At 70.7% G+C, this 57,671-nt stretch carries 32 protein-coding genes and 1 pseudogene (2 of these 33 cut by a window edge); 15 read left to right on the forward strand and 18 right to left on the reverse strand.

What is annotated here, in order from left to right:
* Window positions 1-2,721, reverse strand: partial view of an NACHT domain-containing protein gene (locus OG736_RS42420; RefSeq protein WP_327187230.1) — the 5' portion only. Its footprint begins 297 nt before the window's first position; only the first 2,721 of its 3,018 coding nucleotides appear in the window; it begins with the start codon at window positions 2,719-2,721; the stop codon falls past the left edge of the window.
* A 272-nt stretch (window positions 2,722-2,993) separates the two neighbouring features.
* On the opposite strand from OG736_RS42420, the gene OG736_RS42425 reads away from it, so the two are divergent.
* Window positions 2,994-3,200 (forward strand): hypothetical protein, encoded by a 207-nt coding sequence (locus tag OG736_RS42425; protein WP_327187231.1) that lies wholly within the window; start codon window positions 2,994-2,996, stop codon window positions 3,198-3,200.
* 284 nt (window positions 3,201-3,484) lie between these two features.
* On the opposite strand, the gene OG736_RS42430 is transcribed toward OG736_RS42425, so the two are convergent.
* From OG736_RS42430 to OG736_RS42445, 4 genes and pseudogenes are all read right to left on the reverse strand, one after another.
* Window positions 3,485-3,904, reverse strand: a complete 420-nt coding sequence (locus OG736_RS42430) for an FKBP-type peptidyl-prolyl cis-trans isomerase (RefSeq protein ID WP_327187232.1) — start codon at window positions 3,902-3,904, stop codon at window positions 3,485-3,487.
* A 166-nt stretch (window positions 3,905-4,070) separates the two neighbouring features.
* Window positions 4,071-4,358: pseudogene (locus tag OG736_RS42435) on the reverse strand (transposase family protein); the annotation flags it as partial.
* Between the two features lie 54 nt (window positions 4,359-4,412).
* Window positions 4,413-4,709 carry a hypothetical protein gene (locus tag OG736_RS42440; RefSeq protein ID WP_327187233.1) on the reverse strand — a complete coding sequence of 99 codons (297 nt, stop codon included), beginning with the start codon at window positions 4,707-4,709 and terminating at the stop codon, window positions 4,413-4,415.
* A 594-nt stretch (window positions 4,710-5,303) separates the two neighbouring features.
* On the reverse strand, window positions 5,304-5,696 hold the full coding sequence (locus OG736_RS42445; protein WP_327187234.1) for a hypothetical protein: 393 nt from the start codon (window positions 5,694-5,696) through the stop codon (window positions 5,304-5,306).
* Window positions 5,697-5,860: 164 nt separating this feature from the next.
* On the opposite strand from OG736_RS42445, the gene OG736_RS42450 reads away from it, so the two are divergent.
* The gene (locus tag OG736_RS42450; RefSeq protein WP_327187235.1) at window positions 5,861-6,037 is read left to right on the forward strand and encodes a hypothetical protein; all 177 of its coding nucleotides are present in this window, start codon (window positions 5,861-5,863) and stop codon (window positions 6,035-6,037) included.
* Window positions 6,038-6,314: 277 nt separating this feature from the next.
* On the opposite strand, the gene OG736_RS42460 is transcribed toward OG736_RS42450, so the two are convergent.
* Genes OG736_RS42460 through OG736_RS42470 form a run of 3 tightly spaced genes read right to left on the reverse strand, consistent with a single transcriptional unit; the run spans window position 6,315 to window position 9,795 of the window.
* Window positions 6,315-7,085, reverse strand: a complete 771-nt coding sequence (locus OG736_RS42460) for a phosphatase PAP2 family protein (protein ID WP_327187236.1) — start codon at window positions 7,083-7,085, stop codon at window positions 6,315-6,317.
* Entirely contained in the window at window positions 7,086-8,039 is a 954-nt protein-coding gene (locus OG736_RS42465) for a YihY/virulence factor BrkB family protein (RefSeq protein ID WP_327187237.1), read from the reverse strand.
* Between the two features lies 1 nt (window position 8,040).
* On the reverse strand, window positions 8,041-9,795 hold the full coding sequence (locus tag OG736_RS42470) for a bifunctional phosphatase PAP2/diacylglycerol kinase family protein (RefSeq protein WP_327187238.1): 1,755 nt from the start codon (window positions 9,793-9,795) through the stop codon (window positions 8,041-8,043).
* 473 nt (window positions 9,796-10,268) lie between these two features.
* Here OG736_RS42470 and OG736_RS42475 point away from each other — a divergent pair, with 473 nt between their 5' ends.
* The 4 genes from OG736_RS42475 to OG736_RS42495 all read left to right on the forward strand — a co-directional run bounded on the left by OG736_RS42475 (window position 10,269) and on the right by OG736_RS42495 (window position 14,741).
* On the forward strand, window positions 10,269-11,954 hold the full coding sequence (locus tag OG736_RS42475) for a ribonuclease J (RefSeq protein ID WP_327187239.1): 1,686 nt from the start codon (window positions 10,269-10,271) through the stop codon (window positions 11,952-11,954).
* Between the two features lie 104 nt (window positions 11,955-12,058).
* On the forward strand, window positions 12,059-12,796 hold the full coding sequence (locus tag OG736_RS42480; protein WP_327187240.1) for a polyamine aminopropyltransferase: 738 nt from the start codon (window positions 12,059-12,061) through the stop codon (window positions 12,794-12,796).
* A gap of 52 nt (window positions 12,797-12,848) precedes the next feature.
* Window positions 12,849-13,199, forward strand: coding sequence for a JmjC domain-containing protein (locus OG736_RS42490; RefSeq protein WP_442817141.1), 351 nt, complete (start codon window positions 12,849-12,851; stop codon window positions 13,197-13,199).
* A 339-nt stretch (window positions 13,200-13,538) separates the two neighbouring features.
* The gene (locus OG736_RS42495; protein WP_327187242.1) at window positions 13,539-14,741 is read left to right on the forward strand and encodes an oxygenase MpaB family protein; all 1,203 of its coding nucleotides are present in this window, start codon (window positions 13,539-13,541) and stop codon (window positions 14,739-14,741) included.
* A 119-nt stretch (window positions 14,742-14,860) separates the two neighbouring features.
* On the opposite strand, the gene OG736_RS42500 is transcribed toward OG736_RS42495, so the two are convergent.
* The 5 genes from OG736_RS42500 to OG736_RS42520 all read right to left on the reverse strand — a co-directional run bounded on the left by OG736_RS42500 (window position 14,861) and on the right by OG736_RS42520 (window position 21,988).
* Window positions 14,861-16,039 (reverse strand): TetR/AcrR family transcriptional regulator, encoded by a 1,179-nt coding sequence (locus OG736_RS42500; RefSeq protein ID WP_327187243.1) that lies wholly within the window; start codon window positions 16,037-16,039, stop codon window positions 14,861-14,863.
* A 205-nt stretch (window positions 16,040-16,244) separates the two neighbouring features.
* On the reverse strand, window positions 16,245-17,336 hold the full coding sequence (locus tag OG736_RS42505; RefSeq protein WP_327187244.1) for an NAD(P)-dependent alcohol dehydrogenase: 1,092 nt from the start codon (window positions 17,334-17,336) through the stop codon (window positions 16,245-16,247).
* Complete coding sequence (locus OG736_RS42510) at window positions 17,333-17,842, reverse strand: DUF4334 domain-containing protein (RefSeq protein WP_327187245.1); 510 nt, start codon at window positions 17,840-17,842, stop codon at window positions 17,333-17,335. The genes OG736_RS42505 and OG736_RS42510 overlap by 4 nt, the downstream gene beginning before the upstream one ends.
* 577 nt (window positions 17,843-18,419) lie before the next feature.
* The gene (locus OG736_RS42515; RefSeq protein ID WP_327187246.1) at window positions 18,420-19,502 is read right to left on the reverse strand and encodes a ScyD/ScyE family protein; all 1,083 of its coding nucleotides are present in this window, start codon (window positions 19,500-19,502) and stop codon (window positions 18,420-18,422) included.
* A 1,136-nt stretch (window positions 19,503-20,638) separates the two neighbouring features.
* Window positions 20,639-21,988 (reverse strand): penicillin-binding transpeptidase domain-containing protein, encoded by a 1,350-nt coding sequence (locus OG736_RS42520; protein ID WP_327187247.1) that lies wholly within the window; start codon window positions 21,986-21,988, stop codon window positions 20,639-20,641.
* Between the two features lie 130 nt (window positions 21,989-22,118).
* Here OG736_RS42520 and OG736_RS42525 point away from each other — a divergent pair, with 130 nt between their 5' ends.
* The 3 genes from OG736_RS42525 to OG736_RS42535 all read left to right on the forward strand — a co-directional run bounded on the left by OG736_RS42525 (window position 22,119) and on the right by OG736_RS42535 (window position 25,552).
* The gene (locus OG736_RS42525) at window positions 22,119-22,832 is read left to right on the forward strand and encodes a hypothetical protein (RefSeq protein WP_327187248.1); all 714 of its coding nucleotides are present in this window, start codon (window positions 22,119-22,121) and stop codon (window positions 22,830-22,832) included.
* A 362-nt stretch (window positions 22,833-23,194) separates the two neighbouring features.
* Window positions 23,195-23,953: a thioesterase II family protein gene (locus tag OG736_RS42530; RefSeq protein WP_327187249.1), complete on the forward strand. Its 759-nt coding sequence runs from the start codon at window positions 23,195-23,197 to the stop codon at window positions 23,951-23,953.
* Between the two features lie 9 nt (window positions 23,954-23,962).
* Window positions 23,963-25,552 carry an acyl-CoA carboxylase subunit beta gene (locus tag OG736_RS42535; protein ID WP_327187250.1) on the forward strand — a complete coding sequence of 530 codons (1,590 nt, stop codon included), beginning with the start codon at window positions 23,963-23,965 and terminating at the stop codon, window positions 25,550-25,552.
* A 137-nt stretch (window positions 25,553-25,689) separates the two neighbouring features.
* Here the strand turns inward: OG736_RS42535 and OG736_RS42540 are convergent, their stop codons facing one another.
* From OG736_RS42540 to ccrA, 4 genes are all read right to left on the reverse strand, one after another.
* Window positions 25,690-27,240: a DHA2 family efflux MFS transporter permease subunit gene (locus OG736_RS42540; RefSeq protein ID WP_327187251.1), complete on the reverse strand. Its 1,551-nt coding sequence runs from the start codon at window positions 27,238-27,240 to the stop codon at window positions 25,690-25,692.
* Window positions 27,233-27,823, reverse strand: a complete 591-nt coding sequence (locus tag OG736_RS42545; protein WP_327187252.1) for a GbsR/MarR family transcriptional regulator — start codon at window positions 27,821-27,823, stop codon at window positions 27,233-27,235. Before OG736_RS42545 ends, OG736_RS42540 begins: the two co-directional genes overlap by 8 nt.
* A gap of 95 nt (window positions 27,824-27,918) precedes the next feature.
* Entirely contained in the window at window positions 27,919-29,628 is a 1,710-nt protein-coding gene (locus OG736_RS42550; RefSeq protein WP_327187253.1) for a 3-hydroxyacyl-CoA dehydrogenase family protein, read from the reverse strand.
* Window positions 29,625-31,001: a crotonyl-CoA carboxylase/reductase gene (ccrA, locus tag OG736_RS42555; protein ID WP_327187254.1), complete on the reverse strand. Its 1,377-nt coding sequence runs from the start codon at window positions 30,999-31,001 to the stop codon at window positions 29,625-29,627. Before ccrA ends, OG736_RS42550 begins: the two co-directional genes overlap by 4 nt.
* A gap of 951 nt (window positions 31,002-31,952) precedes the next feature.
* Here ccrA and OG736_RS42560 point away from each other — a divergent pair.
* Entirely contained in the window at window positions 31,953-34,679 is a 2,727-nt protein-coding gene (locus OG736_RS42560) for a helix-turn-helix transcriptional regulator (protein WP_327187255.1), read from the forward strand.
* A 92-nt stretch (window positions 34,680-34,771) separates the two neighbouring features.
* Here the strand turns inward: OG736_RS42560 and OG736_RS42565 are convergent, their stop codons facing one another.
* The gene (locus OG736_RS42565; protein ID WP_327187256.1) at window positions 34,772-35,209 is read right to left on the reverse strand and encodes an ester cyclase; all 438 of its coding nucleotides are present in this window, start codon (window positions 35,207-35,209) and stop codon (window positions 34,772-34,774) included.
* 302 nt (window positions 35,210-35,511) lie between these two features.
* On the opposite strand from OG736_RS42565, the gene OG736_RS42570 reads away from it, so the two are divergent.
* The 5 genes from OG736_RS42570 to OG736_RS42590 all read left to right on the forward strand — a co-directional run.
* A complete protein-coding gene (locus tag OG736_RS42570; protein ID WP_327187257.1) occupies window positions 35,512-36,645 on the forward strand; it encodes an acyl-CoA dehydrogenase family protein in 1,134 nt (377 codons plus the stop codon).
* Window positions 36,642-38,132 carry an amino acid adenylation domain-containing protein gene (locus OG736_RS42575; protein ID WP_327187258.1) on the forward strand — a complete coding sequence of 497 codons (1,491 nt, stop codon included), beginning with the start codon at window positions 36,642-36,644 and terminating at the stop codon, window positions 38,130-38,132. Before OG736_RS42570 ends, OG736_RS42575 begins: the two co-directional genes overlap by 4 nt.
* A 51-nt stretch (window positions 38,133-38,183) precedes the next feature.
* Entirely contained in the window at window positions 38,184-38,459 is a 276-nt protein-coding gene (locus tag OG736_RS42580) for an acyl carrier protein (protein ID WP_327187259.1), read from the forward strand.
* 70 nt (window positions 38,460-38,529) lie between these two features.
* Entirely contained in the window at window positions 38,530-52,830 is a 14,301-nt protein-coding gene (locus OG736_RS42585; RefSeq protein ID WP_327187260.1) for a type I polyketide synthase, read from the forward strand.
* Window positions 52,827-57,671, forward strand: the beginning of a protein-coding gene (locus OG736_RS42590; RefSeq protein ID WP_327187261.1) for a type I polyketide synthase. The gene runs 5,829 nt beyond the window's last position; the window shows 4,845 of its 10,674 coding nt (coding positions 1-4,845); it begins with the start codon at window positions 52,827-52,829; its stop codon lies off the right edge, out of view. The genes OG736_RS42585 and OG736_RS42590 overlap by 4 nt, the downstream gene beginning before the upstream one ends.

Here is a 57,671-nt window from a genome sequence, read left to right on the forward strand (position 1 = left end):
GACCGAGGTGGCGAGTGTGCTGCCGCCCCCATTGAACGTGGTGAACAACGGGCCCAAGGACTCGAACAGCGGACGCAGGGCCTGAAGAGCCACACCGTCGTTCGTCCCCGCGGCGAGGTCCATCTTGTGCCAGATCTCCTTCCAGTAGGTGCGCTGCCACACAACGTCCTCCTGCTCCCTCGGCACGCGATAGAGCCAGTGCGCGTCCGTTGCCTCCGGCCCGCTCAGTTCGCCCTGCCGGAGACGAATCGTCAGATCCCGCCGGGCTCCGTCGCGGGTCCGTCGCAGGCTCAGGGCCATGGCGAAGTCGGTCCACTGCGCCTCCTCGAACGAGGAGCGCCACAGCAACGCGCGACTGTGCCACGCTTCCCCTGGGTCGTCTTCGGAGGGAAAGAGCGCGCTGGCCGTCGTCTCTTCGGTCAGCAACAGAACGAACATCACCAGGTTCGCGCTGTAGATGCCGTGCCGGACGGTGGCGCGCAGCCGCTGAGGAAGATAGGCGGGATACGGCTGGTCGGCCTGCAGTTCACGCTCACCGAGCACCCGGATGACAAGGCGGGACAGGCGCTCACGGCCGTCCCGCGGCAGCTGTTCGAGCCGTGCCCAGGCGAAGCGGAGCATCTGCCGGGAGAAAACAGGGGCGAAGGAGAGCAGCCCAAACAGCATGTCGTCGTCGAGGGGTTCACTGCCCATCGAGAAGACAGGACGATGGTCGAGCAGTCTCGTCAACAACTGCACGGCGAGTCGCGCGGCCAGGTACTCCCCGAACGTGGCATGCAGGAACTCATACGTGGACAGCGTCTGTCCACCCCTGATCGACTGCGCGCGCTGCACGAAGAAGAAGCGTCCCAGGGCGATTTCGGCCTGCCCCAGAGGTTCCCGGAAGTTTGACGGCTGGTGCGCGTGCCGTCCGAGCAGCGCGGCCAGATCCGCTTCGAGCTCAGCCGTGGACGCCCACTGGCGCCGCCGGTTGAGCATCGCGAAGGCGACGAGCGAGAGCCGCTGGAGTTCCCGCTCCAAGAGGTCATCGACCTGAACGTCCCGCAGTGCGTCCCGGGCATCCTTGGCCACCTCGCGGCGGGCGAAGGAACCGAGCAGCGCCTCATACAGATCCGCCTCACCCAGTGGACGCTCGTCCGCACCCTGCAGCTCGTTTCCTGCCGTGTGATAGAGAGCGAGCATCGTCAGGAGCAGCGGCTGCCCGGCGAGGACGCGATGTGGTTCGAGCACCTCCCAGCTGAGTGCCGACAGGCGCCGGGCGGCGAAGTGGCGGGCATTGGAGAGGTTCCACTGCTGGAGCCAGGCCTCGATGTGCTCCCGCCGGAACGGCTCCAGGCGCATCGCGACTGTCCCCTGCGGATAGCGCACTCGATCCGCCACCGCGGTCCGACTCGTCACCAGCGCGACCACCGGACGTCCCTGTTCCCACTCCCGCTCCTGGAAACGGGCTACCTTCACCAGGAAGTCGTTTTGATGCACTCCGGTGGTCTGCAGCAGCTCGTCGAACCCGTCGAGCAAAAGCACCGGCAAGGCCGTGCCCGCGGACCGCACCAGTGCAGGCCAGGTGACCTGATCACCGGTGGTGTCACGAACGGCTTGTTCGAGTTGGTCCTGAAGCTCGCTGTCCGCGCGCACATCGCGCAGCGCCACGCGTACCGGCAGAAACCCGGCGGCCGGCAATCGCGCCGCGAGGATCCGGGAGAGGACCGACTTGCCGGCGCCCGGCTGCCCCAGCACCAGCAAAGGAGCGAGGGTGAGCCCCTCCGATGTCAGAGCGCCCGTCAGATACTCGGTGAGGTCCTGGCGCACCGGTGCCTCATCCCACCACCCCTCGGCGGCAGGACTGCCCTGCCCATCGACCGCACGCACCCGGAAGTCGGGGTCCAAGTACGCCTCTCCCAGCGTCGGCACCTGCATGCCGTCTGGAGCGATTTCGGTGTCGAGGATGCGTCGGTGCAGGGCTGCCTGATGTGCCCGGGACAAGGCCTGGGCGATGTCCACCGGAGGATCGTGCGGAACGGCGGACGACAACAGCGGTTCCAGCCCCGCAAGCGCCCGTCGCAGTTCGGCGCGCGTGGCCTGATGTTCCAACCGGTTCGACCAGTAACGGAATTCGGGCGCCTCGACTACCAGCCGCAAGTACAGGCCTCCGTACCGCTCGACCGCACGCTCCGGCAGTGAGTCGTGCACGGTGTCCGCGATCTCTGAGCGGATGGACGCGGGCAACTCCTCCCACACGGCCAATCCACGCAGGAAGTTGACTACCCGTAAGGCCAGACGGCCGTACCATCCACGGAGTTCAACGAGGGTGTCCTCGTACGGCAGATGAGGTGCGGGACGTGGAGCATCCACCTGCATCATGGTCTGCGCGAAGCCCTCGGCAGAGGGAGGCCGCCCGCCCACGACAGTGATCTGTTCACGACGGTTCAGCAGCAGATCGTTCAGGGACAGAGGCGGATCTTCCTGAACCAAGGCTTCGAGGATCTCATCGAGGACCTCGAAGAACGCCAGCACGACGATCACGGTGTGGGCAGCGTCCAACAGTTGGGTGCGTTCCACCCGCCCATGTGCCCGTCCAAGTCGTGCACTCACACCGTGCGCCGCAGCGCGCCCCAGACCGAGAATCCTCCCGCGAGAGTCGACCATGCCGATCAGTCCGCCACTCAGACCGCCCGTGGCCATATTGAGCGCTCCCGCGATCGCGCGGTCCAACGCCGCCATGGCGGGAGGGTCCTCACCCAGAAGTACCAGCGCATCTCCAAACGACAGCAACCTACGCAGCCCCACAGCGCCCCCCCCGGATGCGTACTCGCCCAGCACCGCAGCCAGACTGGCACAGATCCTGTGTGAGATCGCCCGGTCTCTGTAGTGGACTGTTTTGCGGATGCTCTTGTGAATCCGAAGCCGCGATGCGTTGTACCGCGTCAGAGCAAGTCACAGACGGGTAGGGAATTCCAGCGGGATTGTCAGTGTCGGCTCTTAAGCTGATGGACGTGCCGACGACCGATGCCTCCTCTCCGTACTCGACCGGTGGGGGCGCTGTCGTCGTCAGGTGGTGGGACCTTGGGAGTGCCGTCGACGCGGGTGGCGTCCCCACCATCGACGGGTCGGGCCGGTCCCGTGTCGATCTGAAGGAGTACTTCTCGCTGATCACGTTGAGCGGCGACGGTACTCGTCCGGCAGCCAGCGGCGACAACTAGGTACATGTGTGGGATACCGGCATCGTTTCGGGGACCGGCCGAGGCACGAAGGTCGCGGACCTCACCGGCCACGTTGCGGACATCTACCATCTGGCACTCAGTGAGGACGGGAGCACACTCGCCCGCGACGGCCGAGGGCACCACACGTTTCTGGGCTGTCGGACCCTAGGGCGACCTGACCGGGTCTCGGTCCGTTCCAAGAGCTCTCGTGACGGCCCGCGAGCCCCCTGGCGACAAGTACATGGCAGCGACGGGGTGTCCCGTCTTCCTCACAGGCGCCAGGCTCAGGCCGAGCCGGTCGAGCCCGGGCTCGCTCCGGCGGGCCCGCCCACGACCGAAAGCAGGTCCACGACGAAGATCAGCGTCGAGCCCGCCGGGATCAAGGGAGACGGCGACTGCCTGCCGTAGCCGAGACGCGGGGGAACGATGATCTCGCGTCGGCCGCCGACCTTCATTCCCCTCACACCCCGGTCCCAGCCTTTGATGGCCCTGCCACCGCCCACGGCGAACTTGAACGGCCGGTCCTCCTCCCAGGAAGAGTCGAACTCTCTACCGGACGCGAACGTGACACCCACATAGTGAACCCGGACGACCCGGCCCGGCTGTGCCTCGGCTCCATCCCCGACCACGAGGTCCCGGATCGTCAGTTCGGTGGGCGCACCACCCTCCGGAACCTCGATTCTGGGCTTCGTCAGTTCGCTCATCACGGTCCCATCGCTCGCCACCGGAATCTCCCTCGCACGGGCCGGCCGGACACATGGACCCTCCATGCGACAGACGATCACGCTACCGGCAATGCCCACACGCCACCCCCGAGTGAAGCTGACCAAGCCTACTGAAGGGTGTTGCACAAGGCCGTGTTTGGGCTGGTCAGAGAGTGTGAGAACAGTCCTCCGGGCATGATGCGAGGGCCAGGTTGTGCATGTGGGCGACGGCTTGGACGGCGTGGTGCAGGCCGTCGCCGTGCTGTCGGCAGTCGCGGAGGATCTTGGAGTTCTTCATGCGTCCGATCACATGCTCCACCCGAGCCCGCACCTTGCGATGGGCAGCGTTGTCCGCTTCTTCGCCTGCCAGCAGGGGCCGGCGCGGGCGTTTGCGGTGCGGCACGACCATCCCGCAGTTGAGGTAGGCACCGTCGCCCAGGACGGTCACGTCCTGACTGAGTGAGCCTGCCAGCAGTGCTCGGATGACCGGTCAGCCAAGCCGGCCGGGTCACATTTCGGGTAGAAGGAGCCAGATTTCGGAGAGGGCGAGGCCGTGCTCGTGGGTTACCGCTCCGCACGGGCAGCCCAGCGAGATCAGGCGCCAGTCGCAGGTCACCGTCCACGGGCCGGCCGTACCCCCGCACGCGGGGCAGCCGAAGGTCTCGGCCGTCCATACCCCGGTGGTGGGTCTGCCGTAGTGACGGAAGCGGCCCTCGTACCGGACCTGCCAGGACTCGATCGGGGGCGTCAGCGGGGCGGCCCCGGGCAGGCGCGGCGAGGCCACCATGGCGAACAGCGCGGTCAAATGGGGGAGCAGGGCCTCGCCTGCCTCCGTCGGCGGCTCGGCCCGGCCGTCTTCAGCCCTCGCCGGGGTCCCGTATGCCGGGGCCGCCGCTGCGCGCGGTGGGTTCGGGGTGGCGTGCCAAGGCAGGAAAGCGCGGGCGACGGCGGCCAGGAGGGCGGCTGCGGGCGGGCTGACGATGCCTGCGTCGAGGTGGTGGAGGGTGGTGCGCAGGAGGCGTTGGAGCCGTCGGTCCCGGTCCGTGGCCAGCGTCCTTGTAGTTGCAGCTCGCCGGGCTGGGAGCGGGGCCGCGAGGCGGTCCAGGACGGCCACCGCTGCTTCGGAGTCCGCCTCGGTGGGGCGCCACTTCCCGGCGGTCAGAAGGCGTCGCGCCCGCGCGGACTCACGGGTCAGGGCGCGCGTCTGCAGTGACCGCGGGCCGAAGGCTGCCCCATGGGTCTCGTGTCCGCTCGTCATGGCCCCCTACCTCTCCTCGCTCCCGCAACCCTGCGTGACGCATCCGCGACCGCTGCGAGCGTCGGCGGACATCGCATCGGACGAACTGCCTTTTCCAACCTGAAGTTGGAGGTCGCGAGGCTGGCGTCGGACGGGGAGGTCCTACCAGTACGTGGCCGGTCCCGTGACGACCCAGCCGGGGCCGGTGGGCCTGACCCAGAAGCCCAATGCCACCTCGATCAACTGCGTGCGGTAGGTGATCTCGACGGTGACATGGCTGCCGGTGTGGCCCCAGTGGAAGTCCGCGAGATCGAGTTCGCCGAGCCAGGACAGGTCCTGCTCCCATTCGTCGGCAACAGGGCTGCCGCTCGCCTCGTCCTCATCGGCGCTCGCTTCGACGGAACCGGTCCACAGCGACTTGAGCACATGCCGGATCGGGTAGTGATCGATAAGCCGTTCGGCCTCAAGGACCCTCCCGGCGCGGAGCAGGCTGAAGTAGCCGCGAACGACCGCTTCGACGTCGGTCGCGGCAGGACGCTCCGTCCAGATCTTCACCGCGAGATCATACGAGTTCGGTGACCCACTGAGCGCTTTCACCCTGGAGATCGCGGGCGGTCGGGCGCCGGGGTGGAGTGCGGTGCTTCCCCGAGCAGCCCACCTCCGCCCCGCGTCAGCCGGAGTTTGGCACCACCGGGGGGCTGGGCTCATACACTCAGCCGATGGAGACGGCACTGATACTCGGCGGCAGCGGGGTGGCGCTGCTCTCCTTGAGCATCTTCGCCGTGGGGCTGTTGGGCGGGCGCCGAGTACGGCGGGGCCGGAAGCTCGACCGTTACCCATACCGTGCCGAGCCCAACGGCACCTACGACAACTCGTCCATGGGCAGTCCCCACTGAAGCTGTTCCAACCTTCCGCGTAAGTCGGGCAGTCGGCCTCCTCGCGTTGGCCTGCTCAACCGAAATGACCACCGGCACAGGCACGTTCCATGCCGATGCCCTGGTGAAGAAGGTGTCGAAGAGTGCCTGGCAGTAGCTCTCGGCCGGGCGCGGCGCGCAGGGACAGCGGCTCTACGACCGGGCCGTCGTCGACCTCTCCGAGCAGGCACCGGACCACCACAGCTGCTGGTCCACGCACATCGTCCACGCCGGACAACCCAACTGGTCCTCCCTCCGGTCACGGCTCGGGGTGGGCGTCGACGAGTTCGGGCTCCAGCCCGTCGCTCACCTCGGCGTGGCCCCGGCCGGCTTCGGCGCGCCACGCCTCGAAAGCCCAGGCGGTGAGGGCGACGACGGCCAGGCCGAGCAGCCAGCCGCCCACCACGTCGCTGAACCAGTGCACGCCGAGCGCGACCCGGGTGAAGCCGACTCCGAGCACCGACAGCACAGCGGCGCACCAACACAGGGGCCGCCAGGAGCGTGGCACCAACGGCAGCAGGACCAGCAGCAGGACGGCGAACGACGTGGTGGCCGTCATGGCGTGACCCGACGGGAAGGAGAATCCCGGAGCGTGCGCCACCGGATCCTCCAGGGACGGCCTGGCCCGCTCGACCACCGTCTTGACCAGCAGTCCGATCAGCCCGCCGGCCACGGCCGTCACGGCGGACCAGGCGGCCAGCCGCCAAGCCCTGCGGTACACCAGCCAGACGGTCAGCAGCGCGACGGCCGTCCGCAGGACGGCCGGGTCCCAGACCCAGTCGGACAGGAAGCGCAGGAAGCTGGTCCACGCCGGGTGGGTCACGGCCGTGTGGTGCAGTCGCTGAGCGGCGCCCGCGTCCAGGCGGCGCAGCGGCTGCCACTGGCCCTCGACGAGGACGAGCAGCAGCGCGAAGGGCACGGCGGCGACGGCGGCGACGGCTGCCGCCGCGAACAGCCGGACGCCGAATCTGCGGTCGGCCGCCCGACGACGACGGTCTCGGAGGTTCTGGACCGCGGCTCGCACAACCATTCAGACTCCAGGATCGGGTTCGATCGGACCGGCCCGCAGGGCCCGCGCAGCCTCCAGCTGCGCAGCGAACGCCAGCCCGAGGAAAAGGGCGATGGAGGTCAGATAGGCCCACAGCAGCAGTGACATGAAGGCGCTGAGCGGGCCGTAGACCGTGTCGAAGGAGCCGCTGATCCCCAGATACAGGCTCAGCAGCCAGGTCAGCGCCGTCCACAGCACCAGGTAGACGGCGGCGCCGAAGGCCAGCCAGGTGTACCCGGGTTGTCGGCGGCGGGGCGACCGGCGGAAGATCACGCTGGCCGAGATGAGCGCGAGCAGCAGCCCGAAGGGCCAGCGCAGTATCTCCCAGGCGCTCTGGGCGCCACCGTCGAGCCGGTAGACGGTCACCGCCGCGGAGGCCAGGTCGCCACCGGCCACCATGACGATGAACCCCAGTCCGAGCGGCAGCCCGGCACTGACGGACATCACCAGACCGCGCAGGTACTTCTGTCCGAAAGGGCGGTCGCGCTCGTTCCCGTAGATCCGGTTGGCGCCGCGCTCCACCTGGCACATCGCGGTGGTGGTGTTGACCAGCGAGAAGAGCAGACCGAACCAGAGCGCGAGCTGCGCGCCGTCGCCCGCCGTGCGGCGGCTGCGATTCAGCGCGTCGTCGACGACGTCGGCGCTGGGGCCCTCGGCGATCCGGTGGATCGTCAGTTCGGCGATCCGGCCGATGTTCTCGGTGTGCAGCGTGGTGGAGAGCCCGACGAACGCGATGGTCAGCGGGATCACCGACAGGACCGTCTGCAGGGCGAGCGCGCGGGAATGGGTGAAGCCGTCGGCGTACCGGAAACGGACGAAGGAGTCGCGCAGCAGGGCCCAGCGGCCGTAGCGGCGCAGTGACGCCAGCGCTTCGTCGGCGGACAGTTCGTCGCCGCTCATGTCACGGGTCTCGGGGACCTTGGTCGCGGTACCCATGTCACGCACCTCCAGCGGGCAGCAGCACCGTCAGCGCGCCCGGCCTGACCTCGGCGGTGAGTCTGCGGCCCGGTGCCACCGGATCGCCGTCGAGCTCTCGGGACTGCGTGGAGTCGAAGGTCAGTTGGGCCCGGCGGAAGGTGAAGAACTCCACCGGTACGCCGCTGCCGTCCTCGTCCTGCGTCGTGACCGTGTCCACGGCCGACGGCCGGGGCGCGGGTGCACCGCCGCGCAGCAGCGTCGCCAGCACACGTATCCAGCCGCCGACGCCGCGCGGGTCGAGGACCAGCAGATCGAGCTGACCGTCGTCGGGGCGGGCGGCCGGCAGGAGTGTCGTCCCGCCCTGCACGGTCCCGACGTTGCCGATGAGCACCATCCGGGCCGTGCGGCGCAGGGCGGGCGCGTCGTCGAGCCGGACGGTCAGACGCATCCGCGGCGTGCGCAGCGTGCCCATTCCGGCCAGCACATAGGCGGGCCAGCCCAGGACGGACTTGGCGCGGTCGTCGGTGTGCTCCATGATCTCGGCGTCGAGACCGGCCCCCGACATGGCGGCGAAGTGGGTGGCGGTGAGGCCGTCACCCTCGATGCGGCCGAGATCGAGGCGGTGCGGGGTGCCCGACAGGGCGGCGTCGAGAGCTTCGGTGGGGGACAGCGGCAGGCCGAGGTTGCGGGCCAGCAGGTTGCCCGTGCCGCAGGGCACGACGGCCAGCGGTACGCCGCTGCCGGCCAGGGCGTCCGCGGCCGCCCGCAGGGTACCGTCACCACCGCAGACCACGACCAGCCGTGCGCCGTCCCGGACCGCGGCGGCCGTCTGACCCGTGCCCGGGTCCTCCGCCGTGGTCTCGATGAACACCGGTGCGCGGTGACCGTGCCGTTCCAGGACCCCCCGCAGTGCCTCGCGGTCGGCTTCCCCGGTCACCGTGGGGTTGAAGATCACCGCAGTCCGGCCCGTGCCCGGTGCGCCCGTGCTCGCCCCCGCGCTCGCGAAGGAAGGAGCGGGGCTCGCCCCGGCCGGAGCGGTCACGGTCCCGTCGGTGAACAGGGCACGGCCGACGATCAGCAGGGACAGGCTCCCGTTGACCAGCCCGCCCACGACGTCCGTGGGGTGGTGCATGCCCCGGTAGAGGCGGGCGACGGCCACCAGCACCGGCACGAGGAGCAGCAGAGCGCCCACGATCCGCCGCCACGGCCCGCGGAGCCGGGACAGCGCGAGCACCGCCAGTCCGCCGTAGAGCGCGGTGGCCGCCCCGGTGTGGCCGGACGTGTAGCTCGAGGTCGGCGGGGAGGCGTCGAGGCGGTGCACCTCGGGTCGGTGGCGGTCCACCGACTCGGTGATGATCAGGAACACCAGCGACTGGAGAGACACCGCGACAGCGAGGAAGGCCGCCTGACGCCACATCGGCAGACGGGGGAGCAGGATCAGGCCCGCGCACGCCAGGACGGTGACGGCGATCACCGTGAGAGTGTTGCCGGCCTCCGACCCGAGCAACGACAGGGTGGTCAGGGTACCGGTCCTGGCGCGTTCGAAGCCCTCGTTGACGTCGTCCTCGACCGTCATCGGCCACAGCCCACGGGCGGGCCCGGTGATCAGCAGCCCGATTCCCACCATCAGCGCGCCCTGGCAGACGGTCAGCGCCGCGATGCGCGCGGCGGTTCGGCCGGTGCCTCGGGGCAGCGGGAACGAGCGGCCGGTCCGGGCGGCTCCTGGTCTCCCACCGGGCAGCTCGGCCGGTCTGTGCGGTACGGCGGTCGGCATCAGGTCTCCCACGGGTCGGCGCGATACGGCGGTGTCGGCCAAAGGCATCGGGCCGATGCACCGCCGTCTGCCCCCGATGTCACCGCGCAGACCAACTGATGGGTGACTCGACTTCGGTGAAGCCCCTACCCGCTGTAGCCGTTGATCCCGGTTCGCCCTCCCTTGTGATCATGCGGGAAAGGGCCGGCGCGGACCGTGCGGCGTCCGCACCGACTGCGGAAGCCCTTGCTGTCGCCGCCCGCTCCCGCCATGGGCCGAACCGGCCCCAGCGCCGCCGAGGACGCTGCGGGGCGGGGTCGACCGGGGCGTTTCGGTGGACTCGACAGCGGTGCGGGCACACCGGCACGCGGCGGTGCGAGGAAGGCGCGGACCGCGCCCTGTCCCTCCGCGGGCGCCCGGGCGTCGCACCCCGTCTCGCGTCGACCCAGCGGGGTGGTGGATCACGCCGCCAGACTTTTCGGTAACGTGAGGTCATGAGCCATCCGCACCCAGAACTCAAAGCCGCCCCGCCGCTGCCCGCAGGCGGGCTGAGGGTCACCGCCTTGGGCGGTCTGGGCGAAATCGGTCGCAACATGACGGTCTTCGAGCACGCCGGCAAGCTGCTGATCGTGGACTGCGGTGTGTTGTTCCCGGAGGAGAACCAGCCCGGGGTGGACGTGATCCTGCCCGACTTCACCTCGATCCGGGACCGCCTGGACGACATCGTGGCCGTCGTACTCACCCACGGCCATGAAGACCACATCGGGGGCGTGCCCTATCTGCTGCGGGAGCGGGCGGACATCCCCGTCGTGGGCTCGAAGCTCACCCTCGCGTTCCTGGAGGCCAAGCTCAAGGAGCACGGGATCAGGCCCCGCACGGTGCGCGTGCGTGAGGGCGATCGGCGCCGCTTCGGTCCGTTCGACGCCGAGTTCGTGGCCGTCAACCACTCCATCCCGGACGGGCTCGCGGTGGCTTTGCGGACCGGGGCCGGCCTGGTGCTGCACACCGGTGACTTCAAGATGGACCAGTTCCCCCTGGACGACCGGATCACCGACCTGCGCGCCTTCGCCCGCCTCGGCGAGGAGGGCGTGGACCTGTTCCTCACCGACTCCACCAACGCCGAGGTCCCCGGCTTCACCACCTCCGAACGCGAACTGAACCCCGCGATCGAACAGGTGTTGCGTACCGCGCCACGGCGGGTCATCGTCTCCAGCTTCGCCAGCCATGTGCACCGCATCCAGCAGGTTCTGGACGCCGCCCACCAGCACGGCCGCAAGGTGGCCTTCGTGGGGCGCTCGATGGTCCGCAACATGGGCATCGCCCGCGACCTCGGCTACCTCAAGGTCCCGTCCGGCCTGGTCGTGAACGCCAAGGAACTGGAGAAGCTGCCGGACCACCGGATCACCCTGGTGTGTACGGGCTCCCAGGGTGAGCCGATGGCCGCCCTGTCGCGGATGGCCAACCGCGACCACGCGATCCGTATCGGCAAGGGCGACACCGTCCTGCTCGCGAGCTCCCTCATCCCCGGCAACGAGAACGCCATCTATCGGGTGATCAACGGCCTGACCCGGTGGGGCGCCAACGTCGTCCACAAGGGCAACGCCAAGGTGCACGTCTCCGGCCACGCCAGCGCCGGTGAACTCGTCTACTGCTACAACATCGTCCGACCCCGCAACGTCATGCCCGTCCACGGCGAGTTCCGCCACCTGCGGGCCAATGCCGACCTCGCCATCCGCACCGGCGTCGACCCCGACCGGGTCGTCATCGCGGAGGACGGTGTCGTCGTCGACCTCGTCGACGGTCGCGCCTCCATCACCGGCAAGGTGCCCGCCGGCAACGTCTACGTGGACGGCATGGAAGTCGGCGGCGCCACCGAGGCGTCCCTCAAGGACCGGGTCACCCTTGCCCAGGAGGGCGTCATCACGGTCGTGGCCATCGTCGACGCCGACACCGGCGCCCTCGCCGAGGCCCCCGACTTCCTGGCCCGCGGCTTCGTCCACGACGACACGACGTTCGAGCCGGTCATCCCCGTCATCGAGAAGACGCTGGCCAACGCCGCACAGGAAGGCGTCGGTGACGCTCACCAGCTCGAACAGCTCGTCGCCCGAGCCGTGGCCAACTGGGCCTTCCGCACGCACCGCCGCAGGCCGCTGATCATCCCCGTCATCATCGACGCCTGACCGGGCCCGCCGCCCCCGCTCCCCGCTCCTGAGCCAGAGCGGATCATCCGTCGCGGCGCCGGCAACGGCGCCCCTACGTTCGCGAACATCAGAAAGGTCAACGGATGGGCCTGCGCTTCGAGGAGATCGACTGGCAGCCGACGCCGATCGGCGAGATCAGTCTGCGGCGGCGCCGCCACCCGGTCTCGGGGGACGACGTGTACGAGGTGAAACTCGGCGACGAGTTCCTCATGTCCAGCCTCTTCACCGCCGGCGAGATCGCACTCACGGAACTCGGACTGGCCGAGCTGCCGCAATCCGAACGGCCCGAACTGGATGTGGCCGTCGGCGGACTCGGGCTCGGCTACACCGCCCGGGCGGCCCTGGAAGACCCCCGGGTGCGCTCGCTGACCGTGATCGAAGCGCTCGCGGAAGTCATCGACTGGCACCAGCGGCACCTGGTACCCCTCGGAGCCGAGCTGACCTCGGACCCCCGCTGCCGCCTGGCGCACGGCGACTTCTTCGCGCTGGCCGCCGACCCCCGGGGCCTGGACCCCGAGGCCCCGGGCCGCCGCTTCCACGCCATCCTGCTGGACGTCGACCACTCACCACGCCATGTGCTCCACCCACGCCACGCGGCCCTCTACCGACCTGCCGGGCTCCGCGCCCTCGCCGGACACCTCCACCCCGGCGGGGTGTTCGCCCTGTGGTCGAACGACCCGCCCGACGAGCAGTTCACCTCCACGCTCACGGAGGTCTTCGCACGAGCGGCAGCCCATGTCGTCGACTTCGACAACCCCCTGCAAGGCGGTACCTCGACCAACACCGTGTACGTGGCCCGCAGAGCACCGGGCACACCGTAGGACGACGGCCCTGCCGGTTCCGGCGATACGGCGCGGCCACTCGAGGAAGGCGTTGCCCCAGTCGGTGCAGCGGGGGCATCTGATCCGGGGTGCCGGCGATGCCGGCGAAGGCGAGGAAGTGGTCGGCCCTGCGCTCGTAGCGGCGGTGCGGGCGGCGGAGTTCGTCGAGCCAGGACATGGTTCGTTCCACGGCCCGGGCTACGCCGGCCAAGGTCGCTGGAAGGTCTACGGGGCGACCCGCCCGTTCCCGCCGTGCCGCGACATCGAGGACTCGGGCGAGACGCCCGCCGAGCTCGTGGCGGATCTCGTCCTGCGCACCGGAGACGTGTTGGACGTGCCGCGCGGCGTGGGGCACGTGGTCTCCGCCGACCAGGACACCCACTCCTTGCACGTCACCTCCTGACCGCAGACCCTCACCGCGACAGTCCGCCCGTCAGGGGCACGTTCGCGTTCGCCCCGGCAGCGGAGGCGGTGCTGCGCCCACTGATCGACGGGCGGAGGGGGACCTGGTCGCGCTCGCCGACACGGCCGGCGTCGCCTCGGCCGTCGTTCCGCCGCTTCCCGGTCGCGCGCAGGAGGTGACGAGCCCTCGGTCACCACCATTGCCGACGCCAACACACCTCGCTATGTTAATCAAGAATCACATCCATGCGACAAGGTGCATCACGCGTGGACCATGTAACTGACCTGTTTGTAAAGGACTCTGGAACCACCTGGCCCCCTCAGGGAAGCAGGTAAGTCAATGAAGAATCTCAGCCGACGAAAGGCTCTGTCTCTCGGTGTCGCGCTCGGCCTCGTGGGCGTGGCGAACCCCGGGCAGGCGTGGGCCTCGACGGGCTCGGTGGCAGGCGCCGCCGCCGCGGGGACCGGTCCGGAATGGATCTGGGACGACGCGGCCGACCCTCTGATGGCTTCGATGCTCGACAACGGCCACGTGCCCGCGATCAACACCGCATGGGCGTCGTGGGTGAACAACGACGACCCGCTGCCCACCGGCGTGCCGGCTGACTTCGCCGCCTACCTGCGGCAGGTCAACCGGCTGCCCTCCTGGGCCGACCCCGCCAAGCTGGCCCGCGCCGCCGACTTCAACCGGCGCAGGGACACGTACCTCTTCATGCTGTACGGCCTCGGCAGCGGAATCATGAGCACCGTGATTCCGCGTGAGGCCAAGAGCGTCTACTGGTCCGCGGGTGGCGCCGACATGCAGGACCGCGCGGCCAAGACCTTCACGTTCGGCTACGACCTGTCCCAGCTGGGAGCCTTCGAGCCGACGGGACAGTTCGTCGTCACCGCCAACAAGACGCGCGTGGTGCACGCCGCGGTCCGTCACCTGCTGCCGCAGTCGCCGCACTGGCGGGCGGTCGCCGACGAGACCGTCCCGATCAGCGCCGCCGACATCCTGGTCACCTTCCACAGTCTGGGCACCTACGTGTACAGGAAGCTGCTCGACTGGAAGATCCCGTTCCCGGCCGCGGACCAGGAGGCGTTCCTGCACTCGTGGCAGGTCGCCGTCCATCTGCTCGGTGTGCCGGACGAGCACATACCCCGGACATGGGCGGCCGCCGAAAAGCAGTCGGCGCAGGTGCTCACACCGATCCTCACCCCGTCGACCGAGGGCATCGCACTGGCCGAGGACCTGCTCGGCCTGACCGCACAGATCGACCTCGGCGTCACGCGCGGATTCCTGAACGAGTTCGTGCGCTACGTCCTCAGCGACGAGGTCGGCGACTGGTTGGGGCTGAAACGCGACTACGTGTCGGCGGCCCTGGTCCGCACCGCATGGCCGGCGTTCGTCCTCTTCCGTGAGGGGCTGTCGCCCGTCATGCCCGGCACCTTCTACATGTTCGACCAGTTCGTGCGCGCCCTGGGCATGCTGTTCCTCAACAAGGGCTCCTCGGGGACCACCACCCCCATCACGATCCCCACCGGAAACAGGGCAGGCTGAGCCGTCGATCCGATCTCACCGCCCCGCGGCGGACGGGCCGAGGGGCGGGCGGCAGCGTGACTCCCGCACGAGGGGCTGCACGACACGGCGCCTCGCCGCTGCTGGGCTCTGACGGCCTTTCAGAGACCCAGAGCACCCAGGACCAGAGCGGTCACGGCCTCAAGATGGTCAGGACTGTCCTGCCACCGCAGTCTGCGTCCCGCCTCGACCACCACGCCGAACCCCGCATGCACCAGCACCCGGGCCTGGCGGGGGTCCAGCTCCGGACGGGCCAGCCGCAACTGCTGCTCCCAGACGGCGATGTGCTCCCGCTGCGCGAGGACCACGGGGCGCCGTAGTCCGGCCGGGAGGCCGGCGAGCTCGGCCTCGGCAACGCTGTTGAGCTCGGTGTATTCAAAGCTGTAGGCCACATACGTCGCCGCCAGCGCGACGATGGCGTCGTGCGGGCCGACCACCTCGTGCAGACTTTGCTCCACACCCTGGGCCAGCAGTCCCGCCGCCTGCAGGCATGCTGCCGCCAGGATGTCGATCTTGCCTGGGTAGTGGCGGTAGAGCGCGGACGGGGTCAGTCCCACCGCCTCCGCGATCTGTCCGTTCGTGACGCTGGAGAATCCGTCGCGAGCGAACAGCGGGACGGAGGCCGCGAGGATCTCCGCGCGTCGCGTGCGCGGCACCGGACGGGCGGGCAGTTCGACGGGGCGCGCGCCCGGACGGCGAGCCGCGGGGTCACTCGCGGCCACGCCCAGCGCGGACGCCAGCAGCAGTTCCTCGGCCCGGCGTTGGGCGATGGAGGTGCGATGCATCGTGATGGACCCGATCGCACCGAGGGCCGCCATGGCCCGCAGGCGCTCGTCAGGCAGTGGGTGCTCGCGCTGTACCGCCTCGTCGACCCGCTCGACGAGGCGACCGAACTTCGTCCCCAGACGCCGGCGGTCCTCGCGGTTGAGGTACCGGGCCTCCCATCGGTACACGCCGCCCGACGCGCGATGAGCGACGGTGATCCGGGTGATGGCGGTCAGGACATCCCTCAAGGTCGCCCCGGACGGCACCTCGTCGAGCGCGGCGACCAGTCCGTCCACCATGACATCGGCGCACTCGGCGAACAGCGCGTACTTGTTCGGGAAGTGCCGGTACAGAGCGGCCGCGGAGATACCCACGCCGGCGGCGACTTCCTCCATCGACGCCGTGTGGTAGCCGCGCTCGCTGAAGACCTGCCCGGCCGCCTCGACGATGAGCTGCTTACGGTTGCGCGGCCGAGCGGCCGCGGCCGAACGGGCGGATGGGGAGGCGGAGGCCATGCTGATGAGTCAATCACACGCCGTCAGGAGGCCGGGCTCCCTCGGCGCGAACGGCACGGGACGTGACTCCAGGATCACTTCCCGGGTGATTCCGGCCCGTGACGTGAACGGCTCGTGCCGACGGTCGGCGCGGCGGGCGGCTGTCGGGCATTCCACCCGTGGACACGTCGTCCGCCACCGCTGTCCCTGATGCCGGAGCGGCCGGTCAGGTGAAGGTGAGCACCGGCTTGATGACGCTGCCGTCCCCCATGGCGGCCGCGGCTGCGCCGATGTCCTCGAACGGGAACGTCGTGACCAGCCGGTCGAGCGGGAAGAGTCCACGCCGGTGCAGGCCGATCAGCTCGGGGACGAAGCGGCCTGGGTCGGAGTCTCCCTCGATCACCCCGTGGACGCGTACGCCCTTGGCGAGCAGGCCCATCACATCGAACGTCACCTGGTCGCCGAGGCCCAGGAGGGCGAGTTCGCCGCGCGGGCGCAGCGCGCCGACGGCCCGGCGGGCCATCTCCGGACGGCCGGTGGTCTCGATGACACAGTGCGCACCACCGCTGGTGAGGTCGCGCAGCGCCGCCACCAGACCGTCCCCGGGGGCCAGGGCCGCCTTGGCGCCGAGTGCGGTGGCCAGGGCACGGCGGGAGGCGACCGGGTCGACGGCCACTATCGGGTCGCAGCCCACGGCCACCGCGGCCATCAGCGCGCTCAGACCGACCCCGCCCGCGCCGAGGACGACCAGCGAGGAACCTGGGTCGGGGCGCAGCCGGTTGAGTACGGTGCCCGCGCCGGTCTGGCCGCTGCAGCCCAGCGGTGCGGCAACCGCGGCCGGCAGGTCGGCGGGGACCTTGACCACGCCGCGTTCGTGGACGACGGCATGCGTGGCGAAGCTGGACTGGCCGAAGAAGCCGGAGTGGAGCGGTGTGCCGTCGACAGAGAGCGGCGTGGTGCCGTCGTCGCGTCCACCGGAGAAGTTCAAGAGCTGCGCGGCGCGGCAGTAAGCCGGGTGGGCCGCGGCGCACTGCTCGCAGGCGCCGCAACTGGCGAAGGTGAGACAGACATGGTCCCCCGGCACGAGGCCGGTCACGTCTGCGCCCACCGCCTCGACCCGGCCGGTGCCCTCGTGCCCGAAGACCATCGGGGTGAGCCGCCGGGGCCAGGTCTCCCGCATGCCCAGGTCGGTGTGACAGATACCGACCGCGGTCATCCTGACCAGCACCTCGCGGGGCCGCGGGTCCTCGAGGTCCGCGTCCCGGAGGGTGAACGGGGCGCCCGGCGCCTCGGTGACCGCTGCGCGGACGTACCTCACGACCCCTCTCCGGCACCCGGGCTCTCGTGCGGGGGCTCGGGTGCGCGCTCGAGGAAGAAGTAGTAGAAGGGGCCTTCGGCGGGGACTCCCTTGCCGTTCATGATTCCCATCAGCGTGGTGTCGTCCACCCACTTGAAGTGGTCGAAGACCGGCCGACCGTCGTAGACCATGGTGGCCGTCGGCTCGCCGCGGAACTCGACGGTCCACAGGCTGGCCTCGCCCTGGCCGAGCTCGCGGTTGGAGTACAGCTCACCCGTCGCGTTCCGGCACATCAGCGGTTTGGCGTCGTGCACGGCGACGAACGTCTTGCCGTACCAGTCGGCCTCCGCCAGCATGCCTTCGAGGGGGTGGCCGGTGCGGAACTCACCGCCCTTCCACTCGCCGAGTATGTCCTCGGGGCGAGTGGTGGGCAACGCCGCCCAGATCGCGTCGAGTTCGACGGCGGTGACCGGGCAGTCCTCCTTCCGGAGTTCCTGGAACCGTGCGCGCGCCTCGAGCATGTCCATGCTGGTGTCCTCTCGTCGGTGCTGAACCAGGTGGAACATCAGGATGTTGCCTTGCGGGATGGGTGGAACGCCGCTCGGACCGTTGCCGGCCGGTGGGGCCGGAGCGGAGGGAAGAGTGCCGTGGGAAGCGGAGTGCAGGTTCGTCGGTGACCGCGCCTGGGTGGCCCACGCTGCCCAGGCTCAGCAGCACGTGGCGTCAGGCGATCCCTCTCCAACGAGTTCGACGACTCCCCTCGGAACGGGAGGCGATAGGCGACCTCGCAATGCCATGATCCCAGTGCACCCCCTGTCTCTTGCTTAGCGATCGATCAGTATGTCTGGCATCCGACGGCCGGTCTGGCGTCACTTTCCCGGTGTCGCTCCACAAAAGCAAGTGCTGGGAAGGGGGTTGACTGAGTAACGCCGCCCTCGTACGTTCCTAGCGAACGCTCAGTAGGTTCCGATCGGCATCTCGTAGGAAACGCCGGGATGCGTGAACGGCCCCCCGATGTGGGTCACACCGGGGGGCCGTTCATCACGGGCGTACGCACGTGGGGGGGGCGAAGGAGAGAGTCGTACAGGCACGCCGTGGACCGTGTCAGTAGGTCAGGCTCAGCAGCTCGCCGCTGGTTCCTCGCGCGTTGTTGACGATGAGCACCTGGCCGTCCCGGTTGACGTCGAGCCCCGTACCCATGATCAGCCTGTCGCCGGTGGGGATCTCGGTGACCGCCTTGGTGGTGGTGTCTATCTTCAGCACCTTGCTCGGCTGCGGCGGATCCTCGAGGTAGCCCGGGGTGTACGTCAGAGCGATCAGATCGCCGTTCGGGGCGACGGCGAGGTCCACCACGTTGGTCAGGCCGGTGACCCAGAGCTCGGGGCCGTTGGCGCCGACCTTGTATATCCGCGACTGGCCCGCGTAGACGCCGAGGCCGGCGACGTAGGTCGTGCCGTCGGCAGCCCTGGCGATGCCGGTGGGCACCCCATCGCGATCGTTCTCGTTCGTCGGCAACACGAACTCGGTGGACGTGGTGCCGCCCGCCGTGCGGAGCACGGTGTTGGCGCCCGCGTCGGTGGCCAGGTAGCTGCTGCCGCTGCGCAGGACCTTCCACGGATTGGAGTACGGCTCGCGGCCATCGGGATTCAACCGCGTCTCGTGGTCGACGTAGTCCGCGACGATCGAGCCATCGCGGGTACGCATCAGCGTGCCCAGCGTCTTGGCCTCCGGGCCGAGCGCGGCGCGGCCGTCGCTGTTGAAGCCGCCCGAATTCAGAACGAGATAACCACCGTTCGGGTCGGGCAGGACGCTTGCCGGGCCGAGGGCCTGGATCGCCGCACCGGGCGCGGCGCCCGGACCGAAGGACGTCAGACCGGTGACGACGCGGCCCTGCCACGAGCCCTTGACCTTGTAGACGGCGCCGGTCTTGCCCACGCACACCTGGCCGACGGGGCAGCCCGGAAGACCCTCACCCGACTCGGCCACGAGCAGGCTGCCGTCTGCCAAGGCGGTAACGTCGCGGGGGTTCTTCAGTCCGGACGCGACTACCTTGATGGTCGTCTTGGAAGCGGCTTCGGCCCCGTTCGTCGCAGCGCCGGCAGGCCCGGCGATGGCCAGGGGTGCGGCGACGACACCGGCCGATACCGCAAGCATGCATTTGGTGAAGCTCCTGCGTGAATTCGACATTCCTCATTCGCTCCTTTTCCTTTGCGTGATCCGCATCATTCAGAAAAGCGGACGACAAGACGCGGGTGCCACAGTAGAGGAGACCGGAGCGCACGGCTGCGCCGATCGAATCCAATTGCCGCCCTTCTCTAGCGGCTCTCCAGAAAGCCTTGACGGGCCACCAGGATGGAAAACCCACGTCAACTGTGCAAGGAAAAAGGGGCGTAGCTCGTCGCGGGGGAAGATCGCCGGTCGGGCCGTGAGGTCGTAGTGGTGCCGGCTGGTCGGGGAACGGCAGAGGCGTTCGTGTTCGCGGGCGAGGTGGAAGGCGAAGTCGGCGTCGCGGGCGGCGTTGTCGTTCCGTACGCGGGGTGCGGGCCCGACGGTCGACGACCGTCGTGGCGCATCGCTGGAGAGGTCGCTCTGATGGCCTGCGGCTGGGTGCCCGTGGTCGGCGCGGGATGCGACGCGGTGGATCCGGGTTGCTCCGCCGTGAACAAGGACGCGGTGGGGAGCGGCCTCGGCGGTCGGCTCTGTTCCGCTTGCGGGCGAATATTCGGTGGCATCAACAATAGGCCGGAACATCCGCAGGTCGGTGCCGCCGAGAGGGAACTCCTCGTCGCAGACATGGGGGCGGGCCAGTTGAGTGCCGGACGTTTCCGAGTAATTCGTCCCCGGGTAGGGAAGCGGTTCGTGGCAGCGATGAAATGACGAATACGTAACGCAACTGGTGGCGCGGGCGACGGCACCATCAGGCAGCCAGAGGTGCGGGAGATCGCTCAAGCCATAATCTCGGGGCGGGGGAGATCCTGCACCACGGGTTCGACGCCGAACTCGTCCGTGCCGTCGCGCGATGGCCAGGGTCTCCGGGCGCGGTGAGCCTTGCGGCCGTCACCGGTCGGCGGTGCAACCGCCCCCGCCACCGCTGTCCTGGCCGCGGTTCCCGTCACCACGGCTCGACGAGAACCCTGTCAGGGCCAGCACGACCATCACCGACACCCCTGTGTATCTGAGCCTGCGCCCCCGCATGTACATGCCGTCACCCTATTCACGGCCGTCGCAGCCGCCCCAGCGAGGGCACAGTGACCCCTCTCGTCCCGTACGGGCTGTGTCGACCTTCCCGACGGGTTCCCCATGCCGCCACCAGGCGGCCCCGGTCAGGACACGCTCGCGAGGATCCTCTCCGCCGCCTCGGCCGCTGCCCGTCCGCCGACGGCCTCGTCGGCGCCGGCCGTCGAGGGCAGGCCCTCGACGCGGACCGCCACGGCAATGCGCCGTCCGTCGCTCGACCGTGCGGAGCCGATGAACCACGAGGTGGCCAGGTCGCCGTCACCGCCGGGGACCCACCCCGTCTGTCCGCTGCTGCCGAGTACCGCCTGCAACGCCTCAGCCGTGCCCCGGGACATCGCCTGCCCGGCGGGACCACTGTCGGCGGCCTCGGGCCGCTGCGTGGTGCCGTCTGCCTTCGTCACCCCTTCCACCAACTGCGGGGACACCAACTGCCCGCCGTTGGCGACCGCGGCCGCGACTCGCGCCATCTCCAGCGGAGTTGCCCGGACGTCCCCGGCTCCCATCCCCGTCAGGGCCGCCTCGGGAGCCGTCGTGCCGTCACCGGGGTAGCTGCTCTCGGCGACCGGGAGGGGCACCTTGAGCGAGTCGTCGTCGAAGCCGAACTTCTGCGCCGCGGCACGGAGCCGGTCCTGACCGAGCTCGGCGGCCATCTTGGTGAACACGTTGGCGCAGGAGCGGCGCAGCGCCAGTCTGATGGAGGCGTTCTCGCACTGCGACGACGTGCCGGTCACCCGCGTGGTCGAGAGGGGGAGCACGTAGGTGAGCGGGCTGACGGTGGCGTCGTCCACCGCCGTGTAGAGGCCTTGGTCCAGGGCGGCGGCCGCGACGACGACGCTGAAGGTCGCCCCCGGCGCATCGGCCTGCTTCAGGGCCCGGTTGAGCATCGGCGAACGGCTGTCGGTGGTGGCCGACTTCCACGCCTGGGCGTCCTTCGTCCCTCGGCCGCTGAACAGCGCCGGGTCGTAGGAAGGCGTACTCACGAGGGCGAGAACCTTCCCGGAATTCGCGTCGAGAGCCACCGCGGCGCCCTGCCGGTCACCCAGCGCGTCGAACGCGGCCTTCTGGAGGGCGGGTTCGACGGTCGTCGCGACGTCACCGGACGCGCCGGCGCTCAGCGTGTCGTCGTACAGGGCCTCGAGGCCGGTGCGGCCGTACGCCATCGACCGGTAGCCCGTGATGGACGCATAGAGGGGGCCGTCGGTGTAGGTGCGCTGGTAGGGAGCCTTCGGGAGGTTCGTGGGCTGCGAACCGGTGACGGCTTTCCCGCCGACGAGAATGTCGCCCAGTCCGCGTTTCGACGCGGACGGGGAGGCGTGCTCCGTCGGGGACTTGTCGTCGGTGCCGGTGGGCGTGTCCTGGCTGCAACCACTGGTCACAGCGGCGAGAGCAACGAGAACCCCCGAGACGCGAAGCGCCTCTCTCGTGGTCGTGTGCATGGCCGCATTCTAGGGAAACCCACGCAGCGGGCGGGCAGTTGGGTCAGGTCGCCTCGCTCGCGGCCCCGTCGTGTCAGCATCTGTGCAGTGCGCCCTGTCAGATGGGGGCGGGGGGCGAGGAGCCGAGCTCGTGGACGCGTTCTTGCAGGGCATTCCACAGCCCGAGGACCTGTGGACCTTCGCCGTCCACGGCGTCTTCGGGCCGGGCATCGCCGTCACCGGGTACCTGCTGTACGTCCTGGTGACCGCGTGGCTGGGCACCGTCAGGTCGACCGTGACGCTGGTCCGCCGGTTGGGCGGGGTGGCTCATGACGCTCATGTCCGGCTGGTCGAGATGTCCGCGACGCAGATCACCGCGGCCGTGGGGCTCTCGCTTCTGCTCGCGCTGGTGCTGTGCGGTTGGCTGACCGGTGTACTCGTCATCGGCAACCTGGTCGCCTTCGCGTACCAGAAGTCCGGGCACGAGTTCCTGGAACTGCAGACGCGGGACGCGGCATCGCTCGTGGACTGGCTGCAGTGGAACGCCTTCACGAAGGGCTATCTCATCGCGGCGTTGGCCGTGGTGCTGATCGCGGTCGTCCACCGGGGGAGTCCGAACCTGCGCTTCCTGGCCTTCCTGATCGGCATACCGGTCATGCCGTGGGGTCTGTCGATCGCCGTCCTGGTGGTGTTCGAGATCATCCTGGGCTGCTTCGCGTGGATGGGGACGGGGGACTACTCAGCCGGCGCCGGTTTCACCTGGCATCTGGTCTTCGCGGCAGTCGTCGCCGCCTATCTGGGCGCGTGCGTCGTCGCCCTGCGCGCGGCCAGGAGCCTGGGCCGCCTGTGGCTCGCGCGGGAGTAGACGCACGCCGCGCCGCGCCCGATGCGGACGCCCACCCACCCCCGGTCTTCCGACGGCTCCGCACCGCCGCCCCGCGCTCTCGGTACGACAGCATGTCCATGAGAGGGAACCCAGACCGTTCTTGTCTGCCGCCGCTTCCACAGCAGCCCCTCCCCAGAACCACACCGACGACCGAGCCGGCCGGCAGCCATGGCGAGCACCGTTGCGGTATTAGGGGCTGAGAGTCGGCTTTTAGGGGTGGGTCCCCTCTGGTGAGTGGTGGGTTTCGTGGCTTCACTCAAGGGTGATCCGGGGGCCCGAGGATTCGGCGACGGGTACCCGCAGAACGTGCGTCTGCCCGCGACGAAAGGACACCGAACGACATGGCGGCACCGTCCACCCCGACCAGCGCCTGGGTCCGGCGCTTCCACCCGGAGCCGGAAGCTGCGACGCAGGTGATCTGCTTTCCGCACGCAGGTGGTTCGGCCACGTTCTACTTCCCGGTCGCCCAAGCCCTGTCGCCCGCCGTGGACGTGCTCGCCATCCAGTACCCCGGCCGCCAGGACCGGCGCGTCGAACCCTGCATCGACGACATGGACACCCTTGCCGACCTCATCAGTGAGGAACTGCGGCCCTGGCTCGACCGGCCCTTCACCCTGTTCGGCCACAGCATGGGCGCCACGCTGGCCTTCGAGGTCGCCCTCCGGTTGGAGCGGAGCGGAAACACCGCGCTGGGGCTGTTCGCGTCCGGCCGGCGCGCGCCCTCGCGGCACCGCGACGAACAGGTCCACCTCGCCTCCGACGACCGGCTGATCAGCGAGATCAAACGGCTGGAGGGCACCGAGTCCCGGGTCTTCGACGACGAGGAGATCGTGCGGATGATCCTGCCCGCCGTACGCAGCGACTACCGGGCGGCGGAGAGCTACCGCTACCGGCCGGGGCCCGCGTTGAGCTGCCCCGTCACCGTCCTCACCGGCGACCGCGACCCGCACGTCACCCTCGACGAGGCCGAGGCGTGGCGGGAGCACACCACCGGCCCCTTCCGGCTCAGGGTCTTCCCGGGCGGGCACTTCTTCCTCAACTCCCATGCCCAGGCGGTGATGCGGGAGATCACCGGCCTGATCGACGGCTCGTCCGAGTAGGGGCCTCTGATGCCCGGAGAGACCGAGAGCCCCGGCCTGGTGGACACACGGCACGCCCGCGGCCGGGTCGCCGCCCTGCACGCGCTGCGGGAGACCGTCCGGGGCGGTCCGAGCGCACGGGCGACCGCCACGCAGCACGCCAAAGGCAAGCTGACGGCCCGTGAGCGCATCGGACTGCTTCTGGACGAGGGCACGTTCGTCGAACTGGAGCCCCTGCGCCGACACCGGGCCACCGGCTTCGGGCTGGAGGCGAACAGGCCGTACACCGACGGCGTGCTCACCGGCTGGGGCACGGTCCACGGCCGTACCGTCTTCGTCTACGCCCACGACTTCCGCATCTTCGGCGGTGCGCTCGGCGAGGCGCACGCCGAGAAGATCCACAAGGTGATGGACCGGGCCAGAGCGGTCGGAGCCCCGCTGGTCAGCCTCAACGACGGCGCGGGAGCCCGGATCCAGGAAGGCGTCACGGCGCTCGCCGGATACGGCGGCATCTTCCGGCGCAACACCGCAGCCTCCGGTGTCATCCCGCAGATCAGCGTGATGCTCGGGCCCTGCGCGGGCGGCGCCGCCTACTCCCCGGCGCTGACGGACTTCGTGTTCATGGTCCGCGGGACCTCGCAGATGTTCATCACCGGACCCGACGTGGTCCAGGCGGTCACCGGCGAGAAGGTCACGCACAACGGGCTGGGCGGCGCGGACGTGCACGCCGAGACCTCGGGCGTGTGCCACTTCGCCCACGACGACGAGGAGACCTGCCTCGACGACGTCCGCTATCTGCTCTCGCTGCTCCCGCAGAACAACCGGGAGACCCCGCCGTACGCGGCCGGAGACGACCGGCCCGACCGGCGCACCGACGCACTCGTGGACCTGGTGCCGGCCGACGGCACGCGCGCGTACGACATGCGTGAGGTCATCCGGGAACTCGTCGACGACGGGGAGTACCTGGAGGTCCACGAGCGCTGGGCACCGAACATCGTCTGCGCCCTAGCCCGGCTGGACGGTCATGTGACAGGCATCGTCGCCAACCAGCCGCAGCACCTGGCCGGCGCCCTGGACATCACCGCGTCCGAGAAGGCCGCACGCTTCGTTCAGCTCTGCGACGCCTTCAGCATCCCCTTGCTGACGCTGCTGGACGTCCCCGGCTTCCTGCCGGGCACGGGCCAGGAGCACGGCGGTATCATCCGACACGGCGCCCAACTGCTGTACGCCTACTGCAACGCCACCGTCCCCCGCGTCTCCGTGGTACTCCGCAAGGCCTACGGGGGTGCGTACATCGTCATGGACTCCCAGTCCATCGGCGCCGACCTGACCTTCGCCTGGCCCACCAACGAGATCGCGGTGATGGGCGCCGAAGGCGCGGCCGACGTGATCTTCCGCAAGGAGATCGCACAGGCGGAGGACCCGGAGGCCATGCGCGGCAGCCTGATCAAGGAGTACCGGTCGGAACTGATGCACCCCTACTACGCCGCCGAGCGAGGGCTGGTGGACGAGGTGATCGACCCTGCCGACACCCGCCGGGTCCTGATCGATTCGTTCGCCATGCTCCGGCACAAGCACGCCGACCTTCCGCTGCGCAAGCACGGCAACCCGCCCGTGTGACCGGGACCCGGGCGGACGCCGAGGAGAAGGGACGAGGGGAGGGGCCGGGCCGCGCACGGGCGCTCCGGCCCCTCCGGTCGTCGGGTGCCTCAAGTCCCGCCGGTCGGCAGGTGGTTCGGGGTCTGCCGGACAGCGCCTCAGGCGGCTTTCCGCAGAGCCGAGGGCTCCTGTTCGCTGCCCCCGTCGTGAGGCTCGGTGCCGGGCTGCCGCTTCGGCATGAACAGCAGGGCCAGCACCGCGGCGACCACGGCGATACCGCCGCACACCGCGAGCAGGGACTGCATCGCGTGGACGAAGGCGTCCTGCACGGAGCGCACGACGGCGGGGCTTCCCAACTGCTCGCCCACCGCCACACCGGCGCCTACGCTGCGCCGAGCGGCCTCCTTCGCCTCGTCGGGCAGACCGGGCAGTGTCAGATGCGACCGGTAACTCGCGTTGGCGATCGTGCCGAGCACCGCCACACCCACGGCCCCGCCCACCTGACGCAGCGCCGAGACGACCGCGGAGCCGACGCCGGAGCGTTCCTTGGACAGGGAGTTGACCGCCGCCGCCATCGTCCGGGTCATGGCGAGACCGAGACCCAGCCCCGTGATCACGAGCCAGAGGGCCACGAACCCGTAGTCGGAGGAGAGCGAGGTCCTGGTGCCCATGAACAGGCCGATCGCGACCAGGACGAAACCGGCCGTGGGCACCGCGCGGGGGGCGGCCTCGGGGGAGCTGCGGATGACGGCGGCGCTGACCAGTACCCCACCGATCAGCGGCAGCAGGCGCAGGCCCGTGCCCAGCGCGTCCGTCCCGTCGACCGCCTGGAAGTACTGGGGCAGGGCGAAGATGAGCCCGAACATCGCGAAGCTGACGACGGTGCCGAGGATCGAGCCCCACACGAATCCCGCGTTGCGGAACAGGGACAGGTCCAGAAGGGGATCCCGGGATACCGCGACCCGGATCTCCCACAGCACGAAGACGACCAGCAGTGCCAGGCCACCGATCAGCGGCAGCAGGGACCGAGGGTCGCTCCAACCCTTCTCGCCGGCCTCGATCGCACCGTAGACGAGGGCTACCAGGCCGACACTGGAGAGCAGTACGCCGAGGAAGTCGATGACGCCGTGCTGCGAGCCCCGTGAGGACGGCACCAGGCGGGCCACGGCGAGCAGGCCGAGGGCGACGAGCGGCACGTTGATGAGGAAGACGGAGCCCCACCAGAAGTGGTTGAGCAGGGCGCCGCCGATGATCGGACCGAGCGGGAGGCCCAGTGACTGGGTGACGGCGATGACGCCGATGGCCTTCGCCCGTTCGTGCTCGCCCTCGAAGATGTCGAGGAGCACGGAGGTGCACAACGGCACGAGGAAGGCCGCGCTGATGCCGAGCACCGTCCGGGCCGCGATGAGCATGCCCGCGGAACCGGAGTAGGCGCACCACAGCGAGGCAAGGCCGAACAGGAACAGCGACGCCATCAGCATGGTCTTGCGGCCCAGCCGGTCGCCGAGCAGACCGGCGGGCAGCAGCAAGGCGGCCATGGCCAGGGTGAAGGAGTCGACGAACCACTGCAGGTCGCTGGTCGACGCGCCGAGTTCCGTACTGACGGTCGGCAGTGCGACGTTGAGGATCGTGGCATCCACACTGACGGTCAGGAGACTTAAGCCGATCGCCGCCAGGGCCCACCAGCGACGGGCATCCTCGTTAGTCACCGTGTCCTTCTTTCCGTGGGGGGTGGTCTGCGGGCGGGGTCGCCGGCGCGGGACCGGCGCCGGCCGCCGTCTCATCGGGGGTGAAGGTGTCGCGCACGTCGTCCCAGCGCTTGAGCAGCGGTTCGGCCTCGACGTTGAGCCACTCGAAGACCCGGTGCGCTTCGCGCAGGCGTTCCGCCCGGTGCGCGCCCTGCGGGAACAGGCCCAGCCCCTCGTCCGTGATGTCGGAGAAGGAGGCGATGCTCTCCAGTCGTCGGCGGAGCATGGCGGACCAGGCGTCCGGCGCGACGCGGTAGTACGTGGAACGGTCCCCGCTGCGCGTGACGGCCTGGATCATCCGGGCCTCGGTCAGCAGCCGCAGTGTGCTGGTGAGGGAGGCCCGGCTCGCCTGCACGGCGGCGGCGATCTGGGCGGGATTCTGCTCCGGCGGGTCGCTGACCATCAGCCAGGCCAGCGTCCGTCCCATGATCGGGGGCCAACCGGACTGCTGCATGAACCAGGTGCCGACCTGCTCGACCCATCTCTGGACCCGCGCGGCGTCGGTGTCCTGGTCGTCCCGATCGCCACCGTCGGACGACATCATGATGCCTCGCCTCCTACAGCCCATACAGATGACTGCAAATTTCAGTCATGACTGTAATCAGTGAAAGGCGAGGACCGCAAGGACGCGCGCCGCGCTCACCCCGCCGTCCGCAACCCCTTGCGGTTCTTGCGGCCGAGCCAGCCGCTGCTCACGAGCAGCTCCAGGAGCGGCGACGGCGCGAAGTCCGGCTCGCCGAACTCGGCGTGCAGCTCGCGCTGGATGGCCAGTGAGACGTCCAGCCCGATGGCGTCGAGCAGGGCGAACGGACCCATCGGGTGACCGAAGCCCTGCTCGACAGCGGTGTCGATGCCCTCGACGCTCGTGCCGTGCCGGTCCAGCAGCGTCAGCGCCCGCCCGAGGTAGGGGAACAGGAGGTAGTTGACGATGAATCCGACCCGGTCCCGGCAGTGCACGGTCGTCTTGCCCAGCCGCTCGCAGACCGCCTGCGCGGTGGCGAGCGCCTCGTCGGTGGTGTGGTCGGTGCGTACGAGTTCGACCAGCCGCATCACCGGCGCGGGGTTGAAGAAGTGCATCCCGACCACCCCCGAGGCATGCCCGGCCGGCTCGGAGCACGCGGTGACCGACAGGCTGGAGGTCGTGGTCGCGAGCAGGGCGCCGGGCTTGCACGCCGCGCCGAGCCGGGCGAAGAGCGCCCGCTTGACGTCGAGGTCCTCCACCACCGCCTCGATCACCAGGTCGCAGTCGCTCACCGCGCGGAGGTCATCGCTGCCGTCGAGCAGATCCAGCGCCGCGGCCTTCGTCGCGGGAGCGACCCGGCCCCGCAGGACACCGCGGGACAGCGACTCGCCGATCTTCGCCAGGGACCGGGCCACCTTCTCCTCGCTGCGCGCCACCAGGACCGTCGGGAAGCCCGCGACCGAGGTGATCTCCGCGATGCCCCGGGCCATCGTCCCCGACCCCACGACGGCGACCCGGTACACACCGGCTGCCGTGCCCGGTACGGCGACGGACTCCTCCGCGTCCACGGGCCGTCCGGAGGCGTCGTACGCGTAGAAGCCACGGCCGCTCTTGCGTCCCAGGCGACCCTGCTCGACCAGCTCGCCCAGCATTCCGGCGGGCAGGAAGGACGCGTCGCCGGTGCGCCGGTTCAGGTCGGTGAGCGTGGCCAGGGCCGAGTCGATGCCGATGCGGTCCAGCAGTTCCAGCGGTCCCAACGGGAGGCCGCAGCCCAGGCGCATGGCGGTGTCGATGCCGTCCCTGCTCGCGCCGCCCCGCTCGTACAGGGCGGTTGCGCGGTTGAGGTAGGCGTATACCAGGGCGGTGGCGTCGGCGGCGCAGCGGGTGTCCACCGTGACCGGCTTCAGGCCGAGGTCGCCCACCAACGTGTCCACAAAGGCCGCGGTGTTCTGCGAGGTCATCGTCGTGCGGACCGCCTCGACCGGTCCGCCGGGGCGGGGCGGGGTGAGGAAACGCAGGCCCATGGTGTTCGCGGGGCGTCCGGAGAGGGCGGCGAGCCGAGTCAGGGGCACAGCGGCCGTCGTGCTGACCACGACCGTCTCGTCGGGGCAGACGGTACGGAGGCGGCGCAGAACCTCGGTCTTGACGGCCTCGTCCTCGCCGACGGCCTCGACGACCAGGTCGGCGCGGCTCAACCGGCCGATGTCGCCGGTGAGGGTCACGCATTCGGTGCCGGTGGCCTTGAGCTGACCGCTCAACCGCGCCAGGACGGAGGGGTCGTTGTCCACGCCGATCACCTCGCGAGGTGCGTCCCGCAACAGCGTGAGCAGTGCGGATCCGATCGTCCCCAGACCGATGACCCCGATCACGGGTGTCTGCTGTGTCATGACTGCGGTGACCCCCTTCGCGGCCGAGGGGTGGCCGCCGTTTCGCGGAAGCGGTTGATGGCGTCGATGTGCTGGGCGCGCTTCTCCTCGTCGCGCACGCCCAGACCCTCCTCGGGCGCCAGGCACAGCACGCCGACCTTGCCCTGGTGCAGGTTGCGGTGCACGTCGTAGGCGGCCTGCCCGGTGTCCTCGAGGGAGTACACCCTGGAGAGGGTCGGGTGGATCTTGCCCTTGGAGATGAGGCGGTTGGCCTCCCAGGCCTCGCGGTAGTTGGCGAAGTGCGAGCCGATGATCCGCTTCAGGGACATCCACAGGTAGCGGTTGTCGTACTCGTGCATGTAGCCGGAGGTCGAGGCGCAGGTGGTGATGGTGCCGCCCTTGCGGGTGACGTAGACCGAGGCGCCGAAGGTCTCGCGACCCGGGTGCTCGAAGACGATGTCGACGTCCTCGCCGCCGGTGAACTCGCGGATGCGCTTGCCGAAGCGCTTCCACTCCTTCGGGTCCTGGGTCCGCTCGTCCTTCCAGAACCTGTAGCCCTCGGCGTTGCGGTCGATGACCGCCTCGGCGCCCATGGCCCGGCAGATGTCGGCCTTCTCGGGGGAGGAGACGACACAGATCGGGTTGGCGCCGCCGGCCAGGGCGAACTGCGTGGCGTAGCTGCCGAGTCCGCCGCTGGCGCCCCAGATCAGGACGTTGTCGCCCTGCTTCATGCCGGCGCCGTTGCGGGAGACGAGCTGCCGGTAGGCGGTGGAGTTGACGAGGCCGGGGGCCGCCGCCTCCTCCCACGACAGGTGGTCCGGCTTCGGCATCAGCTGGTTGGACTTGACCAGGGCGATCTCGGCGAGGCCGCCGAAGTTGGTCTCGAAGCCCCAGATGCGCTGCTCGGGGTCGAGCATCGTGTCGTTGTGGCCGTCCGACGACTCCAGTTCCACGGACAGACAGTGCGCGACGACCTCGTCGCCCGGCTTCCAGGCGTTGACGCCCGGGCCGGTGCGCAGGACCACGCCCGCCAGGTCGGAACCGATGACGTGGTACGGCAGATCATGTCGGGCGGCCATGGCGGACGTCGCGCCGTATCGCTTCAGGAAATGAAAGGTGGGCAGCGGCTCGAAGATCGAGGTCCACACGGAGTTGTAATTGACCGAGGAGGCCATAACGGCCACCAGCGCCTCACCCGGGCCCAGTTCGGGCACCGGTACCTCGTCGAGGTGCAGCGACTTACGTGGGTCCTTGTCGGCCGACGCCATCCCTTCGAAGAGACCGATGTCGTCCTTCCGGATGGTGACGGCGCGATAGGTGTCCGGTATTCGCAGGCCGGAGATGTCCTCGCTCGTCGTGCCGTCGGCAAGAATGGCGCTGATGATTTCTTCCACGCGTTTCCCCACAGTGGCCGAAGAGTTGCACGGATGAGTAGGACTCACGCCTTCCCGGCGGACGCGTCGGCCCTCGGCGGGAGTACGGGTCTGCGCCACGCTAGTGAGCGCGAACGGAACCGGACAACCCCTACACGTGAGAGGAGAATTGGCATAGGGGAAGGACTTCGGGGCAGGCGGTCTAGGGGTATGCCGAGAGCCGTGCCGCGTCGTGGCTCGCCGACCACCGGACCGGGCGCACCGCGGCACGTTTCCACGACCCCCGCAATGCGGCGTGGGGCGTCGGACGATTGCCGTGCGCCCGTGGTGACGGGAAGTCGAAGACGGGCGGGACGGGGTACACCGAGGGGGAGATAGGGGGTGGCTAAGGGGGGTGCTCGACGTGATCCCCGGCGCTGGCCGGATATGGCCGACGCAGGGAGCGCAACGGCCGGAAAAGAGCGACCCGCTACGTTATGGCGCATCGGCCCGGCAGCGCGCAGACGGAGCGCGGATCGAGGCGGAAGCCCAGGTCAAGTGGGCTGTGGACGGTCACTGTCCGGCCGGCACGGCAGTGGGCCCGCCCTCCGTGCACGCTTGTACGGTGTAAGCGGTGTGGCTGGAGAAGGGGCCTCGCGCATGGTCGTTCAAGACGCTACCCTGGGGCCGACAGCGAGTGTCAGGGTTGCGATACGGGGGCAATGATGCACTCTTGGCTCAATCAGTGTCTGTTGGGACATCGAGATACAGGCCTGGGGCACGTGGATTTCCCCCGCCCGAATAGCTGATGTCCCGTCAAAACATGTCCGACGGACAAGCGCGCCGACATGTTACTGCTCCTCTCGTGATGTGGGCTTTTGACCCGTCATTGAGACTGCGGGATGTTCACCTGCCTGATCGGTCGGCGACCTCAGTGCAGCCCTGCCCTTGAGCGCGTAAAATTTATGTGAACTCACGGGGTGTCCAACAAGGATGATACTGGTCAATCGTGAAGCGGAACTTGGGCTACTGAAGTCCGGACTCGCGGAATGCGCAGCCGGGCGGGCCAAGATGATCGTCGTGGAAGGCGGCGTGGGCTGCGGCAAGAGCGAGTTGCTGGACACGTTCACGGAATACGCCACCGAACAGGGGGCGGCGGTCCTCAGAGGGATGGGAATACGCTCCGCATCCGACCAGCCCCTCGCCCTGCTGCGCCAGTTGCTGGGCCAGGTGCCGGGCTGGGTTTCCTCCGAACCCGGCGTCGCGGAGCAGGAGTTCGGCGAGGCCCTCCACCGGCTGGCGAGTCGGAGCCCCGTGGTCGTCTGTGTGGACGACGCACAGTACGGCGACAGCCGGTCGCTTCACCACTTGTTGCAGGCGGCGGGCTTCACCCGATCCGCCCGGATCCTCCTTGTGTTCGGGGACAGCCTGCACCTCCCGCGCCGGGATCCGGTGATCAAGACGGAGCTGCTGCGGCAGTCCAACTCACTGCGGATCCGCCTGGGTCCGCTGACCAAGCAGGGCACGGCCGCGCTGCTCGCCGCGCAGGGCGGCGACGCGCAGGACCGCCGCCTCGTGGACCGACTGCACTTCATCACCGCCGGAAACCCGCTGCTCCTGCGGGCGCTGCTGGAGGAATGCCGTCCCGCCACCGCCGGCTCCGGGATTGCGGACAAGATCGAGCCCATGGAGGGCGGACTCTACGGCCAGGCGGTCCTCGCCAGCCTGTATCGCAGTGGTCCGGCCGCCCTGGAGCTGGGGCACGCGCTCGCCGTCCTGGACGAGCCGAGGGCCACCGAGATCCTGCCCCGGCTGGTCGACCAGCCCTCGGCGCTGATCGACCAGAACCTCCAAGCCCTCACCGCCGCCGGCATGATCGCGGGCACCGCGTTCCGGCACCAAGCCGCCGTCGCCACCGTCCTGGCCGACCTGGCGCCCGACCGCCGTACCGCCCTGCACTCCTGGGTCGCCGTGGCCCTCCACTCCGCCGGATATCCGGCATCGGTGGTCGCGCGCCACCTGCTCAAAGCGCGCAGCGCCGCCCAGCCCTGGGAGCTCATCGCCCTGCGCAACGCGGCGGAGGAGGCACTCGCCGAGGACGACGCCGTACTGGCCATCGCCTGCCTCGAACTGGCCCACGAGGCCTGTCCGGACCCGGCCCAGCGCATCGAGATCAAGATGCGGCTGGCGCTGATCACCTGGCGCACCAACCCCGCGGCCGCGGAGTACCGCCATCTCCCTGAACTCCTCAGCGCCATGCGGCGGGGCGAGCTGTCGCCGACCAGCCTCGGCATGCTCGGCAAGCTGCTGGCCGCGCACGGCCGCATAGTGGAGGCGATGGAGGTCCTGCGGCTGAGTGAGGACGCGTCGTGCGACGACCCCCGGCCCGTCCCCGGCATCCACCCCACCATCGCCTCGATGTGGGTGCGCTACGGGTTCCACGGCGTGGACTTCCCCGACAGCGGTCAGCGGGGCGGCGCGGTGCAAGGGCCGGCCTCCGCCCCCGGCTCCCTGGTCAACGGTTCCGTCCCCGGCATACCGCTGCTGCGGAAGTCCGCGGAGGACGTGCTCATCGCCGCGCAGGACTGGAGCGGGTCCGCGGAGAGTTTCCTCGAGATGTGCTCCCTCACCGACTCGATGGTGGCCCCGGTGTGCAGTGCGCTCAAGGCGCTGCTCTACTCCGACCAGGTCGAGGCGGCGGCGCAGTGGTGCGCGAAGATCCTGGACGAGGCCACTCGGCGCAACATCCCCGGATGGCAGGGGGTGTTGGCCGTCGTCCAGGGGATGATCGCCCTGCGGCAGGGCAAGTTGGAGGAGGCCGTCGCCAGCGCGTCCATGGCGCTGGAAGTGGTGCCCGAGCGCAACGGCAGTGTGCTGGTCTGTGGTACCTCCTCCATCCTGGCCATGGCGTACACCGAGATGGGGCGTTACGACGCCGCGGTCCGCCTGCTCGACCAGCCGGTTTCCCAGGACTGGTTCGACAGCGTGTACTGGCTCGGCTACCTGCGGGCGCGGGGGCACTTCCATCTGGCGACCAACCGCTCGCATGCCGCCCTGTCGGACTTCCTGAGAATCGGGAAACTGGCGGGCAGTTGGGGGATCGACCACCCCATGCTGGTGTCGTGGCGCACCGACGCGGCCCAGGCATGGCTCCAGCTCGGGGAGCCGTCCCAGGCCCAGCAGTTGCTCGACGCCGAGGTCAGCCAGGAGTTCCCCGGGTACGGCCGGCTTCGGGGGATCACCCTGAGGCTGCAGGCCGCGATCGCGCCGCTGGCCGACCGCGTACAACTGCTCGGTCGGGCCGTCGAGGAGTTCGACGCCGGCAACGACCGGCTGGAACTGGCCAAGGCGCTGGCCGACCTCAGTGAGGCGCATGAGGCGCTGGGCAACCAGACCCGCGCGGATCTGGTCCGGCGTAAGGGCCGGCATCTCGCCGGGGAATGCGGCGCGGAGCCGCTGTACCGGCGCATGGCCGCCGGCGGACGGAACAGGATGGTTGCCGCGGATTCGGATTCCGGCCCGGTGCGACCCGAACCGAAACCCGGCGTGGAACTCACCGAAGCGGAGTACCGGGTGGCCTCGCTGGCTTCCTACGGTCATACCAATCGCGAGATATCCCAGCAACTGTATATAACCGTCAGTACCGTCGAGCAGCATCTCACGCGGATATACCAGAAACTCCGGATAACGCGACGACAGGAGATACCGGTCGATCTGTGACGTGCGGGAAGTGTGGATCGCGTCGGTGGTGCCCGCGATCCACACCCCCTTGAGGGGTAACCCCTACGGTGACGCCCTCACCGAGGACGCCTTCACAGAGAGGCCTTCACGCCGAGTTGCGCGAGCATGGTGACGTTGTCGCTGATCGTCCAGTGCTCGACGATCCGGCCGTCCCGTACCCGGCTCATGTTGAGCATCGTCATCTCGAAGGGCCGGCCGGTCGGTGGGACCCCCATGAACTCGACGGTGTGCGTGCCCCGTGCGACGCACCGCGTGGCCACCAACTCCCCGGTCTGCACGATGTCCTGCACGGTCGCGGTCATGTCCGGGAAGAACGCCTGGGTGAACTGCCACACGCCCAGCCACCCCTCGCGGTCGCGGGGGGTGCCCGGCGGGTGTTCGGCGTCGCCCGCCGTCCCGGGCAGATGAATGACGGCGTCCGGGGCGATGAGCTCCCGCAGGGTTTCCAGGTCGCCGGAATTGAACGCCTCGTAAAGGCCGGCGATTGTGTCCGAAGGCTGATGAGCCATCGCGAATCCGTCCCGTCTGAAGAAGAACCGAGAAGAGCTGACCCGAGGCGACAGCAGCCGGGAAGTACGCAGAGCTTGCCGACAGGAAGGCCGAGAAGAGGTCGGCGGAGTATCGCCCCGTTCACCGCAACGTACTCGCGGCCCCGCTCGATGGGCAACCCCACGGTAACGTGCTCGCCCCGGCCCCGGATAGGGGAAATAGGGGCCTCCGGTAGGGGATGACTCAACCCGGTGGGCCGAGAGTAACGTGCCGAGCGGAAACGGCAAGGCTTCTTCTCATCCGACGCGAGGTACGGCTTTCCGTGGATTTCGACCTCACCGAAAAACAGCGGCAACGCTATGACGACGTCTTGTCCGAAGTGCGGGAGCGGCTCGGCGAGCCCCCCACCGGCGAGCCGTTCACCCCTGCCCGATGGCAGGACGCGGCACGGATCGGCCTGACCGGCCTGTGCCTGCCGACCGAGTTCGGAGGCGGCGGTCTCGGCGCGCTGGACACCGCGCTGTGCCTGGAGGCGTTCGGCCGGGGATGCCCCGACACCGGGCTGGTGTTCGCCGTTTCCGCCCATCTGCTGGCCTGCGCCGTCCCGATCCGTGACTTCGCCGACGTCTCGGTGCGAGGGGACCTGCTGTCCGGGCTGGCGTCCGGAGAGCTCGTCGCCGCCAATGCCATGACGGAGGACGACGCGGGTTCCGACCTGAGCCGTCTCGCCGTCACCGCAGAGCGGAAGGACGACGGATACCGGCTGAACGGGGAGAAGTCGTTCGCCAGCAACGCCCCGGCTGCCGATGTGCTCGTCACCTACGGCACGAGCGACCCCGCAGCGGGGTTCCTGGGGGTCACCGCCTTCGTGGTGCGCGCCGACCTGCCCGGTGTCCAAGTCGGCGAACCCTTCCGGAAGATGGGGCTCAGCGGCTGCCCCGCCGGGCGGGTCGCCTTCCGCGACTGCAATGTCCCCACTTCCCACCGGCTCGGCGCCGAGGGCCAGGGGAGCATCATCTTCCAGCACTCCATGGGCTGGGAACGCGCCATCCTGTTCGCCGGCTACCTCGGCCTGATGGAACGCCAGCTGGAGCAGTGCGTGCTCCATGCCCGCGAACGGCGCCAGTTCGGCCGCGGCATCGGCGAGTTCCAGGCCGTCTCGCACCGCATCGTCGCCATGAAACAGCGGCTGGAGGCCGCCCGACTGCTGTTGTACCGCGCCTGCTGGCTCATGGACCAGGGGCGCGACCACAGCACGGCGGTCGCCCTGTCCAAGACAGCCGTCTCGGAGGGCGCGGTGGCCAACAGCCTCGACGCGGTCCAGATCTTCGGAGGCTCCGGCTATCTGAGCCCCGCCGGCATCGAACAGCAGCTCCGCGACGCCGTACCCAGCACGATCTTCTCGGGGACCACGGACATTCAGCGCGAGATCGTCGCGAGGGAGATCGGCCTGTGAACCTCCACCAGCTCGTCGTCGACACCGCCGCGAAGGAACCCGACCGCCTGGCCGTGGAGGGAACGACCGCCCGACTGACCTACGCGGAACTCGACTCCACCGCCAACGCCCTCGCCCACCGGCTGCGCGCCATGGGCGTCGGACCCGGTGACCGGGTCGTGCTGTGGTCGGACAAGTCGCCGGCCGTCGTGGCCGCGATGCAGGCGGTGCTCCGCCTCGGCGCCGCCTATGTGCCCGCCGACGGCACCCTGCCGATCGCCCGGGTCGCCGCCATGGCCGCCGACTGCTCGGCCGCCGCGCTCCTCGCCCCGGCCGACCGGCTGGCGCGGGTCGCCGACGAGCTCGGCCCGCGCTGTCCGACCGCCGACCTCGCCGAGCAGCCCGATCCGGCCGCCGAGCCCCTCAACGCCCTGGTGGCGCCCGACGACCTGGCGTACATCCTCTACACCTCCGGATCGACCGGTGCCCCGAAGGGGGTGTGCGTCAGCCACCGCAACGCGCGCGCCTTCATCGACTGGGTGGTCGAGGAGATCACCCCCGGGCCGCAGGATCGCTTCTCCAACCATGCCCCCTTCACCTTCGACCTGTCCGTCCTGGACCTCTACGCCGCGTTCGCGGCCGGCGCCTCGGTGCATCTGATTCCCACCGAACTCGCCTACGCACCGGAACAGCTGGTGGGGTTCCTGCACGACCGGCAGATCACGGTCTGGTACTCGGTGCCGTCCGCCCTCACGCTGATGATGCGTGGCGGGGGACTGCTGGACCGCCCCGCCCCCGACGCGCTGCGGACCGTGCTCTTCGCCGGGGAGCCCTTCCCGCTCCCGGGCGTCCGTGCGCTGGCGGGATGGACCGACGCCCGGCTGCTCAACCTCTACGGGCCCACCGAGACCAACGTCTGCACCCGCCACGAGGTCCGCCCCGCCGACCTGGACGGCGACCGGCCCCTGCCCATCGGGACCGCCGTCAGCGGTGACCGGGCCTGGGCCGAGGGCCCGGACGGGCAGCTCGCCGCACCCGGCGAGGAGGGCGAACTGCTCGTCGACGGGCCGACGGTGATGCTCGGCTACTGGGGCAGGGAACCGCACACCGGCCCCTACCGCACCGGCGACCTGGTCCGCCTGCTGCCCGACGGATCGTTCGCCTACCTCGGCCGCCGCGACCACATGGTCAAAGTGCGTGGCCACCGGGTCGAGTTGGGCGAGGTCGAGTCCGTGCTCGCGCTGCACCCGGACGTCGCGGAGGCGGCGGCCGTGGTCGTGGGCAGCGGCATGGACGGCCGGCTGGTGGCGTTCGTGGTGCCCGAGCCGGACCGCCGCCCCGGAGTGCTCTCGCTCGTACGACACGCGGCGCAGCGGCTGCCGCGCTACATGGTCGCCGACGAGGTGCGCGTACTTCCCGAGCTGCCCCGCACCCGGAACGGGAAGGTCGACCGCCCGGCGCTGCGGGACGCGGCCGAGGCCCCGACCTCGGACGGCGCCGCGCAGTGAGAGCACTCCGTCCCTCGGGAGCCCAGCCAAGCCAGCGAGAAAGGTGACGCCATGTCCCAGCCCGTGTCCGAGGAAGAGACGTCGAAACGGATCACCGAGTTCATCCGCGAGCGGTTCCTCGACGGGGACCCGCAGGGCGAACTCGAAGCCGGATCGCCCCTGTTGGAGTGGGGCGTCCTCAACTCCCTGCGTGTGGCGCGCCTGATCGCGTTCATCCGCAGCGACCTCGGCGTCCCGGTGTCCGCGATGGAGATCAACCCGGACAACCTCCGCGACGTACGCAGCATCACCGCGATGGTGACCCGTCTGGCCCGCGCCGGCGCCTGACCCCCGCTCCGGCGGGCTTCCCGTCCGCCGAGCCGCCCCGCCCCACCGAGCCGAAAGGCGTGTCGAGACCATGGTCGCCAGCCCGGACGTGACCTTCCCTCCCGCAGAGCCCATCGCCGTCGTCGGCGTGGGGTGCCGCCTCCCCGGCGGCGTACGTGACCTCGGCTCGCTCGGCAGGATGCTCAGGTCCGGCGGCACCGTCCTCGAAGAGGTCCCCGAGGACCGCTGGGGACGGGACCTGCACGACGCCGCCGAGGAGGACGCCCCCGGCACCATCACCAATCACGTCGGCGCCTTCCTGGAGGATGTCGACCGGTTCGACGCGCCCTACTTCGGCATCACCCCCCGCGAGGCAGCCGCCATCGACCCCCAGCAGCGCCTGCTGATGGAGGTCGCCTCCGAGGCGATGGCCGACTCCGGCCGAGCCCGCCGTGACTGGCGCGGCACCCGCACCGGCGTCTACGTCGGTCTGCTCGCCAACGACTACCACCTGCTGCACGCCAAGTCACTCGGTCCGCAGGGCGTCAGCCCGCACTACATCACCGGCATGGAGTTCAGCTTCGCCGCGGGCCGGCTGGCCTACACCTTCGACCTGCGCGGCCCCGCCGTCGCGGTCAACTCGGCCTGCTCGTCATCCCTGTACGCCGTCCACCAGGCGTGCCAGAGCCTGCGCGCCGGCGACATCGACACCGCCCTCGCCGGCGGCGTAAGCCTGCTGCTCAGCCCCGAGATCAGTGTCTTCATGAGCCGGATCGGGGCGATCTCCCCGTCCGGGCGCTGCCGCCCCTTCGACGCGGAGGCCGACGGCATCGTCCGCGGCGAGGGCTGCGGCGTCGTGGTCCTCAAACGGTTGACGGACGCGCTCGCCGACGGCGACCGCGTCCACGCGGTCATCCGCGGTTCCGCCGTCAACAACGACGGCAGCAGCGTCGGCCTGACCGCCCCGAACGCCTCCGCCCAGGCCGCCGTGGTGCGGTCGGCGCTGGCAGCGGCAGGTGTGGGCACCGACGGCGTCGACTACGTCGAGGCGCACGGCACCGGCACCCCCCTCGGGGACATGATCGAACTCGGCACCCTGTCCGAGGTGTACGGAGCGGGACGCGACGACGCCCTCCCGTTGGTGGTCGGCTCGCACAAGGCGGTCTTCGGGCACACCGACGCCGCGGCCGGCATCACCGGCCTCATCAAGTCGATCTGGATCCTCGGCGCCGGACACGTTCCGGTCCAGCCCGGCATCGACGAGCTCACCCCGGCGGTCGACTGGGAGGCGGGCGGCATCGCCGTCTCGCTCGGCGGCACGGACCTGACCGCCCCCGCTCAGGAGACGGCCTCCGCGCGCCCGCTGCGCGCCGGTGTCAGCGCCTTCGGGCTCAGCGGCACCAACGTCCACCTCATCGCCGAGGCCCCGCCGCGGCAGGAGGCACCGACCGACGCGCCGGCCGACCGCCCCACCGGGAGGCCGCACGTCCTGCTCGTCTCCGCGCCCCGGCCGGAAGGACTGGTCGAACAGGTCGCCCAGATGCGGGAGCAGCTCTCCCGCGACGACGTGCCGCTCACCGACCTCGTCGCGTCCGCGGCGACCCGGCGCACCCACGAGGACCACCGGTACGCCGCCGTCGGCACCGACCGCGAGACGCTGATCGAAGCCCTGGACGCGGTCACCGGCCCCGCGGACCTCGAAGACCTGCCCGACGGCGCGTACGCGGACCGCCTGGACCCCGACGGCGAACCCGCCCCCGTCTTCGTCTACTCCGGACAGGGCAGCCAGTGGGCCGGCATGGCCGGCGACCTGTACGGCACCGACCCCGACATCACCGACACCCTCGACGAGTGCGACGCGCTGATCCGCACCGAGGCGTCCTGGTCGCTGCTCGACGAACTGCGGCGCACCGAGGACAGCGGACTCGACCGCACCGACCTCGCCCAGCCGGCCATCTTCGCCGTCCAGGTGGCGCTGACCCGCTGGCTCACCCGGCGCGGCATCACCCCGACGGCCGTCATCGGCCACAGCGTCGGCGAGATAGCCGCCGCCCACACCGCGGGCGTCCTCCAATTGCCCGACGCCGTACGGCTGATCGTCCGGCGCGGCCGGATCCTGCAGGACACCGCGGGAACCGGGCGCATGCTCGCGGTGCAGGGCGACCCCGCCACGGTCGCCGACCTCCTCGACGGCAGCGGACTCCCGGCCGTGGTCGCCGCGATCAACGGCCCCGGCTCCGTCGTCGTCGCCGGGCCCGACGACGCCGTCACCGAGGCGCAGCGCCTGCTCGAAGGACACGGTCTGCGCTGCCGCCGCACCCGCGTCGACTATCCCTTCCACAGCCCCCTCGTGGCCGAGTGCGGCCCGCGGCTGAGCGACGCACTCGCCGATCTCACCCCGGGGCGGCCCACCCTGCGCCTGCTCTCCAGCGTCGACCCCGACACCGACGCCGGTCCCCTCGACGCCGCCTACTGGGCCCGCAACATCACCGAACCCGTACGCCTGTGGCCCGCCGTCGACCGCCTGCTCGCCGAGGACGAGGCCCTCACCCTCCTGGAGATCGGCCCTCACCCGGTCCTGCTCCAGCCGCTCGTCGACGCCGCACGCCGGCGCGGTCTGCGCCGTCCCGTGCTGGGCACCCTGCGCCGCGACGAACCGGGCGCGGTGGCGCTTCACCGGACCCTGGCCCGCCTGCACGTCACCGGCACCGGCGTGGACTGGACGACGGCCACCGGCAGGCCGCACCGCTTCCGGGACCTGCCGCTGCCGTCCTGGGGCGGCGACCGGTACTGGCTGCCCGGCGTGGAGCGGGGTCACCACGAGCGGTTGCGGGACCCCGACGCACTCCCGACGGCCATGGAAGCGCCCACCGCCGCCCCGACCGGCGGGACGCCCGTCCAGGCCACCGCCGCCCCGGCCCACGAGACGTCGGGCACCGCCGCCCCGACCCGCGAGACGCCCGCCTCGGCCGCGACGACCGCACCGGCCGACATGCCCCCGCCCGCCTCCGCTGCGCGCTCCTCCGCCCGGACGGTGCACCGGATCGACGCCGTCGTCCGTGATGTGCTCGGGCTCGGTCCCGACCAGCCGCTGCCTCGCCGGCGCGGCCTGTTCGAGCAGGGGCTGGACTCCCTGACCGCGGTCACCCTCGGCAAGCGGCTCGAAGAGGCCTTCGCCGTACGGCTCCCGTCCACGGTCGTCTTCGAGCACCCGTCCATCCAGGCTCTGGCCACCCACCTCGCGGAAGTGACAGCGGCCGAACCCGCGCGGCACCTGGCGCCCGAGGAGACACCCGCACCGGCGGCGGCGAGCGCGGACGACGACGCCGTCGCGGTGATCGGCATGTCCTGCCGCCTGCCGGGAGCGTCCTCGCCCGAGGAGTTCTGGTCCCTGCTGACCGAGGGCCGGGATGCGGTGGCGGCCCCGCCGCCCGGGCGGCGGGACGACCCGATCTGGGACGAGGCCGGACCCGATGTCCCCACCGACGGCGGTTACCTGGCCGACGTCTCCGGGTTCGACGCCGCGTTCTTCCACATCTCCCCCCGCGAGGCGGCCTCGCTCGACCCGCAGCAGCGGCTCACCCTGGAGGTGGCCTGGGAGGCGCTGGAGGACTCCGGCTATCCCGCGGCCGCCCTGCTGGAGCGTCAGGCGGGCGTGTACGTCGGTCTCAACACGGCCGACTACCACGAACTGCTCACCCGCGACATGGGCAACATCGACCTCTACTACGGCACCGGCAACACCTTCGCCGCCTCCGCCGGCCGACTGTCGTACTTCCTCGGGCTGCACGGGCCCAGCCTCGCCGTGGACACCGCCTGCTCGGCGTCCCTGACCGCCGTACACCTCGCCTGCCAGGGACTGCGGGCCGGCGACTGCGAGATCGCCCTCGTCGGCGGTGCCAACGTCATCGTCTCCCCGACGGTGTCCGTGGCCATGTCCGCGGGCGGGGCCCTCGCCCCCGACGGCCGCTGCAAGACCTTCGACGAGGCCGCCGACGGTTACGGCCGCGGCGAGGGCGCCGTCGTGCTCATCCTCAAACCGCTGGCCGCGGCGCGCCGCGACGGCGACCGCGTCTACGCCCTGCTGCGCGGCAGCGCCGTCAACCAGGACGGGGACAGCGGCGGATTCACGGTGCCGAGCGCGTCCGCGCAGTCCGCCTTGATCCGTCAGGCACTGGACCGGGCCGGCTGGGAGCCCCGCGAGGTCGACTACGTGGAGGCCCACGGCACCGGCACCCCGCTGGGCGACCCCATCGAGATACACGGCCTGGCCGACGCCCTCGGCTCCGGCCGCGACCCTGGCGACCCGCTGCTCGTCGGCTCGGCCAAGGCGAACATCGGACACCTGGAGGCGGCCGCCGGTATCACCGGACTGCTCAAGGTCGTGCTTTCCGTGCACCACGGTGAGATACCGCCCCACCTCATCGACCGCCCCTCCAGCCGCATCGACTGGGACTCCCTGCCCGTCCGGCTCATCACCGGCCGTTCCCCCTGGCCCGACCGGGGCCGGCCGCGCCGGGCCGGCGTCTCCTCCTTCGGCTTCAGCGGCAGCAACGCCCACGTCCTCGTCGAACAGGCGCCCCGCACCGCCGACGCCCCGCACGCCGCCGAGCCCGCCGACCCGCCCCTCGCGCTGCTGCCCTGGGTGGTCTCCGCCCGTGGCACGGCCGCCCTGCGCGGACAGGCCGCCCGGCTGGCCGAGTTCGTCGCCGCCCGCCCCGACCTCGACCCCGTGGACGCCACGTACTCACTGGCCACCACCCGGTCTCTGCTGGAGCACCGAGCGGTGGTCCTCGCCAGGCCCGGCGACCAGGACACCGTACGTACCGCCCTCACCGCGCTCGCCGACGGCGGCAGCGCCGACGACGTGATCAGCGCCGGCGCCTCGGGGGAGGGGCTCACCGCGTTCCTGTTCAGCGGACAGGGCAGCCAACGGGTCGGAATGGGACGGCAGTTGTACGACCGCTTCCCCGTGTTCGCCGCTGCCCTCGACGAGGCCCTGGCCCAGCTGGACCGCGACGGGAACGGCCTCCTGCGCGACATCCTGTTCGCCGAGCCGGACACGGACGCGGCTCGGCTGCTCGACCGGACCGAGTACACCCAGAGCGCGCTGTTCGCCGTGGAGAGCGCCTTGTTCCGGCTTCTGGGCAGCTGGGGCCTCGAACCCGACTACCTGATGGGCCACTCGATCGGCGAACTGGCCGCGGCCCACGCCGCCGGCGTCCTCTCGCTGAGCGACGCGGCCAGGCTGGTGACGGCCCGCGGCCGGCTGATGCAGGCCCTGCCCGAAGGCGGCGCCATGATCGCCGTCGCCGCACCGGAGGCCGAGGTCGCCGACGCCCTCGCCGCGTCCGGCCACCGCGACCGGCTCGACATCGCCGCAGTCAACGGACGCGCCTCCACCGTGCTCTCCGGCGACGAGGAAGCGGCGGCCGAGGTGGCCGCCGCACTCGCCACGCGCGGCCACAAGACCAAGCGCCTGCGCGTCAGCCACGCCTTCCACTCGCCGCACATGGACGCCATGCTCGACGACTTCCGGGAGGTCGCCGAGAGCGTCACCTACCACGCGCCGCACCTGCCCGTGATCTCCAACGTCACCGGCCGGCTCGCCGAGCCCGGCGAACTGTGCTCACCGGACTACTGGGTACGGCACGTCAGGGCCGCGGTCCGCTTCGCCGACGGCGTTCGTGAACTGGACCGCCTCGGCGTGACCGCCTTCCTCGAACTGGGCCCGGACGGGGTCCTCGCCGCCCTGAGCGAGGAGTTCCTCGACGAGCGGCCGGAGGCGGTCGCCGTCCCGCTGCTGCGCAAGGATCGCCCCGAGGACGAGGCGATCATCACCGCCGTGGCCACCGCCTTCGTCCACGGCGTGGAAGTGAACTGGCAGGCCCTGCTGCCTCGCGGCCGACGCGTCCCCCTTCCCACGTACGCCTTCCAGCGGCGCCGCCACTGGCTCCCGCGCCCCGAGGCCTCCACGGCTGCCCGCCCCGGGCCCGACCGGCCCGAGGCCCGCTTCTGGGCGGCGGTCGACCAGGGCGACCGCACGGAACTCGCCCGCGCCCTCGGCCTGCCCGAGGACTGCCCGACCCCGCTGGACGACCTGCTGCCGACCCTGTCCGCCTGGCGGCAGGGCAACCGGGAACGATCCGTCCTGGACTCGTGGCGCTACCGGGTCGTCTGGCGGCCCGCCCCCGACACAGAACCGGCGGCGATCACCGGCACCTGGCTCGTTCTCACCTCCACCCACACCGCCGACCACCCGTGGACCCGGCACGCCGTCGACGCCCTCGCCGGCCGCGGCGCCCACGTCGTCCACCTCCCCGTGGACCCGGCGCGCACCGACCGCACGGCACTCGCCGACCTGCTGACCCGGGCCACCGGCGACCGGCCGGAGCAGGGCGGTGTGCTCTCCCTGCTCGCCCTCGACGAGACCCCGCACCCCGAACACCCCGACCTCGCGGCAGGCGTCACCGCCACGCTCACCCTCGCGCAGGCCCTGGGCGACGCCGACATCGACCTGCCCCTGTGGTGCGTCACCCAGGGCGCCGTCACCGTCGCCGGCACCGACGTGGTCCGGCGCCCCGAACAGGCTCAGATCTGGGGCCTGGGCCGCGTCGTCGGCCTGGAACACCCACACCGCTGGGGCGGTCTCGTCGACCTCCCCGAACAGCCCGACACGCACGCCGTGCGCCACCTGTGCGCCGCACTCGGCGCCCGTGGCACCGAGGACCAACTGGCGGTGCGCGCCACCGGCACCCTGGTACGACGCCTGGTGCGCGCCCCCCTCGCCGACACCCCCGCACCACGACCGTGGCAGCCCCGCGGCACCGTGCTCGTCGTCGGCGGCACCGGAGCCCTCGGCGGCCACCTCGCCCACTGGCTCGCCGACCACGGCGCCGAACGCCTCGTCCTCACCGGCCGCCGGGGAACGGACGCCCCCGGCGCCACCGAACTGCGCGCCGAACTCGAGGCCAAGGGAGTTCTCGTCACCATCGCCGCCTGCGACGCCGCGGACCGCGAGGCACTTGCCACCTTGATCGAACGGCTGCGCGCGGACGGACCGCCCCTGCGCGCCGTCCTGCACACCGCCGTCGTCGCCGACGTCGGCCCGCTCACCGAGACGACCGTCGACCGCTACGCACAGGCCGTACGCGCCAAGGTCGTCGGCGGACGCAACCTCGACGAACTCCTCGACACCGACGAACTCGACGCGTTCGTCCTGTTCTCCTCCATCGCGGGCGTGTGGGGCAGCGGCGACGAAGGCCCCTACGCGGCCGCCAACGCCTACCTCGACGCGCTCGCCGAACGCCGTCGAGCGGGCGGCCTGCCCGCCACCTCCGTCGCCTGGGGCATCTGGGACGCCTTCAACGACCGCGGCGAGGACACGTCCATGCGCGAGCTGCTCACCCGGCGCTCGATCCGCCAGGGCCTGCCCCGCCTCGACCCGCGCCTCGCTTTCCAGGCCCTGCGGCAGACACTCGACCACGACGAGACGGCCGTCGTCGTCAGCGATGTCACCTGGGAACGCTTCGCCGCCCTGTTCACCCTGGCCCGCCCGCGCCCCCTGCTCGACGAGATCCCCGAGGCACGCCTCGTCACCGCCGACGAAGGCCCCGACCCCTCGGACACCGGCACGGACGACGGCCCCGAGCTGACCCGTCGCCTCGCCGGCCTCCCGGAAGCCGGTCAGGAACGCCTCCTCCTCGACCTGGTGTGCACACAGGCGGCCTCCGTGCTCGGTCACGGCAGCACCGAGGACCTCGACACCGAACGTCCCTTCCGCGACCTCGGTTTCGACTCCCTGACCGCCGTCGAACTGCGCCGCCGCCTCAACCAGGCAACCGGCCTGCGCCTGCCGCCCTCCCTCGTCTTCGACCACCCCAGCCCGGTCGCCCTCGCCCGCCACCTGCGGACCGAACTCACGGCCGGACAGCCTCACCAGGACGAGCGACCGATGTTGCCTGCGGCCACGGCAGAGCCGCGCGACCAGGACGACGACCCCATCGCGATCGTCGGAATGGCCTGCCGTCTGCCCGGTGCCATCCGCTCTCCGGAAGACCTGTGGCAGACCGTCGCCGACGGCCGTGACATCGTCGCCGGACTGCCCACCGACCGCGGCTGGGACCTCGAGCGGCTCTACGACGCCGACATGGACGCCCCCGGCAAGAGCTACGTGCGGCACGGCGCGTTCCTCGAGGACGCCGGCGACTTCGACGCCGACTTCTTCGGCATCGCACCGCGCGAAGCCCTCGCCATGGACCCCCAGCAGCGTCTGCTCCTGGAGACCGCCTGGGAGGCCATGGAACGCGCCGGAGTGACCCCGGCCTCCCTGCGCGGCACCCAGGTCGGCGTCTTCGTCGGTGCGGGCGCCGACGGATACGCCACCGCCGAGAACCGCGTTCCGGAAGAGGCCGAGGGCTTCGCCGTCACGGGCAGCGCCGGAAGCGTCATGTCCGGCCGCATCGCCTACACCTTCGGCCTCGAAGGCCCCGCGGTGACCGTCGACACGGCCTGCTCGTCCTCCCTGGTGGCCCTCCACCTCGCGAGCCAGGCCCTGCGCGGCGGCGAGTGCTCCATGACCCTCGCCGGCGGTGTCTCCCTGCTCGCCAGCCCCAAGGGCCTCGTCGAGTTCAGCCGCCTGCGTGCGCTGGCGCCGGACGGCCGGTCGAAGGCGTTCTCGGCGGCGGCCGACGGTACCGGCTGGGGTGAGGGTGTGGGCATGCTGCTGCTGGAGCGACTGTCCGACGCCCGGCGCAACGGACACCAGGTCCTGGCCGTCGTGCGCGGCTCGGCGGTCAACCAGGACGGCGCGAGCAACGGCCTCACCGCCCCGAACGGTCCGTCCCAACAGCGCGTCATCCGGGCCGCGTTGGCCAACGCGGGCCTGACCACGAGTGACGTCGACGCCGTCGAGGCCCATGGCACGGGTACGGCCTTGGGCGACCCGATCGAGGCCCAGGCACTGCTCGCCACCTACGGCCAAGGGCGCCCCGCGGGCAGGCCGTTGCTGCTCGGCTCGATCAAGTCGAACGTCGCCCACCCCCAGGCCGCGGCCGGTGTCACCGGTGTCATCAAGATGGTGATGGCGCTGCGCAACGAGATGCTGCCCAGGACGCTGCACGCCGATGAGCCGTCGCCGCACGTCGACTGGTCCGCGGGCGCCGTGGAGTTGCTGACCGAGGCCCGCGAGTGGCCGGAGGTCGAGCGCCCCTGGCGGGCCGGTGTGTCCTCGTTCGGGATGAGCGGAACCAATGCCCACGTGATCGTGGAGCAGGCGCCCGAGTCCTCCGTCGAGGCGGTGGGTGAGCGGGCTCCGGTCGGGGTGGTGCCGTGGGTGGTGTCGGCGCGGAGCGGTGAAGGGCTGGCCGGCCAGGCGGAGCGGCTGCTCGAACTCATCGGCAGGCGACCGGAGCTGGATCCGATCGATGTCGGGTTCTCGCTGGCGGTGTCGCGCTCGGTGCTGGAGCGGCGGGCGGTGGTCCTGGGCCGGAGCCGGGAGGACCTGACGGCGGGTTTGGTGTCGTTGGTCTCCGGTGGACCGAGTGCGGGTGTGGTGTCGGGTGTGGGTGATGTGCGGGGTCGGGTGGTGTTTGTTTTCCCTGGTCAGGGGTCGCAGTGGGTGGGTATGGCGGTGGAGTTGTTGGAGTCGTCGGTGGTGTTCGGGGAGGTGTTTGCGGAGTGTGATCGGGTGTTGGGTGCGTTGACGGGTTGGTCGGTGGTGGATGTGGTGCGGGGGGTGGTGGGGGCGCCGTCGTTGGAGCGTATTGAGGTGTTGCAGCCGGTGTTGTTCGCGGTGCAGGTGTCGTTGGCGCAGTTGTGGCGGTCGGTGGGGGTGGAGCCGGCTGCGGTGGTGGGGCATTCGCAGGGTGAGGTGGCGGCTGCGTATGTGGCGGGTGGTCTGTCGTTGGAGGATGCGGCGCGGGTGGTGGTGCGGCGCAGTGCGTTGTTCGCGGAGGAGTTGGTGGGTCGGGGTGCGGTGGCGTCGGTGGCGTTGGGTGCGGGTGAGGTGGAGGAGTGGTTGGTGGGTTGGGGTGGGCGGTTGAGTGTGGCGGGGCGTAATGGTCCGGGTGCGGTGACGGTGGCGGGTGAGGTGGCTGCGTTGGAGGAGTTCGTGGCTGCGTGCCGGGGTGAGGGGGTGCGGGCGCGGTTGTTGGGTTCGACGGTGGCGTCGCATTCGGTTCAGGTGGATGTGTTGCGTGAGCGGATTCTGGAGTTGTTCGCGGATATCGCTCCGTGTGTTTCGCGGGTGCCGATGTATTCGACGGTGACGGGGCGGGTGATCGATACCGGGGGGCTGGATGCGCGGTACTGGTTCGAGAACGCGCGTCGGCCGGTTGATTACGAGGGTGCGGTGCGGGCGTTGGTGGCGGACGGTTTTCGGTTCTTCGTGGAGTCGAGTGCGCATCCGGTTTTGACGGTGGGTACGCAGGCGACGTGTGAGGACGTGGGTGTGGAGGTCGTGGCGGTGGGTTCGCTGCGGCGTGGTGAGGGGGGCATGGGCCGTTTCGTGGCGTCGGTGGCGGAGGCGTTCACGCGTGGTCTGGTGGTCGACTGGGCGGGGCTGCTGGCGGGCGGGCGGCGGGTCGAGCTGCCGACGTATGCCTTCCAACGACAGCGCTTCTGGCTGGAGGACGCGTCGGTCGCCGCAGGCGATCCGCATGCCCTGGGGCTCGCGGTGGCCGAGCATCCCCTGCTGGGCGCCGCGGTGCGGTTGGCCGACGACGAGGGTGTGGTACTGACGGGTCGGGTCTCTTTGCGGACGCATCCGTGGCTTGCGGATCACGCGGTGGCGGGGACGGTTCTGCTGCCGGGCACGGCGTTCGTCGAGCTGGCGATCCGGGCCGGTGACGAGGTCGACTGCGGACGCCTCGAGGAACTCACCCTGGAATCACCCCTGGTGGTGCCCGCGGAGGGAACGGTCTCGATCCAGGTGCGCGTCGGCCCCGAGGACGAGTCCGGGCTGCGGCCGGTCAGCGTGCACTCGCTCACGGGGGACGGTCAGGACTGGGTCCGTCATGCCGAGGGTGTACTCGCCGCCGACGACACCGCCGAAGCGTTCGATCTCGCGGTGTGGCCCCCGGTCGACGCCGCGCCGGTCCCGCTGGAGGGCTTCTACGACGGCCTGACCGCGGCCGGATACGGCTACGGGCCGGTCTTCCAGGGCCTGCGGGCGGCCTGGCGGCGCGGCGACGAACTCTTCGCCGAGGTGAGCCTCCCCGACGGCGTGGCGGACGGTGCGGCCGGCTTCGGCCTCCACCCGGCCCTGCTGGACGCGGCTCTCCATGTCGGGCTCACGGACGCGGAACAGGCCGGCCGGGTGCGGTTGCCGTTCGTGTGGAGCGGGGTGTCGCTGTTCGCCCAGGGCGCTTCCAGCGTGCGCGTGCGGCTGGTGCCCACGGGCGAGGACTCGGTCTCCGTACAGGTCGCCGACGTCGAAGGCGCTCCGGTCGCGTCCGCCGACGCCGTCGTCACCCGCCTTGCGGCCCCGGGGCAGTTCAGGCACCCGTCCGGCGGGGAACAGGACTCGCTCTTCAGGATCGACTGGACACCGCTGAAGCCGGGCGACGAGGTGTCCCCGGACCGGTGGACGGTACTGGACGAGGGCGCCGCGGGAACGGACGCCGAGAGCCTCCCGGAATTCGTGGTCCTCCCCTGTGGGACGGGTCCCTCCAGGCCCGCCTCCGGCGCGAGCGACGGTCTTGCGCACGCGGTACGTGACGCCACCGCCGAGATGCTGACGTTTCTCCAGAAGTGGCTCTCCGAAGAGCGGTTCACCGACGCACGCCTGGTCGTGGTGACCCGGGGAGCGCTGGGCGCGACCCCCGGCGATGCCGTACCGGATCTGGCGCATGCCCCGGTGTGGGGTCTGGTGCGGTCGGCGCAGACCGAGAACCCGGGTCGGTTCGTGCTCGTGGACCTCGAAGCGGGTACTGACGCGGACGCCACCCTGGCCGAGGTGCTGCCCAGGGTGCTGGGTTCCGGAGAACCGCAGGTGGTGGTGCGTGCGGGGCGCGTGCTGGCGGCGCGGCTGACGCGGTCGACGACTGCGCGGGCCTCGACAGACGGTGCGCTGGTGCCGCCGGTCGGCACTTCCTGGCGACTGGACGTGACGACCCCGGGCACACTGGAGAACCTGACGCTGGTGCCCTGCACACCGGAGCCGCTGGGTCCGCTCGACGTGCGGATCGCCGTACGCGCCGCCGGCCTCAACTTCCGTGACGTGCTGATCGCTCTCGGCATGTACCCGGACCCCGGCGCGATGGGCGGCGAGGCGGCCGGTGTGGTGACGGAGGTCGGTTGCGAGGTCACCGGCCTGGAACCGGGGGACCGCGTGATGGGCATCGTCCCGCTGTCCTTCGGGCCGGACGCCGTCACCGACTCCCGGACCATGGTGCGCATCCCCGAGGGCTGGACCTTCGAGCAGGCCGCGTCGGTCCCGGTCGCCTTCGTCACCGCCTACTACGGGTTGGTGGACCTGGCCGGGGTGCGGGCGGGCGAGTCGGTGCTGGTGCACGCGGCGGCGGGCGGTGTCGGGATGGCCGCCGTGCAGCTCGCCCGGCATCTGGGCGCGGAGGTCTTCGGTACGGCGAGTCCGGCGAAGTGGGACACGCTGCGAGCCGGTGGTCTCGACGCCGAACACATCGCGTCGTCCCGGGCGCTCGACTTCGAGGATGCGTTCCGCACGGCCACGGCCGGGCGCGGCGTGGACGTCGTATTGAACAGCCTGGCCGGTGAGTTCGTCGACGCGTCGCTGCGGCTGCTGCCCCGTGGCGGACGGTTCATCGAGATGGGCAAGGCCGACATCCGGGACGCGGATCAGGTGGCAGCCCAGCACGTCGGCGTCGCCTACCGCTTCTACGAGATGATGGAGGCGGGCCCGCAACGCACGCAGGAGATCCTCCGCGAGATCGTGGCGCTCTTCGAGCGCGGGGTGTTGACGCATCTGCCGGTGACGGCGTGGGACGTGCGGCGGGCGGCGGAGGCCTTCCGGTTCGTCAGTCAGGCCCGGCACGTCGGCAAGAACGTGCTGACGATGCCGCCCGTGTGGGACCCGGACGGCACCGTGTTGATCACCGGCGGCACGGGCGCGCTGGGCGCGTTGGTGGCCCGGCACGTGGTGGCCGAACACGGCATACGGCACCTGCTGCTGGCCGGCCGGAGGGGCGTGGAGGCGCCCGGCGCACGGGAGCTGCTGACCGAACTGGAAGCGGCCGGCGCTGATGTGTCGGTCGTCGCGTGTGACGTGGCCGACCGGGACGCGGTGGCCGAACTGGTCGCCAAGGTGCCGTCCGAACACCCCCTGACCGCGGTCGTCCACACCGCGGGCGTCCTGGCGGACGGCACGATCCCCGCACTGGACCCGGAGCGCGTCGACACCGTGATGCGGCCGAAGATCGATGCCGTGCTCAACCTGCACGAGGCGACCAGGGACCTGGACCTCGCCGGATTCATCCTGTTCTCCTCGGCCTCCGGTGCCCTCGGCAGCCCGGGCCAGGGCAACTACGCGGCAGCCAACTCCTTCCTGGACGCCTTCGCCCACCATCGGAGGGCCCAGGGCCTGCCCGCCCTCTCGCTCGCCTGGGGCCTGTGGGCCGAAGCCAGCGGTATGACCGGGGAGTTCAAGGGCGACGACGTCGCACGGATCTCCCGCTCCGGGCTCGCCCCGATCACCAACGCACAGGGCATGGCGCTGCTCGACGCCTCACTCACCGTGGACGAGGCACTGCTCGTTCCCGTCCGGCTCGACCCTGCCGGACTGCGCGCGCAGGCCGGCGCGGGCACCGTGCCCTCGCTGCTCCGAGGCCTCGTGCGCACACCAGGGCGTCGCGTCGCCAACAGCAACGCCGGCCGAAACTCCGGCCAGGAGGTATCGGTCCTGCTCCAGCGCCTCGTACAGCTCTCCCACGACGACCGGACGCGCGCCCTCCTGGACCTGGTACGCAGCCACGCGGCAACCACGCTGGGCCACGCCAAGCCCGACGCCGTAGAAGCCGAACGGGGCTTCCTCGACCTGGGCTTCGACTCCCTGACCGCGGTGGAACTGCGCAACCGCCTCAACACGGCGGTCGGGTTGCGCCTCCCCGCGACCCTCATCTTCGACTATCCGACCCCCGCCGCCCTCGCTCACCACCTGCGCACGGAACTCGTTCCCGACGAGGCCGACGCAACCGGCGACGTCCGGCGCTTCGACTCGGACAGCGGAGCGGGCGACGGAAGCCCGGGCGCGGAGGAGACGACCCTCGCCGTCGACGACATGGACATCGCCGACCTGATCCGCCTGGCACACGGCGAACTCGACACCACCGAACAGCAACAGGCCGATGCATCCCGACAGTTCGAAGCACCCGGGCACAACGGCGGGCCGGGACAATCCGAAGGGCAGAGCTCGTGACTGACGCGTCGACCGACAAGGTTGTTGGAGCCCTCCGGGCGTCGTTGAAGGAGACCGAACGGCTCCGGCTGCAGAACCAGAAGCTGGAGGACGCGGCCCGGGAGCCCATCGCCATCGTCGGGATGGCCTGCCGCTACGCGGGCGGTGTCCGTTCCCCCGAGGACCTGTGGCGACTCGTCGACGAGGGACGGGACGCGGTCTCCGGCGTGCCCGAGGACCGCGGCTGGGACATGGACACCCTCTACGACCCCGACCCGGACGCGCCCGGGAGGACCTACGTCCGCGAGGGCGGATTCCTGCGCGACGCCGGGGACTTCGACGCGGACTTCTTCGCCGTCCCCCCGCGCGAGGCACTCGCCATGGACCCCCAGCAGCGGCTCCTGCTGGAGACCTCCTGGGAAGCGATCGAGCGAGCCGGCATCACCCCCAGGTCACTGCGCGGCAAACACGTCGGCGTCTACTACGGCACCGGCTGGTCCGACTACGTGACCCGGCTGCACCAGCCCCCCGAGGAGGTCGAGGGGTACTTCGTCACCGGCAGCACCCACAGCGTCATCGCGGGCCGTATCTCCTATGTCTTCGGACTCGAGGGCCCCGCTGTCACCGTGGACACGGCGTGCTCGTCGTCCCTGGTCTCCCTCCACCTCGCAGGCCAGGCGCTGCGCGCGGGCGAATGCTCACTCGCCCTCGCGGGTGGTGTGACCGTGATGGCCAGCCCCAAGGTCTTCACCGAGTTCAGCCGCCTGCGCGGACTCGCCAAGGACGGTCGCTGCAAGGCCTTTTCGGCATCCGCCGACGGCTTCGGCCCCGCCGAGGGGGTCGGCGTACTCCTGCTGGAGCGGCTGTCGGACGCGCGGCGCAACGGGCACGAGGTGCTGGCGGTACTGCGGGGCAGCGCCGTCAACCAGGACGGCGCCAGCAGCGGACTCACGGCCCCGAACGGTCCTTCCCAACAGCGGGTGATCCGCGCCGCGTTGACCAACGCTCGGCTGAACCCGGAAGACGTCGACGTCGTGGAGGCCCACGGCACCGGCACGCCGTTGGGCGACCCGATCGAGGCGCAGGCGCTGCTGGCCACGTATGGCCAAGGGCGCCCGGAGGGGCGTCCGTTGTGGCTCGGCTCGGTGAAGTCGAACATCGCGCACACGCAGGCGGCGGCGGGTGTCGCCGGTGTGATCAAGATGGTCCAGGCGATGCGGCACGGAGTACTGCCGAAGACGCTGCATGTCGATGAGGCGTCGCCGCATGTGAACTGGTCGGCGGGTGCGGTGGAGTTGCTGGCCGAGGCGCGGGAGTGGCCGGAGGTGGGGCGTCCGCGGCGGGCGGGTGTGTCGTCGTTCGGGATCAGCGGGACGAACGCGCACGTGATCGTGGAGCAGGCGCCCGAGTCCTCCGTCGAGGCGGTTGCCGGGTCCGGTGTCCGTGTCCCGGTACCGGTGGTGCCGTGGGTGGTGTCGGCCCGCACGGCCGAGGGGCTGGTCGGGCAGGCCGAGCGGTTGGCTGCGTTCGTCGAGGATCGGCCGGAGTCGGACCCGGTCGATGTGGGGTTCTCGCTGGTTGCGTCGCGGTCAGTGTGGGAGCACCGGGCGGTGGTGTTGGGCCGGCGCCGGGACGAGCTGCTGGAGGGGTTGCGGGCGTTGCCGGTGCGGGGTGTGGCCGGTGAGGGCGTGCGGGTGGCGTTCGGGTTCTCGGGGCAGGGGGCGCAGCGGGTCGGGATGGGCGCTGAACTTGCTTCCGCCTATCCGGTGTTCGCGGAGGCGTTGGAGGAGGTCGGGGGTGCGTTGGGGCTGGATCCGGGCGTGTTCGGGGACGGCGAGCGGTTGGGGCGGACGGAGGTGACGCAGGCTGCCCTGTTCGCTTTTGAGGTGGCGGTGGTGCGGCTGTTGGAGAGTTTCGGGGTGCGGCCTGATGTGTTGATCGGGCATTCGATCGGGGAGATCGCTGCGGCTCATGTGGCGGGGGTGTTCTCGCTGGAGGATGCGGCTCGGCTCGTGGCGGCTCGGGGTCGGTTGATGCAGGCGTTGCCGGCCGGTGGCGTGATGGTCGCGGTTCAGGCGGGTGAGGGTGATGTCCTTTCCGCTCTTGAGGGGTTCGCCGATCGTGTGGCGATTGCCGCGGTCAATGGTCCGTCGTCGGTGGTGGTCTCCGGTGAGGCGGAGGCTGTGGAGCAGGTGATTTCGCGGCTGGGGGAGGTGAAGTCCCGGCGCCTGCGGGTCAGTCATGCGTTCCATTCGCCGTTGATGGAGCCGATGCTGGAGGACTTCCGGCGGGTTGCCGGGCAGATCACCTTCCATGAGCCGCGGCTGCCGGTGGTCTCGAACGTGTCAGGCCGACTTGCCGAGCCGGGTGAGCTGACTGCGTCTGAGTACTGGGTGCGGCATGTGCGCGAGGCGGTCCGTTTCGGTGACGGCGTCACCGCGCTGGCCGCTGACGGTGTCGGCGTGCTGGTGGAGGTCGGCCCGGACAGCGTCCTGACCGCCCTGGCCCAGGAGTCCCTCGACGGCGACGACGGCCTGCGGGCGGTCCCGCTCCTGCGCAAGGACCGTCCCGAACCGGAGACACTGCTGACCGGCGTGGCGCAGGCTTTCACGCACGGTGTCCACGTCGACTGGCCCGCCCTGCTCCCCGGCGGGCGCCGCGTGGAACTGCCCACCTACGCCTTCCAGCACCAGCGCTACTGGCTGGAAGAGCACAGCTCCTGGGTGGGCGACGCCGACTCGCTCGGGCTGGCATCCACCGAGCATCCGTTGCTGGGTGCGGCGGTGCGGCTGGCCGACGGACAGGGTGTGGTGCTGACGGGGCGTCTGTCGCTGCGCTCGCATCCGTGGTTGGCGGACCATGCGGTGGCCGGGACGGTGCTGTTGCCGGGTACGGGCTTCGTGGAGCTGGCGATCCGGGCCGGGGACGAGGTGGGCTGCGGACGCCTGGAGGAACTCACCCTCGAAGCGCCGTTCGTGGTTCCCGACAGGACGGGTGTGTCGGTGCAGGTCCGCGTTGGGCCCGAAGCGGACGGCGGGCGGCGGCAGTTGACGGTGCACTCGCTGGCAGCCGAGGGCGAGGAGTGGGTGCGGCACGCCAGCGGTGTGCTCACGGCCGACTCGGCCGATACGTCGGTGGAGGCGTTCGACCTGACGGCCTGGCCCCCCGTCGACGCCGAGCCCGTCGACCTCGACGGCTTCTACGACGCACTCGCCTCCTCGGGCTACACCTACGGCCCCGCCTTCCAGGGCCTCAGGGCCGCCTGGCGACGCGGCGACGAGATCTTCGCCGAGGTGAGCCTGCCCGAGCAGGAGGTCGACGGCGCGTCCGCCTTCGGGATCCATCCAGCTCTGCTGGATGCCGCTCTGCATGCGACGGTGGCGACCGACGGAGAGGATGACGGCGGGCAGGTTCGGCTGCCGTTCGCCTGGACCGGGGTCTCCCTGTTCGCCGCGGGTGCGACGACCGTTCGCGTACGGCTGGCGTACACCGGTGCCGACACCGCCGGTCTTCAGTTGGCGGACCCGGAGGGCCGTCCGGTCGCGTCCGTCGACGCTCTGGTGTCCCGCCCGGTGTCGAAGGAACAGCTGAGGCAGTCGGGCGGCGGCGAGCAGGACGCGCTGTACGGCGTGGACTGGGTGCCCGCCGCGACGCCGACCGCGACGGCCGCGCCCGAGTTCGACGTGCTGGTGTGCACGTCGGCGTCGGAGCTCGTGGACGAGGACGTTCCGGAGCTCGTGCGGGAGGCCACGGCCGACGTACTGCGGGCGCTCCAGGCGGCGTTGGCCGATGAGTCGCCGGACCCGTCGCGGCTCGTCGTGGTCACCCGGGGCGCGGTGAGCACCGGGGAGGACGACGACGTACGCGATCCGGCGCACGCGTCGGTGTGGGGGCTGGTGCGTTCCGCGCAGGCGGAACACCCCGGCCGGTTCGTCCTGGTGGACGTCGACGTCCACCAGGACCAGGACGAGGACGAAGGCGACGGATGGGATGCACTCCTGCCCGCCGCGTTGGCGACCGGTGAACCCCAGATCGCGGTGCGCGATGGAGCCCTGCTCGTACCGCGGCTGGTACGTACGTCGGCCGCCGTCCCCGATGCCGGTCTCGAGGACCGTGGTGGGGACCCCGACGGCACGGTTCTGATCACCGGCGGGACAGGTTCGCTGGGTCGCGTGCTCGCGCGGCACCTGGTGGTCGAGCATGGGGTGCGCCATCTGGTGCTGGCCGGGCGGCGGGGTGCGGAGGCGCCTGGCACCGCCGAACTGGTGTCGGAACTGGCGCAGTCGGGCGCGTCGGTGTCGGCCGTGGCCTGCGACGTGACCGATCGGGCCGCGCTGGACGCACTGCTGGCAGGGATACCGGCGGAGCATCCGTTGACGGCGGTCGTCCACCTGGCGGGAGTCCTGGACGACGGGACGATCACGGCGCTGACCCCGGAGCGGCTGGATGCCGTACTGCGGCCGAAGGTCGACGCGGCTGTCAACCTGCACCTCGCGACACGGGATTCGGACCTTCGTGCGTTCGTCCTCTTCTCCTCCGTGGCGGGCGTCTTCGGCGGGCCGGGGCAAGGCAACTACGCCGCCGCCAACGCGTTCCTCGACGCGCTCGCCCAGCACCGGCGGGCGGCCGGTCTGCCGGCCGTGTCCCTGGCCTGGGGCCTGTGGGAGCAGGACGGCGGGATGACGGGGCGCTTGGAGGAGGGCGACCGGGCACGCATCGCGCGGTCCGGCCTCGCACCTCTGTCCTCGGCACAGGGGATGGCACTGTTCGACGCGGCGCCCGGCCGGAACAGGGCACTGCTGGCACCCGTCCGCCTGGACATGGCCGCGCTCCGGGCGCAGGCGGCCTCGGGAACCCTGCCG

This window comes from Streptomyces sp. NBC_01334 (assembly GCF_035983595.1).
Lineage (GTDB): Bacteria > Actinomycetota > Actinomycetes > Streptomycetales > Streptomycetaceae > Streptomyces > Streptomyces coriariae.

What these genes read in the sequence shown, in the direction of transcription:
- OG736_RS42465 (WP_327187237.1), bottom strand. Translation starts at nt 8,039, where the DNA reads ATGGGTACCGCGACCAAGGTCCCCGAGACCCGTGACATGAGCGGCGAC.
- OG736_RS42580 (WP_327187259.1), top strand. Translation starts at nt 38,184, where the DNA reads ATGTCCCAGCCCGTGTCCGAGGAAGAGACGTCGAAACGGATCACCGAG.
- OG736_RS42515 (WP_327187246.1), bottom strand. Translation starts at nt 19,502, where the DNA reads ATGTCGAATTCACGCAGGAGCTTCACCAAATGCATGCTTGCGGTATCG.
- OG736_RS42480 (WP_327187240.1), top strand. Translation starts at nt 12,059, where the DNA reads ATGGGCCTGCGCTTCGAGGAGATCGACTGGCAGCCGACGCCGATCGGC.
- OG736_RS42550 (WP_327187253.1), bottom strand. Translation starts at nt 29,628, where the DNA reads ATGACACAGCAGACACCCGTGATCGGGGTCATCGGTCTGGGGACGATC.
- OG736_RS42535 (WP_327187250.1), top strand. Translation starts at nt 23,963, where the DNA reads ATGCCCGGAGAGACCGAGAGCCCCGGCCTGGTGGACACACGGCACGCC.
- OG736_RS42470 (WP_327187238.1), bottom strand. Translation starts at nt 9,795, where the DNA reads ATGCCGACCGCCGTACCGCACAGACCGGCCGAGCTGCCCGGTGGGAGA.
- OG736_RS42545 (WP_327187252.1), bottom strand. Translation starts at nt 27,823, where the DNA reads ATGATGTCGTCCGACGGTGGCGATCGGGACGACCAGGACACCGACGCC.
- OG736_RS42500 (WP_327187243.1), bottom strand. Translation starts at nt 16,039, where the DNA reads ATGGCCTCCGCCTCCCCATCCGCCCGTTCGGCCGCGGCCGCTCGGCCG.
- OG736_RS42430 (WP_327187232.1), bottom strand. Translation starts at nt 3,904, where the DNA reads ATGAGCGAACTGACGAAGCCCAGAATCGAGGTTCCGGAGGGTGGTGCG.
- OG736_RS42520 (WP_327187247.1), bottom strand. Translation starts at nt 21,988, where the DNA reads ATGCACACGACCACGAGAGAGGCGCTTCGCGTCTCGGGGGTTCTCGTT.
- OG736_RS42450 (WP_327187235.1), top strand. Translation starts at nt 5,861, where the DNA reads ATGGAGACGGCACTGATACTCGGCGGCAGCGGGGTGGCGCTGCTCTCC.
- OG736_RS42560 (WP_327187255.1), top strand. Translation starts at nt 31,953, where the DNA reads ATGATACTGGTCAATCGTGAAGCGGAACTTGGGCTACTGAAGTCCGGA.
- OG736_RS42585 (WP_327187260.1), top strand. Translation starts at nt 38,530, where the DNA reads ATGGTCGCCAGCCCGGACGTGACCTTCCCTCCCGCAGAGCCCATCGCC.
- OG736_RS42460 (WP_327187236.1), bottom strand. Translation starts at nt 7,085, where the DNA reads ATGGTTGTGCGAGCCGCGGTCCAGAACCTCCGAGACCGTCGTCGTCGG.
- OG736_RS42510 (WP_327187245.1), bottom strand. Translation starts at nt 17,842, where the DNA reads ATGGACATGCTCGAGGCGCGCGCACGGTTCCAGGAACTCCGGAAGGAG.
- OG736_RS42495 (WP_327187242.1), top strand. Translation starts at nt 13,539, where the DNA reads ATGAAGAATCTCAGCCGACGAAAGGCTCTGTCTCTCGGTGTCGCGCTC.
- OG736_RS42530 (WP_327187249.1), top strand. Translation starts at nt 23,195, where the DNA reads ATGGCGGCACCGTCCACCCCGACCAGCGCCTGGGTCCGGCGCTTCCAC.
- OG736_RS42565 (WP_327187256.1), bottom strand. Translation starts at nt 35,209, where the DNA reads ATGGCTCATCAGCCTTCGGACACAATCGCCGGCCTTTACGAGGCGTTC.
- OG736_RS42475 (WP_327187239.1), top strand. Translation starts at nt 10,269, where the DNA reads ATGAGCCATCCGCACCCAGAACTCAAAGCCGCCCCGCCGCTGCCCGCA.